This is a genomic window from Lentzea aerocolonigenes (assembly GCF_000955955.1).
Taxonomy (GTDB): domain Bacteria; phylum Actinomycetota; class Actinomycetes; order Mycobacteriales; family Pseudonocardiaceae; genus Lentzea; species Lentzea aerocolonigenes_A.
In genome coordinates this window covers 1-42573 of sequence record NZ_JYJG01000202.1, presented here as the reverse complement: position 1 = coordinate 42573, position 42573 = coordinate 1, and the positions used below count along the sequence as shown (strand labels likewise).

Here is a 42573-nt window from a genome sequence, read left to right as displayed (position 1 = left end):
CCACACGTAGTCGCCGAGACGGTTCACCGGGGAGATCAGACCCATGTCGATGGTCAGGTCTTCCGGCTTGTCGACGTTCAGCTCGACCTCGGGCGCACAACCCGTTGCGGGGTCGGCATCCGAGTCCTTGGCGTCATCGCCGCCGTTGGGCTTGGTGACCTGGTAGTCGGCCACCGGCGCCGGCATGTTCGCGATGTCGAAGCAGACGGTGTACTTGCCGTCCGGCAGCTTGTCGAAGACGTACTTGCCGTCCGGACCCGTCGTGGTCGTCTTGCCGTCGGACAGCTTCACCGGCACGTTCGGCACCGGCTGCTCGCCGTCGTCCTGCAGACCGTTCTTGTTCGCGTCGATCCACACGTAGTCGCCGAGCTTGTTCGGCGGCCTGATGCCCGCGTCGAGCGTGAGGTCCTCGCGCTTCTGAGGGCCGACAGTGGTGGTCTGCGAACACTTCGACGTCAGGTCGGCGTCGGAGTCCTTGGCATCGTCACCACCGGCGTTCGGGCGCGTGAGCAGGTAGCCCGCGTACTCGGCCGGAGCGGTCGAGATGTCGAAGCACACCTGGTACGTGCCGTCGGCCAGGTTGTCGAACAGGTACTTGCCCTGTGCGTCGGTCTGCTTCGGCTGGCCCACCGTCGCGCCCGTGCCGTCCTTCAGCGTCACGGTCACGCCAGGCACACCAGGCTCGTCGCCGTCCTGCACGCCGTTGCGGTTGGTGTCCTTCCAGACGAAGTCACCGACCTTGTTGTTGGGCGGGACGATGCCTGCGTCGAGGGTCAGGTCCTCGCGCTTCGCCGCACCCAGCGTCGTCGTCGCGGTGCAGCCGTCGGCCGGATCCGCGTCCGAGTCCTTGGCGTCGTCGCCACCCTGATCCTTGCCCGTGTAGCCATATCCGGCGTACTGGGCGGGCAACGTCGACAGGTCGAAGCAGACCTTGTAGACGCCGTCCTCGAGGTTGTCGAAGAGGTACTTGCCCTGTGCGTCGGTCTGCTTCGGCGTGCCGACCGGAGTGCCGTCGCCCTTCTTCAGCACGACCGTGACGCCCGGGACACCGGGTTCGTTCGCGTCCTGCACGCCGTTGCGGTTGGTGTCGACCCAGACGAGGTCACCGAGCTTGTTGGCCACCTTGGCGTTGACGCCCGCGTCGATCGTGTGGTCGGCGGTGCCGGACTTGCCCGTGGTCACCTGGGTCTTGCCCGCGGCGTCCACATTGGAGTCGATGACCCGGTCGGCACCGGCTTCCTTGGCGGTCCACTTCAGGTCCGCCTTGGCCGGGTTGCCCGGCAACCCCGTCACGTTCACGCCGCTGAAGTTGAACGCGAGGTTGTAGCAGGTCTCCGGCTTCAGGCCGTCCGCAGCGCCGAAGTAGTACTCGCCCTTGGCATTGGTGGTCTTCACCGGAAGTGCCGCGCCACCCGCACAAGGCGTCGCGGTGACCGTCACACCCGCGAGGGCGGGCTCGTCGGCGTCCTGCGTGCCGTCGCCGTCGGTGTCGAACCAGACGCGGTTGCCCAGCTGCACCGGTGCGAGATCGCACAGCGCCTCGAGGTCGGCCAGGCCGTTCGCCTTGCCCCAGCCCTCGGTGAACTCGTCGATGATCTTGTACGCGTTGGAGTACTGCTGGTTGGCCATCAACCCGGTGCTGCGGTCGAACCAGCCGACACCACCCGTGCGGACACCCGTCGGGTCCATCACGACCGCGGGCATCCGCTGCTCGCCCGGCACCAGGGCGACAGCGCCCTGCGAGGTCTCGAGGTGAGGCGCGTAGCCGCTGTCGAACACGAAGTACTCACCGGGGTAGTACTCGACGACGTCGGCCGCCTGCTCCTTGCCGCCGTTGGGGTTCACGTGGTTGTTCTTGCACCCGCCGGTGCCCTCCCACGCGTAGCCCGCAGCGGTCTTGCAGGCGCGGTTGAGGTCACCGCCGGACACGGTCTCCCACTCGCCACCGGTGCCGTCGGGAGCGGGGATCCAGAAGCCGCCCATGTCGCCGAAGCGGTCGCGGAAGGCGAGCGCCAGGTCGCCGTTGTTCTCCACGCCGATGTCCGTCAGCAACGGCATGGGGTAGGAGTTGTGCCGCAGGTCGTTGGCGGCGGTGTCGTTCCAGTTGTCGGTCCAGGGGTACCAGACGTTGCTCGCCGGTCGGTTGTTGAACGCCCTGCCTCGCTGGAAGTCGAGGGTCTTGGTCAGCACCGGCGCACCGAACGCGCCGCCGGCGAACGTCAGGACGACGGCCTTCACATCGGCGATCTTCTTCGTCGACGCGCCGGAACAGACACCACCGACGTACACGACGCCGTCACGCACGCCCAGCCCACCGGGCCGCCAGTCGCCCGCGGTCGGGCACGGCGACGGGATCGCGTACGACGCCTTCGCCGCGGCCGCGGTCGCCTGCGTGGCGTCGTAGACGTAGAGCTTCTTGTCGAACATGTTGACGACGTAGAGCTCGCTGCCGTCCTCGGAGATGTCGATGTCACCGAGGCTTTCCGTGCCGGGCACCTTGAAGAAGGCTCCGTCGAAGTTCGCCTGGTGGTTGTGCGCGGTGCCACCCGCGTTCGGCACGGTGGTGAACAGCGCCGTCGGGCCACCGGCGGCCGGCGTGACGTAGATGCCGCCCTGCTTGCCGGGGCCGTAGTCGGCGAGCCGCTTCGCGTACGCGGCGGAGAACAGCCGCTTGTCCTGCTTGCGGTAGGCGATGCCGAACACCGTGCCGGTGTTGCCCTGGTTCGCGAGCTGCGTCGGCGCGGTGTCCGTCCCGCGCGAGTCGTAGGGCAGCTTCACCAGCGAGCGGGCGGAGTTGTTCACCATGCTCTTGCCGTCGCGGTCGCGGGTCGCGCGCTCGCACGCCGTCACCAGGGCGGGGCTCGACTGGCAGTAGTCCGCCGGGTTCCACAGACCGGTGGTGACGGTCTTGTTCGCGCCGCCGGAGACGTCGACGAACATCGTGTTGCTCTCGAGCGTGCCGCCCGCGGGAGCGGGCTGCAGCACGCTGCCCGCAGGCGGGTTCACCTGCACGCGGTACTTGCCGCCGCTCACCGCGCCGAGTCCGACCGCAACGCTGCCGGCCGCGTCGGTCGTGCCGGTGGCGGTCTTGCCGGCGGCGTCGGTGACGACCACCGAGGCGCCCTGGACCGGCACCTCGACAGCGGCGTCGAAGTTGCCGTTGCCGTTGACGTCGCGGATGACCTTGACGGTCAGCGAGCCGTCGCCGGGACCGGCATGCGCCACTGTCGGTATGAACACGGCGGACGAAGCAGCCACCAGCGCGGCGAGCGCGGCGGCGAGCGGTCGTTTCACGAAATCGCTCCTAGACAGCAGGGACGGGGCACACACTTCGGGAATCTGGAAAATGCCACCGTTTCCGCAGGTCCGCCCGGCGTCTGCCACTTACGCGCAGTCGCTTGTCACACTTCTTGGTGAAGTTGCCTCGCGAGGTTGGCCGCTTGAATCCGGTTTCATATGACTGTCCGTAGAACGCCTTTTCTCTTACCAGTGAATCCTGTTCCTCTTACGAGGAATCGGGTTTAGACAGGTCCGTTGCAGCGTGCAACTGTCCACATGGGAGGTTCGCTCTTCCGGGTCGTTCGTGTGTGCAGAGGTCACAGCTTGACGACACGGCCTATGAGGCTGAACGGGTGAACACGCGTGTTGGACTCAGCCTTTCCTGGCTTCAGCACCTGTCACCGGTGAAGGTCGCCTGCGGGCGGTGAACGTGTCGGGTGGACGCTGAAGGGAAGGCCGTTGAGCACACCGGAGCCGGACCAGGGCTTCGCGGAGTTCTTCCGCACCTGCCTGCCGGTGGTGACGAGGACGCTGACGGCGCTTTCCGGCGACACACGCGTCGTGGACGACATCGCGCAGGAGGCCTTGGTGATCGCGCGACGCCGTTGGCACGACATCCACGCGTACGACAAACCCGAGGCGTGGGTGCTGAAGGTCGCCGTCAGGCTGATGCGACGGTGGCAGCAGCGGCAGTCAGTGGAAACCCCGCTGGTCGTGGCTGTGGACGTGGTCGAGCAGGTGCACGAGGTGGAGGCGGTGCACGCGGCGTTGCGCGCGCTGTCGCCGCGCCACCGCGAGGCCGTGGCGTTGCACCACCTGCTCGGCTACCCGGTCAGCGAGATCGCGTCGGTGCTGCTCGTCAGCGAGTCGACCGTGCGCACGCACCTCACCCGTGGCCGCGCCGAGCTGCGGCGGATTCTCGGAGGTTCCGATGAGTGAGCGGCTGTTGCGCGAGTTCGAGGTGGACGAGGCGGTCGAGGGGTTCTACCGCCGGGGTGAGGATCTCGAACGGGCCGGTGATCTGCGTTCGGCGGCTCAGTGCTTCCGCGTGGTCGCCGACCAGGGTCTTGGTGATGCTTCGGTGCGTCTTGCCTCGTTGTTGTTCGCGCTGGGAGAGGCCGCGGAAGCCCAGCACTGGTACGAGGTCGCGGTGGCCGACGGGTTCGACTCGTCGTTGGTGCGGACGGATGTGGCTGTGCGGCAGGAGTTCCTGGAGCACGCGGCCCGGATCACGGTTGGTGCGCCGGCCTTCGACTGGGTGCCTTCCTCAGTTCCGGCCGGATCGCTCGAGGTCGAGGACGTGCGGGCCCGGACTGCGGCCTTGCGGGCGTTGGACCAGCGGTACGGCGGAATCGTGTGCCATGCCTCGGTGGTGGAACATCTCGCTCGGGTCGAACCGTTCATCGTGGTCGGTGACGCGGCGATCTGGACGGCCGTCGCGGAGGTCTGCGAACTGGCCGGCTGGACCGCGTTCGACAGCGGCATGCCCGGCGTCGCGCTACCGCACTTCTCGCGCGCGCTGACGTTGGCGCGGCAGGCCGAGAACGAGTCGCTGATCGCCTCGGTGCTGACCCGCGCGGGCCGGATGTTCCTGCACCACAACGCACCTGACGACGCGCTGAAGGCGTTCCAGCTCGGGTTCGTGGCGGCGCACAACTCGTGGGCGGACCGGCGCTCGTTGCCCGATCCTTCCGCCGCGATCGCTTCACTCACCACAAAGGTTGGCACATATGACTCTTCGCACGTCCGTGCCCACGTGCTCGCGCTGACGGCGTTGGCCCGCAACCATCTCGCGCTCGGCGACCCCGGAACCGCGCTTTCCTTTGCCGCGGAAGCTGCCGCCGCGTCCGGGAACCTGCGTTCGGCTCGTGCCGACGACCAGCTGAGGTGGCTCGACGCGGAAGCCCGCGCGGCCGGCGCATCCGTGCTGGTGGAGCAGATCTCGGCCCGTTTCGCGCGCTCTGGCTGACGTTTTCACCCGATCCGGGCCGATACACGCGTGCGCGCAAACAGGTAGGTTCTGCGCCATGGCCGAGCCTTTTTCGTGGGTGCCCGCAGGAATCAACACGGACGTGCCGAGCGCCGCGCGCGTCTACGACTTCCTGTTGGGAGGTGGCCACAACTTCGCCTCGGACCGCATGGTCGGCGAGAAGGTCCTGCAGGTCCTGCGCGACGGCCGCGCCATCGCCTCGTCCAACCGCTCGTTCATGCGCCGCGCCGTCCTGCTGATGATGGAGCAGGGCATCACCCAGTTCCTCGACCTCGGCTCCGGCATCCCGACGGTCGGCAACGTCCACGAGATCGTGCAGGCCGAAAACCCCGACGCGCGCGTGGTCTACGTGGACTACGACGAGGTCGCGGTCTCCCACAGCCAGCTCATCCTGGAGGGCAACGACAACGCGGGCGTCGTCCAGGCCGACATGTGCAGGCCGGACGACGTCCTCGCCGACCCGGCGGTGAAGGCCCTGATCGACTTCTCCCAGCCCGTCGGCCTGCTCATGGTCGCCGTGCTGCACTTCGTCTCGGACGCGAAGGGCCCGGCCGAGGTCGTGGCCCGCTACCGCGACGCCATGCCCGCGGGCAGCCTCATCGCGTTGTCGCACCTGACCGCCGACTTCAAGCCCGACGAGATGGGCGCGGTCGTCGAGGCCATGAAGCACAGCCGCGACCCGATGTACTTCCGCTCGCGCGCCGAGTTCGAGCCCATGTTCGCGGGCATGGAGATCCTCCAGCCGGGCGTCGTGCCGGCGCCGTCGTGGCACCCGGAACTCGGCCCGGCCGGAGAAGGTGGCCCGGAGGACGTCTACGTGGGCATCGGCCGCAAGAGCTAGCGGAAGCGCCAGGCCTGGGCTGCGGAACCGTTGCAGGACCAGATGTTCAGGCGCGTGCCCGGAGTCGTCGAAGCAGCGGGGTCGTCCAGGCACAGACCCGACCGCGGGTTCTGCACGGAACCGTCGGATCGCACGCGCCACTGCTGCGCGCCGGTGCCGTTGCACTCCCACAGCTGGACGATCGTGCCGTTGATGGTGCCGCTGCCGTTGACGTCGAGGCACTTGCCGGAGATCGCGATGGTGCCGTCGGCGATGACGCGCCACTTCTGGGCGTAGGAGTTGTTGCACGTCCAGATCTGCACCGGGTTGCCGTTCGCGGTGCCGCCGGCGTTGTTGTCCAGGCACAGCGAGCCGGCGGCGGCCAGTTCGACCGAACCCGAGCCGGACGGGTGGCGTTCGGCCGGGAGGGTCGGCGTGTTGCGGTGGTAGAAGTCGACGGCCAGGTAGTTCGGGGACTTGCGGGCCGCGGGTTCGCAGAAGCGCCGGGCGCGGTCGACGGCCTTGGAGTTGTCGGTGGCGACCGTGCCCTCCATCGGGACGTCGCGGAAGTGGTTCATCACGAACAGCGGGCGGAACTTCGCTTCCGTGGCGGTCAGTGGTTTCTCACTCCAGCGGGAGTAGCAGGACCAGTCGGACGTGCCGGCGCCGGCGCCCATCGACCAGTAGTTCTCGACGGTCCAGTCCTTCTGGTAGAGCACGCCCGAGTCCTCGCGGCCGTCCTTGCCGTGGTCGGTGAAGATGAGCAAACGCTTGCCTGACGCCCTCATCTGGGACAACGTCGGCCAGCCGTTCTCGCGGACGCCCTCGGCGCGGTAGAGGACGTTGTAGAGGCCGTTGACCGATGCGAAAGAGGAACGCAGCGTGTTGGCGTCGACGTAGTCCTCGAGGAACACGGTGACGATCTCGGTCGGGTGCGAGTTGAGGAAGTCGACCATCCGCTGGAGGTCGACGCCGAGCGCGACCGGGCGGCTGACCAGGTTGCAGCTGTTGTGGCAGAGGATCGCGCCGTCGGGCGTCTGGTGGATGTCGAGCATGAAGCCGCGGACACCGTCGCCCAGCTGCTGCACGATGCCGCGCGACTGGTTCGGGGCGATGTTGCCGAACGTGAAGCCGCCGTCGACGCCGTTCGCGTAGGCGTTGTGGGCGGTCAGGGAGGTCATCTCGTCCAGGCGCGGGTCGTTCTGGGGCTGGACGCGGACCGGGTCGACCGGGGTCAGGAACCACGTGTCGTTGCCGGTGCCGACGCGGACCTGGTCGGTGCCGGACGCGATCAGGTAGCGCTCGGAGCCCGGGTCTTTCAGCCGGTATCTGTCCTGGTCGTCCAGAACAGCGGTCCACTGGGCGTCCGCGCTCGAGCAGCTGACCATCTGGGCAGCGTCGCCGGAGCGGCCGAGACACTGGCCGCTCTCGGAGAGCGTGCTGCCGTTCCAGGTGAACTGCTGGCGGTCCTCGTTGCCCTTGGGGCGGTGCTGGACCACGGACGAGCCGGAGACGGCCGCGTTCTGGCCGGTCACGGCGCTTTGCAGGTAGTACGAGCCGTTGGGTGCCGCCTGCGCGTCGACGGGGACGAGCAGCAGCGACAACAGCGCGAGTGCAGGGATGATGCGCATGGGGTGAAGGCTCACGGATGGAGGCGAACGTGAAAAGACTTCACACCGAAATCCGTCCGAACCGAGACATGTGTGGTCCGGACCACAAAACCTGATGCAGCGTCGCACGGCCTTGAGGGGGTTTCCCGAGCCGTAGGAGTTCACGGACAACGAAGGGGGCGGCGTGGGGTTCGACCAGTTCGTCGCTGAGCGGCTCGACCGGCTGTTGGGGTACGCCACGGCGATCACCTGCGACAAACACCTGGCGCAGGACATCGTGCAGAACGTGCTCATGCGCGCGCAGAACAAGTGGGAACGCATCGGAGCGATGGACGCTCCCTATCTCTACGTGAAGCGCATGGTGACCAACGACTACCTGTCGTGGCGGCACCGCAGGGCGGCACGAGAGATCGCCGTCGAGCGCAGTGAGCTCGCGAAACACGTGCCGTCCGAGGCCGACCCGGCCGACGCGCATGCCGAACGCGAGGCCATGCGCGCACGGATTGCCGTGTTGCCGCGCAAGCAACGTGCGGCGTTGGTGATGCGGTACTACGAGGACTACTCCGACGCGGAGATCGCACATGTGCTCGACTGCGCGGAATCGACCGTGCGCAGCCAACTCTCTCGCGCGCTGCAGACGTTGCGCGCCCACGAAATCGCCCGGTCCGCCACCCTGGGGGTGCAGTCATGAACGACCTGATCCGCTCGGCCATCGCCGCGGAGGCCGAGGAGCGCGTCAACTCCCGGACCGTGCTGGCCGAACTGCACAAGCGCAAGGCCCGCAAGCCGTTCGGGCTGATCGTCGGCGTCGCGACGCTGACCGTGGCCGCTGCTGCCGCGGCTTTCATCATCCCGACGGCCATCAAGAAGACCGACGCGGCGCCGGCCACGAGCCCAGCAGCACCCGTCAGCGCTGCGAACGTGCTGCTGCTCGGCATGGACGAGGTCGGCAACACGGACGCGCTCGTGTACGCGCATTTCAACGCGGACAGCTCCGTGAGCGTCGTGTCCTTGCCGCGAAACGTGAAGGTCGGCGACGACCAGCTCTACAGCCTGTACGCGCAGGATCCGAAGAAGCTGACCGCCGCCGTCGAGACGCTGACCGGCACGAAGGTCGACCACTACGCCGCGATCAAGATGTCCGAGTTCGGCAGGATCGCGCAGATCGTCGGCGGCGTCGAGGTGTGCCTGACCGCACCGGCGAAGGAGGAGTACAGCGGCGTCGACCTGCCCGCGGGCAAGTCGACCATCTCGGGTGACCAGGCGCTCGCGTTCCTGCGTCAGCGTCACGACCTGCCCAACGGTGACGTGGACCGGACCAGGCGCCACCAGGCGTTCCTCACCGGACTCGCCGCGAAGATCACCAAGGACAACGCACTCCCGTTCGCCCGCGAGATCAGCAAGACGATCAAGGTCGACGCCGGGTGGGACGTGGTGGAGTTCGCCCAGCGGTTCCAGGGCCCGGTCAAGATCCAGGCGGCGACCCTGCCGACCGAGGCGACGATCCTCAACAACGGGCCGGCCTATCTGGCCGTCAATCCGGGGGTGGCGAAGGCGTTCGTCGAGAACCAGTTCGCCGGCAACGGGGCGGTCCAGGACGCGTGCGTGAACTGACGTTCACACCAATGGAGCATCAAGTCGCCCGGATGCGGTGTCGATGACCAGCATGTAGCCCGCCGAACGGCCGCTACGATCAATTCGTGCGCGAACCACTTGAACGTGACTCCGAGATCGCGCACATCCGTGAAGCTCTCGACGCAGCCACCCGTGGTGAGGGTCGTGTCGTCGTCATCGAGGGTCGTGCGGGCATCGGCAAGACCAGGCTCGTGCACGAGTGCCGTGAGCTGGCCAAACAGCGTGGATTCGGTCGTCTGCAAGCGGTGGGCGACGCCCTGGAGAGCGCCATGGCGTGGGGCGTCGTCCGGCAGCTGGTCGAGCGGTCGGTGTCGCGGTACTCGGGTGAGATCCGGGAGAAGATCCTGGCCGGGCCGTCCGGCGCCGCGCTCAAGGCACTCGACGACGCGGCGCTGGATCCGAGCGAGGCCGAGCTCGCCCGCACGTTGCACTCGTTGTGGTGGGTCGCGGTGGACCTCTCCTCCACCCGCCCGCTGCTGATCACGGTCGACGACGCGCACTGGGCCGACCTGTCGTCGCTGCAGTTCCTCGTCTACCTGTCGCGCCGGATCGCGGACCTGCCGATCGCGCTGGTGGTCGCGACCCGGCCGGCCGACAACTCCGGACCGCTCGCCCAGCTCAGCGTGTCGGCGGACCGGTTGCTGCCCCGGCCGCTCACCACCAAGGCCCTCGAAGAGCTCGTCGAAGGCCATCCCGAGGTCGTCAAGGCGCTGCACGCGGCGAGCGGCGGCAACCCGTTCCTCACCGAGGTGCTGGTCGACGAGCTCAACGCCCTCGGGCTGCCGCTCGAAGCGGCGGAAACGGCGACGAAGATCGGCGGGCTCGGGCCCAGCACGGTCTTCCGCGCCACGCTCGGCAGGCTCCCCGCGGACGCCGTGGCACTCGCGGGTGCGATCGCCGTCCTCGGGTCGCACGCCGATCCGTGGCAGGCCGCAGCTCTCGCGGGCGTCGACGACCTGCCGAACGCGGTCGAGGCGCTCACGGCCGCGAACGTGATCGTCACCGGCGATCACCTGGAGTTCGTGCATCCCGTTGTGCGTGAGGCGGTGCTGACCGGTCTCGGGCCGATCGCGCGCGCCTCGCTGCACGCCAAAGCCGCGAAAGCGTTGTGGGAGACGCACGCGCCGGCCGATCGGGTGGCCGCGCACCTCATCCACGCTCCTAAAGGGACACTCCCGAACGCCGCCGAGGTGCTGCGCAAGGCCGCGTCGCAGCTGTTGGCCGCCGGAGACCCGCACACCGCCGCCGCGCATCTCCAACGAGCCGTGGACGAACGTCCGAACGATGCCGCGCTACGGGCCGAACTGGGCCGGGCGCTGCTGCGGACCGGCGACGCGATCAAGGCGCACCACCACCTGAAGGCCGCCGCCGCGGGACTGCCGGACGCCGAACTCGTGGCAGCCGCGGCATCGGCCACGGCCGCGTTGGAAGGTCCCCAAGCCGCCATCGAGGAGCTGACCGAGGCCATCGCGGCCCGGCCCGACGGCGAGTCACGACTGCACCTGGAAGCACGGCTCGCGGTGTTCCGGTCGTTCCTCCCCGACCAACGGCAGACCGCGTCCACGCACCTCAGCGCGTACGCGAACCTCGCGGGCAGCACACCCGACGAACGCACGCTGCTCGGCCTCCTCGCGCAGATGGGCCGCTACGAGGTGTGGCCGCACGACGAGGTGAGGGCGACCGCGACTCGTGCGTTGGCCAACGGCGCGTACCTCGACGACGCCACGGGCAGCACCGACGCGATGGTGGCGTGGCTCGTCGCGTTGCTGGCGTTGATGGCTGCGGACGGCGTGGACGTCGCACGGCGTGAGATCGAACGCGCGCGCTTGAAGGTGCGCACGCACGGGTCGCCGGTCGAGTTCGCGATGGTCACCAACGCCTCGCAGTTCCTGAACTGGCGTTGCGGCAACATGCAGATCGTCGAGGCCGAGGCGGAGGGCGCGCTGGCGGCCATCGCCCAGGAAGACCCGGTGTCGCAGGTGATCGGCCTCAGGGCCACCTCCACGCACTTCGCGGCCTACGCGGCACTCGAGCGCGGCGACGTCGACGCGGCCCAGGCCGTGATGGACAGGTTCGACCTCGAAGACCCCGCCCCGATGATGCCGACGATCTGGCTGCACGAGGTGCGCGGCCTGATCGCGCTGGCCAGGGGCAACGCCCAGGGAGCGCTCGAAGAGGCGTACCGGCAGCGCGACGCGATGGCCGCGATCCAGGTGGATCCGCCGACGATCCCGTGGCGCGGGGTGGCCGTGCGGGCGTTGCTGCAGCTCGGCGAACCGGCTGCGGAGCTGGCCTCGGAGCAGCTCGGCATCGCGAAGAAGTGGGGCGCGGCGACCGAGGTCGGCGCGGCTCTGAGACTCCTCGCTCACGCCTGCGCCGACTCACGGCTGGAGCTGCTGACGGAGTCCGTCAGCGTGCTGGAAACCTCGCCGTCACGCCTGGAGCTCGCCCGGTCCCTGGTCGACCTGGGCGAGGCGCTGCGGGTCGCGCGCCGGCGTTCGGACGCGCGTGAGCACCTGCACCGGGCCATCGATCTCGCGGGCGAGTGCGGCTCGGCAGTGCTGCGCGCGAGGGCCGTCGAGGCGTTGGAAGCCCTCGGCGACCGGCCGCGCAGGCAGCTGGTCGTGGGGGCCGAGTCGCTCACGGCGTCCGAGCGCAGGGTGGCCGACCTGGCCGCGGCGGGCCGGGCGAACCGGGAGATCGCGCAGGAGCTGTTCGTGACGCCGAAGACGGTCGAGAATCATCTCGGCCGCATCTACACGAAACTCGGCATCGCAGGTCGCAGGGACCTCTCCCGGGTCCTCGCCTGATACGGAGCGGCGTGGGGGTGGCCCTGATACACCCATCTTTCGCGGCGGAACGTTGAGGGATCGTCCCTCATGCCTTTGGGGGTTCACCTCGGCGAATCTTGTGTCACCACAGGGGAACACAAGAAGGGGACACCGAAATGATCCGCAACGCTCTGATCGCCGCCGCTGCCACCGCCACCCTCGCCACCGCGTTCGCTCCGATGGCCTCCGCCGACATCATCGGCACCCCGGCGCCGTGCGTGACCGCCTCCGACCTCACCGGTCCGGACTTCACCGTCCGCAAGTGCGGCGTGAGCGATGTGGACCAGTTCCGCACCGACCTCGACAACAACGGCAACGCCTACTGCGGCCCGGCGTCGTTGTACAACGTCCTGCACTACTGGGGGCACGTGAAGGGCGCGCCGGTCGGCTGGGGGCCCACGAAGGTCGGGTGGATCGACCCCATGAAGGCCTCCGACTACGACCTCGTCACCGGCTCGATCTACCGGATCGGCGCTGACGCGAAGTACAACGGCTCCACCAACCTGACGAACCTGCGCACCGCGTGGGACTCCGCCACCAAGCTCGCCCGTGACGCCGGCTGGCAGACCTCCCGTGGCGTCGTCAGCACGCTCGACAGCACGGACTTCGCGGGCGACGTCGCCCGCAAGCTGAACGAGGGCCCGCTGCAGCTCGTGTACGGCCGCTACAAGAACGGTCCGCTGAGCGACACCCTGCAGCGCACCGGCGGCCACATCGTCACGGTCGTGTCCGCCACCGGTTCCTTCGGCGGCAACACCATCAAGCTGAAGCTGGCCGACCCCGGCCGCGCGGGTGACCACGGCGACGGCGACTACCTGAACACCCAGTCCGCCTACGAGGCGCTCGACGTCACCCTGACCAAGCGCCACTTCCTGCAGTACTCGCCGGCCTCGGACGACAAGAACACCGCCGAGGACGAGTCGCAGGAGCCGGGCACCTACACGTGGGTCGACCGCTGGGAGCTCACCGGCCCGCGCTACCTCAGCGACACCACGCGGCAGATGGTCGAGGGCTTCAACTGGTTCGACATGGCGAAGTAGTTCAAGCGAAGCTGTTCCGGTACTCGGGCCGCACTCTTCAGGGAGTGCGGCCCTTCGTCATAGCCTGATTCGCATGCGCAGCCGCGACCGGGAACAGACCCGCCGCCGCTTGCTGGACGCCGCGTTCGTCGAGTTCGCGGCCTACGGAATCGGTGGCGCGCGGATGGAACGCATCGCCCGCATCGCCGGGTGCTCCGCCGGCCTCGCCTACACCTACTACGGCGGCAAGGAAGAGCTGTTCGACGCGGTGCAGTCCGAGGTCGTGGACGCGGCGTTCGTGCAGTTCGACGCTGCTGACCTGGCCGGGTACGCGGCCAGGTTGTACGACCGGCAGCACGAACACCCGGAGTTCGCCCGGCTCGCGACCTGGCACCGGCTGGAGCGGCCGGGACGAATCAGCCGGTCCGCCGAGATCGACGCCATCCGGCAGGCGCAGGACCGAGGACTGGTGTCGCGGCGGTTCTCGGCCGAGCAGGTGCTGGTGCTGGTGCTGGCGATCGCGTCGATGTGGTCGAACGCTCCGGCGGACAGCTCGGACCACGTGGTGCGGCGGCAGACCGTGGAGGACGCCGTTCGACGGCTGGTCGAGCCCTGACGGGGTTAGCCTGGCGGTATGCGTGTTCTCGTGGTTGCCGCACCTCTGCTCGGTCACGTGTTTCCGTTGATGCCGCTGGCATTGGCGTTGCGCGACGCCGGCCACGAGGTCGTGGTCGCGACCGGCGGTGAGGCTCTGCGGGTTCGCGACTCCGGTCTGCACGTCGAGGACGTCGTCCCGGCGAACGTCCGCTTCGGACCGATCGCGTTGCGCATCATGGTGACGCATCCCTTGGTGGCCAAGAGGGAAATGCGGGGCAGCGGCAGGCTGGACTTCGTGTCACGGCTCTTCGGCACGGTCGGCGACGCCATGACCAAGCCGCTGCAAGCGTTTGCCCGCGGCTGGAAGCCGGACGTCGTGGTGCACGAACCGCTCGCGGCCGCCGGATCAGCGCTGGACGTGCCCTCGATCGTCCACGACGTGTCGCTGTTCGACGGCCTGGAGCTCACCAAGGCGGTCGGCGCCCGGATGAAGGCCGAAGTGCGTTCTCCCGCAACGGTTCTGCGCACCGCGCCGCCGAGCCTGGCCACGTTCCCCGGCGGGGACCGGATGAGGTTCGTCGCCTACAGCGGCGACGGTGACGTCCCGCGGTGGCTCGCCGAACCCTCCGGCAAGCCGCGCATCCTGGTCAGCCGCAGCACGGCGCCCGGACCTGGCTCTGGCCGGATGATGGCGGCGGTGACCAAGGCGGCCGAGCACGTCGACGCCGAGTTCGTGCTCGTCCGGCCGGAACGCCTGGAAGGCTTGCCGGACAACGTGAAAACGGTCGGGTGGGTGCCGATCCCGCGGGTGCTGCCGTTCTGCGACGGCATCGTGCACCACGGCGGCGCGGGCACGCTGCTCAGCGCGCTCGCGGCCGGTGTGCCGCAGCTGGTCGAGCCGGGGCCTGGCGACCGCACGGTGCACGCGAGCGCGATCACCACCCGTCGGGCGGGGCTCAGCGCACAGCCCAGGGCGGTCACGCCGGAGCTGCTCACCCAGCTCATCGAGGACGCCAAGTTGCAGCGGGCCGCATCGGAGGTCCGGGACGAGATCGCCGCGATGCCCGCACCGTCGGAGATCGCGGCGGTGTGGGAAGACCTCACCCCGAGGAAATGAAAAGCACCTATCGTGGATCAGTGCGCATTCTCTTCTCGAGCTTAGGCTCGCACGGACACATGTACCCATTACTCCCGCTCGCGACCGCCGCCCGCGAGCAGGGACACGAGGTTCTCTACGCCGTCGACCAGGAGTTTCTGGGATTGGCGCGAAAGCTGGGTTTCACCGCCGTCGAAGCGGGTATGAGCATCTGGCAGGCGTTCAAGCAGGCGAACTCGAAGCACGGTACGGCGGAGTTCGAGCGGACGATGCTGAGGCAGACCGCGGTCGACGCGTTCGGCTCACTGCTGCCGCGCAAGTACGCCCAGGACCTGGCTCCCGTGCTGGAGCGGGAGAAGCCTGACCTGGTCGTTTTCGAGATCATCAACCCCGGCGCCGGCATCGCGGCGATGCAGGCGGGAATTCCGGTCGTCTGCCACGGGTTCGGCAGAATGGACGAAACGCTCGTCCCGGAGGCCATGCGCGAGCGACTGCGGGAATACTTGAACGAACTCGGCATCGCTTTGCCGGATGGGCATCATTACGGACTCGGATCGCCCTATCTCGACGTCTTTCCGCCATCCTTGCAGGACCTGGGCTTTCTCTCGGACGTGCAGCGGATTCCACTGCGGCCGATCCCGTTCGCGGAGCCCGGAGAATTACCCGATTGGGTGAGTGAACACCGCAGGCCACTCGTGTACCTGACGTTCGGCACGGCATTCGCCGGAATCGAGCTCATCAGGACCGCGATCGCCGGCCTGTCGCATTTGGACGCGGAAGTGCTGGTCGCCACCGGGCCACTGGTCGAGGCGTCGATGGTCGAGGACGTACCGGCCAACGTGCACGTCCTGCCGTGGGTGCCTCAGGCGGATCTGCTCGCGCACGCAGATCTCGCCGTGCACCACGGCGGCGCGGGCACCACGGTGGCCGCGATGGCGCACGGCGTGCCCCAGCTCGTGCTGCCGCAGGGCGCCGACCAGTTCCGCAACGCGGAGATCGTCGAGAACGCGAGGCTCGGCGCACAACTCACCGGCGAGCAGTTCACCCCGGACGCCACGTACGAACTGGCCCGCAAACTGTTGCAGGACAACGACGTGCGCGTCGCAGTCGCGAAGATCGCCGCGGAGATCGCGGAAATGCCGCACCCGGACGAGGTCGTGCCGAAACTGGTAGAGCTCGCCGGCTGAACCCAGCGTGGAAAACCGGTGCCTACTCGCTGGGCACCGGTTTCAGCGCGGACAACGCCTCGTCGACGGAGTCGTGCAGCGACAGGACGTCGGCGACTCCCGTGACCTGCAACGGTCTCCGCACCGCGCGCTGTGGTGCCACGACGTGGAATCCGATGCCCTGCTCTTCGGCATCCTCGTGGGCCGTGATCAAGGTGGAGATGCCGGTCGAACCGAAGAAGCTGACCAGAGTGAGATCCGCGACCAGCGCGGGGCCACCCGAGGAGAAGCCGAGCCGCAGCGCGTCCAGCACGACGTCGGCGGTGTCGACGTCGATCTCGCCTTCGACTGCCACGACCACCACTCCGGCGACCTCGGTGGCTCTCACCGTGAGCAGCGGCGATTCCTTCAACTGATCTTCTTTCACCAGCACACCCCCGGTGGCCGAAAGCGCGCGAAACCCGGACTCCGAGCACGCTGCTGAACCCGGCTACCTTCTCGACGTTACGGCCGATGCTCCCACATCACAACCTATTGCTCGCCCAGCCGCCGGACGACGTCGACCAGCTCGGTGTTGCGCACGCCCTTGGCCAGGTACTCCGTCACCCCGGCGCGGCGCATCTCGTCCACGGCCCCCACGTCGGTGTAGGCGGAGAACGCGACGATGCGCGTGCCGGGAGCCCGTTGCAGGATCTCCGTCGCCGCGCGCGCACCACCGCCGTGACCCATCCGCACGTCCAGCACGACGACCGACGGCGAGTGCAGTTCGGCCAGTTCAACGGCCTCGCGGGCGTCCGACGCGACGGCGACGACCTCCAGGTCCGGCTCCTCGTCGAGCACGTCCCGCAGCACGTCCCTGATCAGGGGATCGTCGTCGGCGATCAGCACTCTCACCATCAAGGCCTCACGTCCGGGAGCCAGAACTCCACCACCGTGCCACCGCTCTCCGCAGCGCTCACCGTGCACCAACCACCCCCGGCCTCCGCGCGTTCCCGCATCTCGATCAGGCCGAAGTGCCCGGCGTTCGGGTCGAGATCGGGGATTCCGGCGCCGTCGTCGACCACCCGCACCAGAAATCCTCGGTCCACAGTGGACAAAGAGATCACCACGGACGAGGCCCGCGCGTGCTTGCGGACGTTGGTCAACGCCTCCTGGCAGATGCGGAAGATCGTGATGGCCGCGTCGTCGCCGGGTTCCCGCTCGAGCGAGTACTCGATGTCGGCCGGCATGGCGGTGTCGCCGAGGTAAGCCGCCAGCGAGTCCCGCAGCCCCTGCCGCTCGATCCCTGGCGGCCGGACGCGGAACACCAGGTTGCGCAGCCTGCTGATGGCGGACCGGACCGCGCCGTCGAGCTGGTCCACGGTGTCGCGGTGCTCGTCCGGGAGCTTGCGGGCGAGCAGCTGCAACCGCATGTCGACCGCGACCATGGCCTGGATCGTGTCGTCGTGGACGTCCCACGCGATGCGCTGCCGTTCCTTTTCCTGAGCCTCGACGAGGTGGGCGAGCAGCCGGCGCCGGTCCGTGAGCTGTTGTTCCGCCCGCCGCCGTTCGGTCATGTCCCGGGTGACCTTGCCGAACCCGCGCAGCTCGCCGGTGTCGTCGTAGAGGGCCGTGATGATCACGTTCGCCCAGAACCTCGTGCCGTCCTTGCGGACCCGCCAGCCCTCGTCCTCGAGCGCGCCCTCTGCCTTCGCGACCCGCAGCTCCCATTCCGGCTTGCCCGCGCGGACGTCCTCCGGCGGGTAGAACGTGGAGAAGTGCCGTCCGATGATCTCCTCGGCGGCCCATCCCTTGATCCGCTCGGCACCGGCGTTCCAGCTCACGATGTGCCCGCCGGGGTCGAGCATGAAGATGCCGTAGTCGCGCACGCCGAGCACGAGCAGGCGGAAGAGATCGCTGTCCTGCCAGTCCGGTTGCACGGCCTCATCATGGTGGTCAGGCCGTCAACTCACACCAGACGACCTTCTGACCTGCACGTTCTGTCACACCCCACGCCTCGGCGAGCCGGGCGACGAGCTGCAGCCCCCAGCCACCGGACCTCAGCTCGGGATGCGCTGCCTCGTCGTCCGTGACCTCGACCAGCACGCGGTTCTCACCACCGACGATCCGCACGAAAGGCTGGCCGCCGCCGTGGCAGACGGCGTTGGTGGTGAGCTCGTTGACGACCAGCACGACGTCGTCGTGGTTGCCGCGGAAGCCGAAGTTCATCGCGGTGCGGCGAGCGAACGCACGAGCCAGCGCGACACCGCCGCGATGGTCCTCCTCCGGCAAGGAGAACACCGCTTCGGAAAGCGAGCTCGTGGTCACCAAAGCACAGTGCACCCGTGATCGCGCCGAGTGCAGACGCAGGACCACCAGCTCGTCTAGTGCAGCTGCATCAGTCGAGCAGGCCCTCGCGGCGGGCGATGGTCACCGCTTCCAGCTGCGACCGGGCGCCGAGCTTGTCGAGCACGCGCTGGACGTGGTTGCGCGCGGTGTTGCGGGCCACGCCGAGCCTGGTGGAGATCTGGTCGGTGCCCGCGCCGTCCGCGAGCAGCAGCAACGTCTCCTGCTCACGCGCGGTGAGCGTCGCCCCGGCGACCCTGACCCTGCCGGTCAGCCGGTCGAACACGCCCGCCAGCAGCTTCGGGTCGAACACCACCTCGCCGTCCGCGACCTTGCGGACCGCGTCGACCAGCTCGTCCAGCCGCGCGGACTTGAGGATCAGCCCGGATCCGCCTGCCTCGGCGACGCGGGCGGCGACCGACGCGGTGGCCTCGCCGGTCAGCACCAGCACCTTCGCGCCGCCCTTCACCAGCTCGGGGATCAGCGCCGTGCCGTCGCCGTCGGGCAGTCTGCGGTCGAGGAGGACGACGTCGGGCGTGCCGCGGCGACTGTCCGCGAGCGCGGTCGCGACCGTGGTCGCGCGGGCGATCACCTCGATCCCGGCGCGCTCCAGGGCCAGGCCGATCGCTTCGGCGACCATGTCGTGGTCCTCCACGAGAACCACTCGGGTCATGCGGGTCAGCCTACGGCGTACCGGAAGTTCCGCGCGGTGCCGATCACGAACGGCCTGACTTCTTCGAACACCTCGGCGTGCAGCTTCTCCACGCCGAGCCGCGGCGAGATCAGCTTGACCACATACCTGGCGTCACCTTTGAGAGCACCGCCGAGCGGGTTGACGCCGAGGAAGACCGGCACGTCCGAGTTCGCGGCTTTCGCACGGACGCGCTGAAGTACGTCGAGCGGGAGGTCGCTCAGCAGGACGTTGTCTCCTTGGTAGGTGTGCGGTGGGAGTGGCTTGCCGGCGGTCGCCGCGAAGGGCTTCTCGCCGAACTCCTCGAGGAGCCTCGGGGCCACGCGGAGGTGGTCGACCTCGAACGGTCGCGTGCTCGCGAAGGTCAGGCGGACGACGTCACGGCCCCTGAGCGGTTCGGGCAAGACCGGGATGTCGGGGAACGAGATGGTGGTGAGAGCTGGTGTGACGTGGTCCGGCAGGTCCCACTGGTGGAAGGCCTCGAACACCTGCTCCGCGTGCTCGGCGTCGAAGTACATCTCGCCCGCGTGGACCTGGCCGATCTCCAGCAGTTCGAACTCGAGCGCGGTGATGACGTCGCCGACCTTCTCGGTCTGGCGGACGCGGTCGCTCGCGAAGCCGAACTCCCTGGCCAGCACGCTGTAGCCGCCGCCGAGGGTGTAGCCGACGACGCCCACGTCGCTCGCGTCGCCGCTGAGCGGGGCGAGGCCGTGCGGAGCGGCCGCCTCGACGACCTGCTGCCAGACCGCGCCCGCCTCGACCCTGGCGATCTTGGTCTGCGGGTCGATCTCGACCTTGTTCATGCGCTTGGTGGAGATGAGGACGCCGTTGGTGGTCGTGGTCAGGCCGTGTCCGGTCGTCTGGACTGCGTACTCGAGGCCGTTTTCGCTGGCGTACTGGACGGCTTCTTCGACGTCGTGAGCGGTCTCCACGGCGAAGATGACCTGGGGTTCGTGGCGCAGTCCGGTCTGGAAGCCGCTGCGTTCGTCGTCGTAGCCGGTGTCGCCAGGAAGGAACTTCTGCATGCTTCAAGCATGGTTGCGCTGCGGTTATAAGTCCAAGATCTAGTTGTGCTGCTGTCTATAATCGTTGGTTATGGAGCTTCGGCAGCTGGAGTACTTCGTCGCGGTCGCGGAGGAGGCCTCGTTCACGCGAGCCGCGGAACGGGTGCACGTCGCGCAGCCCGGGGTGAGCGCGCAGATCCGGCGGCTTGAGCGGGAGCTCGGGCACGACCTGCTGGACCGGTCCGGGCGCAGCGTGACGGTGACCGACGTCGGGGCAGCCGTGTTGCCGTTGGCGCGGGCGGCATTGCTGTCGGTGGAGTCGGCTCGGCGGACCGTCGAGGAGATGGCCGGGCTGGTGCGCGGGGTCGTGCGCGTCGGGATGGTCGTGTCGTGCGGGATCATGGACCTGCCGGAGCTGCTGTCGTCGTTCCACGCCTCGTACCCGGACGTGGAGATCACGTTGACGGAGGCCAACTCCGACGCGCTGATATCGTCCCTTTTGGACGGTCAGCTGGACTTCGCCCTGATCGGGTACGCCGGTGCCGTTCCGGACGGGCTGTCGGTGCGGGTGCTGGCTGATGAACCGCTGGTCGCCGCCGTTGCAGCCGGCGATCCCTGGTACGGCAGGGAATCCGTCACGGTGGACGAGCTGCTGACGCGCGGGTTGATCTGCCTGCCGCCGGGAACCGGGTTGCGCGGGGCGTTGGACGCGGCCTGTGGTGGACGACAGCCACGGATCGCGCTGGAGGCGTCCGCGCCGCCGATGGTGATCACGCTGGCCCAGCGCGGGCTCGGGCCGGCGATCCTGGCGTCGTCGATGGCCGGCGGGCTGCACGCCGTGCGGATCACCGACCCCTCGCCACGGGGCCAGCTGTCGTTCGCATGGCGCACGTCGGGCCCGCACAGCCCGGCCGCACGGGCTCTGATCCGGCTGGCGGAAGAGGGCACGGAAAACGACGTGACAACGGATCTTTAGGCCTGTCATGATCGGCGCATGTTCCTGACGGCTGAGCACAACACGTTCGCAGGTGTTCCTGCGGGCGCGCTCGCCGTTGCCTCGGCACAGCTGGCCGGCGCTCGAATCTGACCCTTCTCCAGTCCCCTCCCCAGGACCGCTGGAGGAGGGTGGTAGCGGTCGATCGGTCTTGGAAATCCCAGCTGCGCCTTCGAGGACAAAGGAAATGAAGCAGGAGTTCGTGCGCGCCAAGCCGCACCTCAACATCGGCACCATGGGTCACGTCGACCACGGCAAGACCACGCTGACGGCCGCCATCACCAAGGTTCTGTCCGAAAAGGACCCGTCGGGCACCACCTTCACCGCGTTCGACCGCATCGACCGCGCCCCGGAGGAGCTCGCCCGCGGCATCACGATCAACATCGCGCACGTCGAGTACGAGACGCCCACGCGTCACTACGCGCACGTCGACATGCCCGGCCACGCCGACTACGTGAAGAACATGATCACGGGTGCGGCGCAGCTGGACGGCGCGATCCTGGTCGTGTCCGCCGAGGACGGCACCATGCCCCAGACGCGCGAGCACGTCGTGCTGGCGCACCGGGTCGGTGTGCCGTACGTGGTGGTGGCGCTGAACAAGGCCGACGCGGTGAGCGACCCGGAGCTGCTCGACCTGGTGGAGCTGGAGATCCGCGACCTGCTCTCCCGCTACGGCTTCGACGGCGACGCCACGCCGGTGGTCCGCGTGTCCGGTCTTCGTGCGCTGCAAGGAGACCCGGAGTGGACTGCTTCCGTCGTGCGGCTGCTGGAGGCCGTGGACGAGCACGTGCCGGTGCCCGACCGCGACCTGTCCGGACCGTTCCTGATGCCCATCGAGAACGTCATGACGATCACCGGTCGCGGCACGGTCGTGACCGGTGCGGTGGAGCGCGGTGTGCTGGGCCTGGGCGACCAGGTCGAGGTGATCGGGCTCGGTTCCGCGGTGACCTCGGTCGCCACGGGCATCGAGACGTTCGGCAAGCCGATGCAGCAGGCCCAGGCGGGAGACAACGCCGCGGTGCTGCTGCGCGGGGTGAAGCGCGGCGAGGTCCGGCGCGGCCAGGTGCTGGCCCTGCCGGGCAGCGTGGCGCCGCACACGAAGTTCCGCGCGTCGGTGTACCTGCTCTCGCACGCCGAGGGTGGCAGGCACACGGGCATCGCCTCGAACTACCGGCCGCAGTTCCACTTCCGCACCGGCGACGTCGTCGGGGTGGTCGAGCTCGACAGGACGCTGGCGCTGCCAGGGGACACCGTCGAGGTCACGGTGGAGCTGGGCAAGGCGGTGGCGATGGACACCGGGCTCGGATTCGCGATTCGCGAGGGCGGCAAGACCGTGGGTGCCGGCACGGTCGGCGAGATCCTCGCCTAGGGCGGCGGTCGACGGCCCGAGAAGGTGGTCGCGCTGCCTTGTGCGGCGCGGCGGAGCAGACTCCGGTGATGAACCACGTCCTGGAGCTGTTCCGCCGCGCCGTCACACACGATGACGCGGACGCGATGCGCAAGGGCGTCGAGCTGATGTTCGGCGACCTCGACCCGCTGTCCGAGTACGAGCTGCGGTCGCCGGACTACGTGATGGAGATGCCGCAGTCCGGCGAGACCATCCGCGGCCGGGACGCCATGCGCTCGATGCAGGAGGCGTTCCCGAAGCCACCCACCATCGCGCTGAGACGCGTGACGGGCTCCGGGCTGTTCTGGATCGTGGAGGGTGTCAACGACTACGGCGACGAGGTGTGGCACGTCGTCGTCGCGTGGGAGCTCGACCACGACGGCCGGATCGTGCGCGACACCCGGTACTACGGTCAGAAGTTCGATCCGCCCGAGTGGCGCCGGCAGTGGGTGGAACTAGGGCTGTAACCGCCAGCACTAGCCTGACTCGTCGCTCACCGAGTGCGCGGCGCCGACCGGCTTCGACTCGGACGAACCGCGCTGGCGCAGGTAGACGCTGAGGATCGCCATCGAGGCGATGGCGAGGAACTCGGACTGCCAGTTCTGCAGCGACCGGTTCCAGAAGTCGGAGCTGAAGAAGTACTCGCCCAGGCCCGTCTTCTCGGCCAGCGGGTCGGAGTTGTTGGCGTACCAGCCCGCGATCCACTGCGTGGTCCAGGAGAACAGGAACAGCACCAGCATCGCCGTGCCGAGCGACCTCGAGAACACCGCGGTGCGCCAGCCGCCCGCACGTGCCCACTTCGGTGACGACTCGGTCGCGTACTGGCCGATCTGCTGGTCCTTCTCAGTGCCACGGCCGACTTTGTCCGCCGGTTTCGACTCGGGTGAACCTCGCTGGATCAGCCAGACGGTGGCCGTGACGTACAGGAAGAACTGCAGGTACTCGGACTGCCAGTTCTCCGCGACGTCGACCAGGAAGTCTGCGGAGAACAGGTACTGCCCGAGGGAGAGCAGCGGCTGTCCGAGCGCAGCCTGACGCTCGTTGAAGTCGGCGTGGCCGGCGAAGAACTGACCGACCAGCGCGGCGAGGAACAGCCCGCCGAAAACGAGCGTCAGGCTGTGCTCGCGCAGGAATCTCCTCATAGGACCGGGTGCCCTGCGCATCAGTGGTTAAACATCGAGCAGCGGCACGACTTCCTTGGCCCAGAACTGGAAGAACTCCTGCTGGTTCGTGCCGATCTGCTGCACGTACAGCTCGTCGAACCCGGCCTCGGCGAACTCCCGCACCTTCGCCGCGTACTTCTCCGGGTCCGGGCCGCACGGGATCGACTCCCCGATCATCTCCGGGGTGACGAGCTCGGACGCCTGCTCGAAGTGCTTCGGCGTCGGCAGCACCTGGGCCAGCTCGCCGGGCAGGCCGTCGTTGGGCCACAACCGGTGTGCGGTCCTGACACCGTCCTCTTCGGACTCGGCGTAGCAGACCTTCAACCCGCTCTGGGCCGGTCCACGTCCACCCTCGGACCGGTACTGCTTCACCAGGTCACCCGCCGGACCGACGCAGATGTAGCCGTCGCCGGACTTCGCCGCGAGCTTGACCGCCTTGGGACCGAACGCCGAGACGTAGATCGGCACCGGGCGTTCCGGCACGGTGTACACGCGGGCGTTCTCGACCGTGTAGTGCTTGCCGTGGTGCGTGACCTCGTCGCCCTGGTGCAGCGTGCGGATGAGGCCGATCGCCTCCTCCAGCATCTCCAGCCGCACGTCGGCGGACGGCCAGCGGTCGCCGAGAACGTGTTCGTTCAACGCCTCCCCGCTGCCCACGCCGAGCACGAAGCGGCCCTCGCACTGCACGGCCGCCGTGGCTGCCGCCTGGGCGATCACGGCCGGGTGGATGCGGACGATCGGGCACGTGACAGCGGTCGTGATCGGCACCGACACGGCCTCGGAGAGCGCACCGATCGTGCCCCACACGAACGGCGACTGGCCCTGCTCGTCGTTCCACGGGTGGTAGTGGTCCGAGATCCACAGCGACTCGAAGCCGTGGTCCTGAGCCATGCGCGCGTGGCGGACCAGGTCGCGCGGCCCGTGTTCTTCGGACGAGAGGAAATAGCCCAGTTTCACGGCAGCAACTCCTGGATCTTGGTTTTGATACCGCGGCTCATCAGGCCCCACGCGTCGGGATCGCCGCGCAGCACCGCCTCGGTCATGTCCTTGATCTGGTCGAACGTGGCGTGCGGCGGGATCGGCGGCACGTTCGGGTCGCAGCGCACGTCGAGCACGACAGTGCCGTCCGACGCCAGCGCCGTCTCCCAGGCCGGGCCCAGCTGGTCCGGCTTGTCCACCTCGATGCCCTGCAGGCCGATCGAGCGCGCGTAGTCCGCGTACGAGATGTCCGGAAGCGTTTGCGACTCCTCGAACTTCGGCGCTCCGCCCATCGCGCGCAGCTCCCACGTGACCTGGTTGAGGTCGTTGTTGTGGAACACGCACACGACGCACCGGACGCCGTAACGCTTGAGCGTCAACAACTCCGCCATGCCGTTCATCTGCATCGCGCCGTCGCCGACCAGCGCGATCAACGGGCGTTTGGGCTGGGCGTACGCAGCGCCGAGCGCGTACGGGACAGCGCAACCCATCGTGGCCAGCGTGCCGGACAACGACGACCGCACGTTGCCGTGGATCCGCAGCAAGCGCGCGTACCAGTTCGTGGCGGAACCCGAGTCCGCCGTGACGATCGCGTTGGCGGGCAGGCGTTTCGACAGCTCGGACACGATCAGCATCGGGTTGACCGGGTCGGCGGGCACCGAGGCCTGCTTCTCCACGACCTCCCACCAGCGTTCGACGTTCGCCTCGATCGTGTGCCGCCACGAGCGGTCGTTCTTGCGCTCCAGCAACGGGATCAGCGCGCGCAACGTCTCCCGCGCGTCGCCGACCAGGTTGACCTCGGTCGGGTAGCGCATGCCGATCGCACGGCCGTCGACGTCGATCTGCACTCCGCGGGCCTTGCCGAACTTCGGCAGGTACTGGGAGTACGGGAAGTTCGAGCCGACGATCAGCAACCGGTCGCAGTCGCGCATCATCTCGTACGACGGACGGGTGCCCAGCAGCCCGATCGACCCGGTCACGTACGGCAGGTCGTCCGGCAGCACGTCCTTGCCCAGCAACGCTTTCGCCACCCCGGCACCGAGCATCTCGGCGACCTCGCGGACCTCAGAGGCCGCGCCACGAGCACCCTGGCCGATCAGGATCGCGACCTTCTCGCCGGTGTTCAGCACGTCGGCCGCGCGGCGCACCTCGTCGTTCGCCGGTACGACACAGGAAGAAGGCCGCGAGGGCGGACTCGACGGGATGTACTTGAACTCGTGCTTGGGCGCCTCGTAGTCCTGCTCCTGCACGTCGTTCGGGATGATCAGCACGGCCGGCGCGCGGTCGGCCGCGGCGGTGCGCATCGCCCGGTCCAGCGCGTTCGGCAACTGCTCTGGCACGTTGACGTCGATCAGGAACGAAGCCACGTCGCGGAACAACGAGTGCAGGTCGACTTCCTGCTGGTAGCTGCCGCCCTGCGCGGTGCGGGCGGTCTGGCCGACGATCGCGACGACCGGGACGTGGTCGAGCTTCGCGTCGTACAAGCCGTTCAGCAGGTGGATCGCGCCGGGCCCGGACGTCGCCAGGCACACCCCGACGTCGCCGCTGAACTTCGCGAAGCCCACCGCGGCGAACGCGGCCATCTCCTCGTGCCGAGTCTGGATGAACGCGGGGTCGTTGTCCGCCTTGCCGAACGCGGCCACGATCCCGTTGATGCCGTCGCCGGGATACGCGAACACCTGCTTGACGCCCCAGTCGCGCAGACGCTCGACGATGAAGTCGCCGACGGTCATACAGCAGCACCTTCCATCACGTAGACGGTGTAGGCGGACCGGATGATCGGCTGCGCGACGTTGCGCACCCGCACCCCGCCCGGTGTCATGCCCTGCTCGGTGCCGAAGTGCGCGTGGCCGTGCACGGCGAGATGCGTGCCCGTCGCGTCGATGGCCTCGCCGAGCAGGTACGAGCCGAGGAACGGATAGATCTCCGGTGGCTCGCCGCGCAACGTGTCCGGCACCGGCGCGTAGTGGGTCAGCGCGACCTTGATGTCGGTGTCCAGTTCGGACAGAGCCTGCTCGAGTGTCTCCGCGATGTCGCACGTGTGCTGGATGAACGCCTTCATCTCGCGCTCGCCGAACGCACTCCCGCACTTGCCCGCGAACCCGCCGCCGAACCCCTTCACGCCCGCGACACCGAGCGTGCAGCCGTTGATCTCGGCTTGGAAGGTCGAGCCCTCCAGGACGTGAATGCCCTTGTCCTGCAACGTCTTGGTGACTTCAAGCGGCTTGTCGTCCTGATGGTCGTGGTTGCCCAGCACAGCGACGACGGGCACCGCCAGGTCCGCGAACTCGTCCGCGACCACCTGGGCTTCCGCGACCGTGCCGTGCCGGGTCAGGTCACCCGCCAGCAGCAGGACGTCCGCGTGCTCACCAACCTTGTCGAGTGCCGGCCGGAGCCTGCCGCGCATGTCCTCGCCGAGGTGCACGTCCCCGACCGCCGCGATCCGGATCATCGCAGGTCCTCCTCACCCTCCGGTTCACCCGCCGGCGTCACGCGCACGTCGTTGAAGATCGTGAGCTGGGGCGCGGCCTCGTGCAGCACCTCTTCGAGGGCAATGCGCCGATCCGCGCACGCCACGTCGCCGGAGAGCATCACGTGATCACCACGAACGGTGACCCGCACGCCGAGCTCCGCCGTTCTGGGGTCCTCCGCGACCGCCCTACGCAGGTTTGCCGCGAGGTACTGCTCGGATTCCATTGCCCCTCCCGATGATCTCCAGCCGTTCGATGAGCACCAGGAACGCCTCCGCGTACGGCGAATGCTTGGTCTCCTCGCGCACGTGTTCCCAGTCGATCTGTTCGCGCAACGCACGCGCGAACGGCAGCAGCTCGCTGAAGTCGCACCGATGCCCGTCCAGCACCAGCAACTTGCTGCTCAGCACGAACGTCGCGGGCATCACCGGCAGCATCACGGACCCGACCGGCATCTCCTCGGCCATCGCCAGCACCTCGTCGGTGACGGGACGTTCGTTGGGCCGGAACAGCAGGTCCACCAGCGAGTCGCCGTCGTAGACCTTCAGCAGCCAGTCCTCCGGCGGTTCCGCGGCTCTGAGTCCGCGCTGCACGAGGACGCGGACCGCCTCGGTCGCGTCCTGTTCACGCACCAGCAGATCCACGTCGTGTTCACTCGCCGGACCACCGCGCGCATAACCGGCGCATCCACCGGTCAGGGCGAACGGGATCTGGGCGCTGCGCAAGGCGTTCGCGACTTTGGTCAGCGTCCGCAGCAGCTCGTCCTGCACGTCGCTCATGCACTGCCGGTTACCCGGCCTGCCGATCGACGAACCTCAGACCTGATCGGTGACGAGCCGCGCGTGTGTCTCGGTGTCGTACCGCACGCCGTCGTAGAGCAGCTTGGCCCGCTCGACGCCTTCCCGGCGGAACCCCGCGCCCACCGCCACCCGGCAGGACGCGGGGTTGTCCAGCCGATGTGCGAGTTCCAGCCGGAACAGCCCCAGCTCGGTGAACGCGAACTCGCTGATCGCCCGGCACGCCCTGGTGGCGAGGCCCTTGCCGCGAGCCTCCTCGCGCATCCAGTAGGAGATCCACCCGGAGAGGTGACGACGTTCCACCTGCGACACGGCCATGTTCCCGACGGGGACGCCGTCGTCCAGCACGGCGAACGCGTACGCCGTGTCCTGGTCGCGCCGCTCCTCCAGCATCGCGATCCAGTCCTGAGCGGCCGCGAGCGAGTCGACCGGCGTGGTGAACTGACGGTCCATCTCCGGCTCGGCGGCAGCGGCCAGCACGATCGGAGCGTCGGACGGCAGCCAGGGCCGCAAGAGGTTGCTCACCTGTGCAGCTTCTGAAGTTGCCGGGCTCACTGCAACTCAATTGGGACGTCAGACGTCAAAGGGACAAGCCAACCCAGGGAGCGCGGATGTTCATTTTCGGCTGGCGCACGACGATCGAGCAGCTCCGGATGCTCACGCTGGTCTGCGGGCACTGCGGACACCAGGCCGCGCACAACCTGTTCCGGCGCTACACGAAGCCCACGTTCTTCTTCATCCCGCTGTTCACCATCAGCAGCAGGTACGGGCTGCAGTGCACGTTCTGCGGTGTCTCCTACGACATCAGCAAGGTGCACGCCCATCAGCTCGTGTGACGGCAGGCGGCACATCCGGGCGCGTCCTCGTCGGTGGTGACGCGCCCGCACTCGGGGCAGATCAGCTCGAGAAGGCAGGCCGGCTCAGCTTGAGGGACACGACCGAGGTCCAGACCCAGCCGATCGTCGCCACGACGTAGAGCAGCACCGTGCCGCCCGGGTTGCCCAGGAACGCCATCGGCACCATCAGGAGCACGCCCGTCAGGCCGCTCATCACCGCCAGCCATCCCCCGAGCCTACGCGCGAACACGAAGCACGCACCGATCCAGCCGATCATGGCGAGCCCGAACGCCACCGCGTGCAGCATCCCGTGCCACGACAGCGAAACCGGCGCGGCGTCCGGTGTGCCGGCGGGGAATCCGAGCGCGGGATCGGCGGTGAACACCCCACCGAGGATCATCCCCACCCCCATCAGGCCGATCAGTCGCGCACCCCATTTCGTGTGCCTGGCCATGCCCGTGGCGGCGATGACGAACAGCGCGCCGCTGACGACGAAGTTCACGATCTGGATCCAGCCGAGCGAGCCCAGGCTGAGCATGCTGAACGGGTGCCGGGTGAGGTCGAAACCCTCGCGTGTGAAGGCCTGGGCGTACCCCACGACCAGGTAGAGCGGACCGGCGACGACACCACAGGCGATGCGGGACATGGCTTCCTCCAGGAGTTCGGGTGGCGAGAACAGAACCACCGACAAGTTTTTTTGTCAAGACTAGCTTCACTGTCTTGACTAGAAGAGTTGTCGGGAGCAGGATGAGACCATCCACGAACCCGGAGAGGGAGAGCTGATGGGCCACGCGTTCGAAAGCACCGACGAGATCGAGGTGCCCGCGTCCGTCGAGGACGTCTGGACGGCCATCGCCACGGGGCCTGGCATCGACTCGTGGTACATGGGCCGCAGCGAGGTCGCGAACGGCCAGGTCAAGATGGCTTTCGGTGGGTATCAGCCGACCAGCGAGATCACGGCGTCGCAGCCCGGCAGCCACTTCGCCTACGACAGCGGCAAGGCTCCCGACGGCCGGTTCATCGCCTACGAGTTCCTGGTCGAGGGGCGCGAGCGCGGCAGCACGGTGCTGCGGATGGTCACGAGCGGCTTCCTGCCCGGCGACGACTGGGCCGACGAGTTCGAGGCCATGACGCTGGGCGGCGCGCTGTTCCGCCGCACGCTGGTCGAGTACCTGACGCACTTCCCCGGCCGCACCGCCCGTCCGATCACGGTGTTCGGCCCGATGATCAGCGACTGGGACGAGGCCTGGAAGAAGCTCGACGCGGCCATCGCCGAGAAGCTCCCGGACGCCGTCGAGTTCCACCGCAACGCCCACACTCTCGCCCTGCGCACGGACAAGGGCATGTACCGCTTCATGCGCGGGTTCTTCGGGCCGTTCATCGCCGCGCACAACATCTTCGAGGGCGACGAGTCCGAGCAGGACTGGCAGAGCTTCCTCGACACCACCCTGGGAGAGCAGAAATGACGCGCTTCACGACCTCCGCCGACGGCACCGGGATCGCGTACTCGATCACCGGATCCGGGCCCGCGCTGGTTCTCGTGGACGGCGCGATGTGCCACCGGATGTTCGGCCCGTCCACCGAGCTGGCTTCGGTGCTGGACAAGAACTTCACCGTCTACACCTACGACCGGCGCGGCCGCGGCGAGACCGGTGACGGCGCGACGCCGTGGACGCCGGAGCACGAGATCGAGGACCTCGACGCGGTGATCAAGGAAGCCGGCGGCAGTGCGTTCGTGTTCGGCGTGTCCTCGGGTGCGGCGCTCGCCCTTGACGCGGCGACGAAGCTGCCGTCCATCACCCGGCTCGCGGTCTACGAGCTGCCGATGGTCGTGGACGACACCTACACGCCGCGTCCCGCCGACATCGTCGAGCAGATGAACGACATGCTCGCTCGCGGCGACCGTTCCGGGATGCTCTCGAAGTTCATGAAGATGGTCGGCGTACCCGGCTTCGGCCTCGCGATCATGAAGCTCACCCCGGTGTGGAAGAAGCTGAAGCTGGTCGCCCACACGCTGCCGTGGGACCTGCGCATCCTCGGCGACGACGGTCGCGGCTCATCGCTCCCGGCCGATCGCTGGAACATCAAGGTGCCGACGCTCGTCATGAACGGCGGCAAGAGCCCCGAGTACCTCCGCAACACGATGAAGAACGCGGCGGAGGTCCTCGGGGACGTGGAGTACCAGGAGCTGCCTGGTCAGACGCACATGCTCAAGTCCTCGGCAGCGGCACCCGTGCTGGTGGAGTTCTTCTCGCGGGCCCAGCGCACCGCCGGGCCCATCGCGTAACCGGCCACCACGAACAGCCCGCCGACCAGCAGCCACCCGATCGCTCCCCAGCCGAGCACGACCGTGGTGAGCAGGGCGGGGCCGACCATGCGCGCGACTGCCGTTCCGGTCGCGAAGAAGCCCTGGTACTGGCCCTGCCGGTCGGCGGGCGCGAGGGTGAAGCTGATCTCCCACGCACCCGAGGCGAGCATCATCTCGCCCAGCACCTGCAGTGCCGCGGCGGCGATCAGCACGGCCGCGACCGGCCAGGCGCCCAGGCTGAACGCCGACGCCGCGAACACCGCGCAGGAGGAGAGCATGATCAGACCAGCGTGCTTGACGAGCTTCGAGGCCTGGCTCAAACCGTTGGCGCGCTTGGCGATCCGCACCTGGAAGAGCACGACCGCACCGGTGTTGAGCACCAGCAGCGCGGCGGCGAGCCAGGTCGGCGCCTCTGTCCGCTGCACGATCCACAGTGGAATGATCAGGCTCAGCAGCGGCATGTAGAGCAGCATCACGGCGTTGATCAGCGTGATCAGCGCGTACGGCCGGTCCTTCAGCACGTCGAACTTGCCCCTGGCGCGGGTCATCACGGTCTCCGGCAGCGTGCTCAGGATCAGTGCCGCGATGACGAACGCGAGCACGTCGATCACGAACACGGCCGTGTAAGCGGCTTCGGTGCCCAGGTGCAGCGCGAACCCGCCCATCGCCGCGCCGATCGCGATGCCCGCGTTGGCCGTCGACTGGATCCGCGCACGGGCCCGCGTGCGTTCTTCGGGAGTCGTGAGGCCTGCGAGGAGAGCCTGCCTGGACGCCTGCAGGCCGCTCTGGAAGCTCGCGTACAGGCACATGACCAGCATGAACGCCGCGAAGCTGCGGGTGAAGAGCAGGATGCCGATGCTGGTGGCCGTGGCTGCGGCGAGCACGACCGCGGTGGTGCGTGGACCCAGGCGGTCGGCGACGTGCCCCAACGCGACTCCCGCGATGGCTCCGACGCCCCACGCGAGGGTCAGCGCGAGGCCGACCCGCGCCGCGCTCAGGCCGACGATCTGGGTGAAGTACAGGGCGGAGACGACGAGGAAGCCGCCGTCGCCGATCGAGTTCGTCAGCTGTGCGTACGCGAGTCGCCTGGTCATGTCCTAGAACTTAGGGCGCCGATTGGCCCTAGTCGTGGGACAAGACGACACTGCTTCTTTGGGCCAATTTCGTGCCGACCCACGACACCGCGTAGGCCAGCGCGGTGATGACCACCGCGACGAACACGCAGGTCAGGGCGACGTCGCCGTAGCCATGCGCGCGCGGGTCGAGGAACGGGTACGGGTACCAGTCCACGATCGGGCCCCTGACCAGCGTGTAGATGACATAGGCAAGCGGGAACGACAGCCACACCCACGCCCTGGTCGTCCGCTCTGGCGCGAGCAGCCACTCCACGACGACCAGGATCGGCGCGACGACGTGGAGCACCCAGTTCGCGTAGGCGGGCGTCTGCACGTCAACGCCTCGCAGCAGCAGCGCGTAGACGATGCCGGTCGTGGCCATGTAGAGCACGGCCGCTCCCCTGATCTGCGAGGAGACCGGCCGCCACACCCCCAACAGCGCCACACACGCCGCGAACACGTTCGACAGCACCGTGAAATAGCTGAAGTGGTTGGTGAAGCGGAACCGGTCCCCCAGTGCGATCACCAGGTACACCTCTGCCGAAAGAACCAGCAGGAACACGGCCATCCGGAGCGGCTTGATCACGCACGAATTAGAGCGCGGTTTCGAGCACTGCGCTGGCCGTGGTGACGTGCCGGCGACGTGAGGGCATCAGCACCGTTGGGTGCGAAATGCTCCAGGCCGCGCTCTTGCAGATGAACTCCTTCAGGCGGACGGCCGCCTTCCCCGTGAGGGCGGAGTCCTTGGGCTGGTCGTCGGGAGTCACCCACTGCATGACGGCGTCGTTGCGGCCGAGGCTGATGCACTGGCCGTTGTAACCGATCTTGTTCTTCGGGACCTCACGGCCCGTGAGGCGCGCGGCGATCGCATCGGCCGCGAGGTGCGCGGTCGGAACGCCTGAGGCACAAGACATCCGCAACGTCGAACCGCTTCCGCCCTGGGCGAGCGCCGCGTCACCGACGGCGTACACGTCCGGGTGCGAGACCGAACGCATCGTCTCGTCGACGACGATCTGACCCGACGCGGAGACCTCCAGGGTCGTTGCGGCGGCGATGGGGTGAACGGCGAAACCGGCGGTCCACACGGTCACCTCGGCGTCGAGCGTGCGACCGTCGACGCCTTCGTGCACGGTGATTCCGAGCCGGTCGAACGCCTGACGGAGGTGCTGGCGGGCCTTCTCGCTCAGCCAGTCGCCGAGCCCTCCGCGGACGGCGAAGGAGACGTTGAGGTCAGGCCGGGCCTCAGCGATCTCGGTAACCGCTTCGATGCCGGTCAGGCCACCACCGACGACGAGGACGGTGCCGCCGGCGCCGAGGTCTTCCAACCGGGCGTGAAGTCGCTTCGCGGCCTGCTTGCCCGCGATGTTGTAGGCGTTCTCGGGAACGTTGGTGGCGGTGCTGCCGAGTGCGTAGACCAAGGTGTCGTAGGCGATCTCGCCGCCGTCGGTGTCGACGATCTTGCGTTCGGCGTCGACCGCGGCGACCCGTGCGATCCGCACCCGCACGCCCGTGTTCGCGAAGACGTCGGTCAGCTTGCGGGGCTTCAGATCCTGCCCGACCGCCAGCTGGTGCATCCGCACGCGCTCGACGAACTCGGGGTCGGCGTTGACGAGGGTGATCTCGGTGTCCGCGGGGTGCAAGCGCTTGGCGAGGCGGCCGGCGGCGTTGGCTCCGGCGTATCCGGCTCCGAGGACGACGATGCGGTGCGTCATGGTTTCGCTCCTGTCTGGCTGGTGTCGCTACCTGAACCGGGCAGCGGCGCGAAACCTGACAGGAGTTGGATGTGAGCTGGGTCACCAACCTTCGACGAGGGGTTGTCCGCCGGCCCATCGCCGGGTGGCGCGGTCGAGCTTGGCGGGGTTGGCCTGGGTGTGGACGGCCGTGATGCCCTCGGTGGTGACCTCGAGGGAGATGACGGCGAACACCCGGTGACCGACCGCCAGCACCAGCGCGGGCACGCCGTTGACGACCTCGGCGAAGAGATCGAGACGGCCGCCGGCCATCTCCCGCTTGGCCTCGTCGGGCGTGAACAGGGTGCGCAGGAACCTCGCCACCTTGAGCGCGCCGGTGATCGGCTTCGGCAGGCTGATGAACACGCCGCCCGCGTCGCCCGCGCTGATCGCGTCGTCGGCGAGCAGCTTCACCAGCGAGTCGGTGTTGCCGCTGAGCGCCGCCGCGAGGAACTCCTCGACGATCTTGCGCGCGCCGGCGGCGTCGACCTCCACACGGGTCCGGCCGGTGGCGAGGTGCTGCTTGGCACGGCGGTAGATCTGCTGGCAGTTCGCCTCGGTGAGGTCGAGGATCTCCGCGATCTCACCGTGCGCGTAACCGAACGCCTCGCGCAGCACGTAGACGACCCGCTCGTTGGCCGAGAGCCGTTCCATCAGGGTGAGCATCGCGATGGACACCGACTCGCGCTGCTCAACCGTCTCGGACGGGCCGAGCATCCGGTCGCCCGCGAACACCGGTTCCGGCAGCCACTGGCCAACGTAGGTCTCGCGCCGCGCCCTCGCCGAGGTGAGGCGGTTGAGGCAGAGGTTGGTGAGCACCTTCGTCAGCCACGCCTCTGGCGTCTCGACCGTCGCGTGTTCGGCATCCTGCCAGCGCAGATAGGTGTCCTGAACCGCGTCCTCGGCATCGGTCGCCGACCCCAGCAGCCGGTAGGCGATCGCCTCCAGCCGCGGCCTGGCCTTCTCGAACACTTCGAGCTCACGCGTCCCCACCAGCATGATTCAAAGTCAATCACGGATGCATGCGCGCTCCCTTGAAGATCTTGTCGACCGCGTTCTTCTGGCCGTGGACGGCGATCCCGACCAGGTCGAGGTCCTGCGTGTGCACCTTGCGGACGGCCGCGCGGTTGTCCTCGTCGTTGCCCGTCGCGAACAGGTCCGCGGTGAAGACGGCCATTTGCTGGTTACGGCTCAGGGCACGCTCGTGGGCCTTGGTGAGCAGGTCTTTGTCGCCCTGAAGAACCACTACGGGCTGGCCGAACATCGGCAGATAGGTGACGTCGTCGGCGTCGACGTACGGCTCGCCTTTCAGCTCCTGTGGCAGCCCGCTGACGAGGAAGGCGGCGACGTTCAGCGCCTGCCAGCCGGCCAGGTCGTCCCGCAGCAGCACAGCGATCTTGGTGTCGAACATGGCACCACTGTCACGGGCGTCCTGGCCTGGCGTCTTGTACGTTTTTGACATGAGCAGCACCGCTTGGAAGCCGGCGGTGGACGGGATCAAAGAGGTCTTCCACGCCCACTTCACCACGCACGCGTACCCGGCGCACACACACGACGCGTGGACGTTGATGCTGCTCGACGACGGTGCCGTGCGGTACGAACTGGACCGTCACGAGCACGGCGCGCTCGTCTCGGGCGTCACGCTGTTGCCGCCGCACGTGACACACGACGGGCGGTCAGCGGTTCCGACCGGCTTCCGAAAGCGCGTGCTGTACTTGGACGACTCGGTGCTGCCGGACGAGCTGATCGGCAAGGCCGTCGACACCCCGATGCTGGTCGACCCGGTGCTGCGGCAGCGGGTGCACCAGCTGCACCTGGCGCTGGACGACCCGCTCGAAGCCTCCAGCCGGCTCGCGCTGATCGCCGAACGGCTCACGCACCACTTCGAAGGCACGACCGCCGCCGTGTACGCCGATCCGACGCTCGCGGACCGGTTGCGGGACCTGTTGGACGCCTCGGTGCCTGCGGGGATCACGCTCGCCCAGGCGGCCGCGGAGCTGCAGACCAGCCCGACGCACCTGGTGAGGGCGTTCAGCAAGCGGTTCGGGCTGCCGCCGCACCGGTACCTGACCGGACGCCGGGTGGATCTCGCCCGCGGCTACCTGCTGGACGGGCACGGCGCGGCTGAGGTCGCGGTGATGGCCGGATTCCACGACCAGTCCCATCTCACCCGCCATTTTCGCCGTGTCCTGGGTACGAGCCCCGGCCGCTTCGTACGCTGACACCGTGCACATCGGCATTCTCGGGCCCGTTGAGGCGCACTCCCCGGACGGCAAGATCGCGGTGGGTGGGCCGCGTCCGCGCACCCTCCTCGCGATGCTGGCGTTGCGGGTGGGCGAAATCGTCCTGCTCGACCGGTTGATCGACGAGCTCTACGGCTCGGAACCGCCGTCCGACGCCGCCAACGCGTTGCAGGGCCAGGTGTCCCGCCTGCGCCGGGCGCTCGGGGACGCCTCGCTCATCGAGTTCCACCCAGCTGGCTACCGGCTGGCCCTGGCGCCGGATCACGTTGACGCCCAACGGTTCGCTTCGCTGGCCGCGGAAGGCCAGCGAGCGTTGGAGCACGGTGATTCACAGGGTGCGGAATCCCTTTTGTCCGAAGCACTTCAGCTGTGGCGTGGTCCTGCGCTCGCCGACATCGACGCGGCCGATCACGCCACGAGGCTCGAGCAGCAGCGGTCGGCCGCCACGAGCGCGTTGATCGCCGCGCGGATCCGGCTCGGCAAGGCCGACGTGCAGGAGATCGCGGACCTGGTCCAGCAGCACCCGTTGGACGAACGGCTGCGCGGATACCTGATGCAGGCGTTGAACCAGCACGGCCGCCAAGCCGAGGCGTTGCAGGCGTTCGAGGACGCGCGGGCGCTGCTGGCCGACGAGCTGGGCACCGACCCCTCGCCGGAGTTGCGGGCGATCCACCTGCAGATCCTGCGCGGCCAGAACCATCGCGAGCTCCCGGCGCAGCTCACCAGTTTCGTTGGCAGGCAAGACGAACTGCGGCGGCTCGAGTCGATGACGTCGCGGCTGATCACGCTGACAGGGCCTGGTGGCGCGGGCAAGACGCGGCTCGCCCTGCAGAGCGCCGGCCCGGACGCGATCTTCGTGGATCTGGCGCCGGTGAAGGACGTCTCGGCGGCGACGCTGCAGGCGTTGGGGCTCAAGGAAACCGTGCTGGCGCCGGAAGATCGGCTCACGCTGGCGCTGCGCGAGCGTGACACGTTGCTGATCCTGGACAACTGCGAGCACGTGATCGTCCAGGCCGCCCAGCTGGCGCAGCACCTGCTGAGCACGTGCCCGTCGCTGCGGATCCTGGCCACGAGCCGGGAGGCGCTCGGCATCACCGGCGAGATGCTGTGCCCGGTGCCGCCGCTGAAGCCCGAGCAGAGCGTCGCGTTGTTCGTCGACCGCGCGCGGCTCGTCAACCCGGCGTTCGTGCAGGACCAGCACACCGTCGACATCTGCCGCGAGCTCGACGGCCTGCCGCTCGCGATCGAACTGGCCGCGGCGCGCACCCGGACGTTGACGACCGAGGAGATCTCCGCCCGGCTGGGTGACCGCTTCCGCTTGCTCATCAAGGGAAACCGCGCCGCCGCACCGCGCCATCAGACCCTGCGCGCGGTCGTGGAGTGGAGCTGGGACCTGCTCGACTCCGACGAGCGCGACCTGGCGGCATCCATCGCGACCTTCAGCGGCGGGGCGACGCTCGAAGCGGTCGAACAGGTCTGCCGGCACGACCTCGAGGTGCTGGAAGCGTTGGTGGACAAGTCTTTGGTGGACGCCACCGACGGCCGCTACCGCATGCTGGCGACCATCCGCGAGTTCTGCTCGCAGCACAAGCGCGTCGACGCCGAGCACGCCCGGTACTTCCTGGATCTGGCCCGGCGCGCGGATCCGGAGCTGCGCGGGCGCGACCAGGTGCGGTGGTTCGCCCGTCTTACCGCGGAGCACGCGAACTGCCTGCAAGCCGTCGAGTGGGCGACCGACCACGACCCGCAGTTGGCGCTGCAGCTGGTCGCCGAGCTGTCCTGGTACTGGTACGTGAAGGGCAGCCGCACGGAAGTCCAAGGCCTGGCCCAGAAACTCCACACCCAACTACCTGAGCAGTCCACAGAGGAGTACGCGATTCTGCTGGCTCTGGCCGCCCCGGAACGCGTGCAGAACGTGTTGCAGGGCTTGAGCGGCCCGATCAAGCAGCCGTTCGTGCTGATCGCGTGGGCGATGCTCAGCGGCCCGCCCGACCCCGGCGCCCCGCGCACCGAACTGCAGGACGAGGTCGAACGCAGCGACGACCCGTGGATCCAGGGCCTGATCGGCTTCAGCAACTCCTACACCGGCTTTGTCGAGAACGGCGACAGGGCGACCGCGATCGCGTGTGCCCGCAAGGCGCTCGAGCAGTTCCAGGACCTGGGCGAACGCTGGGGCGCGGCCCAGGTCATGGACGTGCTGGCCAACCTCACCGACGACCCGCGCGAGGCACTGGCGCTGACCGACGACGCACTGCGCGCCATGGGTGAGCTGGGCGCCAAGGAAGAGCTCGCCGAACTTCGGGGACGGCGTGCGGACCGGTTGCTCGACATCGACGTGGACGAGGCCGAGCGCGACTACCTGCGGGCGTTGGAGATGGCGACGCAGGCCGGTCTGGCCGCGACCAGGGCACTCGCGAACGCAGGCCTGGCCAAGATCGCCCAGCGCAGGGGTGATCTGGCCAAGGCCGAACAGCTGTTGGGCGAGGCGCAGCTGGAGCTGGGGTTCGGGTGGATGCACAACGCGGCCAAGCGCCAGGTCGAGGCCGCGCTGGAGGAACTGCGGTCGTCAACGAGCTAGCGCGTACTCCGGGAGCTTGATCGCGGTCGCCGCCCGCATGTCGAACCGCGCCACCATCGGGATCTTCGGCAGCAGCCCGAACATCCTGTCGCGCGCCCACATCCCGAGCCGGGTGGCGGGCGCGAGCGGCGGCCCCGGATTTCCCTGGCACCCGCGCGCGTACGGTCCGATCAGGGCCTCGTACCGCGCGAACGCACCCTCGCCCGCCGCCATCTCCCCTGCCAGCACGTAGGCCGAGACGACCGAGAGCCCGGTTCCCATGCCTCCCAACGTGGATCCGAACCCGGCGTCACCGATCAACGTGACCCGTCCCGAGCTCACCGCCGGCATCCGCACCTGGCTGATCGAGTCGAAGTAGATCCCCGGCGCGATCAGCTCGTAGGGCATCAGCTCCGGCGGCACCGACGACTTGAACATCAGCCAGCCGGGCGCGCTCGTCACCCCCGGCGCGCACGTCAGCTCGCGGTCGTCACCGTCGGCGTCCCAGATCGCGAAGTAGTAACCCTGGAACTTGGGCCGGTACTCCGGGAAGACGAGCCGTCGCACGCCAGACCGCATCCCGTCGGCACCGATCACGAAGTCGAACCGCCGCGACGGCCCGTGCGCGAACGTCACGTCCACCCCGGCGCCGTCGTCGTGCAGCGAGGTGATCCAGTCACCGAACACGTACTCGGCGTCAGAGCAGCTCGCCTCGTACAGCAACCGGGACAGGTCGCCGCGGAGGATCTCCACCTCGCCGCCCGTGAACCACGCGGGCAGCCGGCACCGTTCCCGCCCCTCAGGATCGCGGAACACCATGTCGCGCGGGGAAGTTTGCGCGGCCAGCACAGCATCGAGCACACCCATCCGTCTCAGGACAGAAAGGTGCGCCTCGCCGCGGAAGTCCACGGCCTGACCACCAGGGCGCAGCGACGGCGCGCGCTCCACCACCGTGGGCGAGAAGCCGAAGCGTGCCAGCCAGTAGGCGAGCGCGGGTCCGGCGATGCCCGCTCCCGAGATCAAAACGTCCATGACCGGGAAGGGAACGCCGGACCGCTGACCAAATGCCTACGGTTCGCTGATGGCCTTCAGCATCTGCTGGATCTGGCCCTGCCGCGTGTTGGCCACGCGCTCGGCATAAGCCGTGGTCTCGGGGTTCTGACCGTCCTTCTTCTCGGTGAGCGCCATCTCCACGGCGGCACCCTGGTGCCCGGTCATCAGGTTGAGGAACGCGAGGTCGAACTCGGCCCCGCTCTTCTCCTTGGTGTCGTTGATGACCTTGTCGTCGAGCAGGGGCTGACCGCCGTGCTGGACGTGCAGGTTCGCGCCGCCCTGCTCCGGCTTGCCCCAGAGCTTCAGCCAGGACTTGAGCATCGAGAGCTCTTCCCGCTGAGTCGTGTTGATCGCGCCGGCGAGGTCCTTGGTCTCCTGTTTCGTGGCCTTCGCCATCGCCAGCTGGGAAAGGCTGATGCCGAGCTGCAGGTGGTCGACCATCATCTGCACGAACGTGACGTCCGCGTCGTTGAACCTCGAGCTGGCGGCCGGCGGGGGTGGTGCGGCGGAGTTCGCGCCGTGCCCGTGGGCTCCTTGGCCCTCCGGCACGATCGCCTCTCCGCCGCACCCCGCCAGCGCCAGGACCGCGGCCGCAATCGCGATCACCAGGCGCTTCATCGGATCAGATCTTCTGCCACAGCGACGCCGCGTTGGGCGGTTCCCAGCCGGTCAGCGAGGTGTGGCCCTGCAGGCACCGGTAGCTCGACCCGCCGTAGGTCACCGTCGCACCGGTCGCGTAGGCCGTGTTCGGCGCCCACGTGCCACCGACAGGAGGTGGCGTCGGGTTGGTGGTGGTCGGCGGTGGGGTCGGGTTGCCGCCGGTGCCGCCGATGTTGATGTCCATGCAGGAGTAGAACGCCTTCACCGTGTCGCCGATGTTCCACACCGCGCGAAGCTTCTGGCGGCCGGAGAACCCGCTCAGGTTGATGGTGTGCTGCACCGGGTCGACCGGGGCCGCGTTGTTGCCGTTGACGTAGCCGACGCGGGTGCCACCGATGAAGTACTCGTAGTCACGCGTGCGGTGCCGGGCGGTGAACGTCCAGGTCATCGTCAGGCTGGTGCCGACGTTGGTCGCCTGCCAGCCCCTGCTGTCGTCGTTGAGCACCTGGAAGTCCAGGCGGTCTCCGCCCCAGCAGTCCGTCCTGCCTTTGTCGCCTTCGTTGCTCTGCGGCTCCCACTCGGGACCGCCGCAGTTCTTGACCACTCCTGAAGCACATTGCGCCTGCCTGCTGGGCGGCGACGACACGTAACCGTGCGCGCTGGCCGAACCGACGGGCGTGATGAACACGATTGCAGGGACAGCGGCCATGACCAGCGCCGCTTTTCGGGTGAGTTTCATCGTCCGAACTCCTTGGCTAGTTCCCAGGCGGGGTAGACCCCCGTTGCAGGGGCGGGAACCGGGAGCGTCCAGATCGCTCGCCGATCAAGTTTCGGTGTGGTCTAGACCATAAACCTGGGTTCAGAAAGTGGTCAAGACATCACCGCCCGTGGGCCAAAAATCGGTCGGTGCCAACAAGTCCACTCACTCAACTGGTCTTGGCCTCCGCCAATCGGGTTACGGGACCAGACCAATCGCACCACTGGTACTACGTGCAAAACCGCCTGCCGGCGGGTAGCCCAGGTCATGCGCGACTTCACCCAGCCCGCCAGGGCGACCGGCCCCGGCGTCGTGGCCGACGGTCCAACCGGAACGGCAACGATCCTCGTGATCGATCCAGCAGGAGAGGCCCCGCACGACGAGGTCCCCGCGACCTGGCGTCCGCTGGCCGACACCGTGCGCGTCGTCTGGCTGCGCGTCCCAGCCGCCCCGTCCTGGAAGTCCACAGTGGACAAAGTCCTGACCATGCACCGCGACGACACCTCGACCATGCTCGACGTGGTCACCAGCGGCCCGCTGGCAGCAGACGTGATCGACCTCGTCCGCGAGCACTCCGACCTGGTGCGCTCCGTCCTTCTCGTCGATCCAGAGGTGGACGTCGACTTCCCGCTCGCACGAGTCGTGGTCCGCAGCCACCAAGCCCCCGACAACCGCATCCCGGCACCGCTCCCGCTGGGCCACCCGGACGTCGTCGCCAGCGTGGTAGAAGCCCTGGGCGACCTGACCACTTAGGTTCCGGAAGTTTCTCTGAACCGGACACATCGGCCACCCGTATGCCTCGTCAGGGAACCGTGACGGGAGGCTTCATGCGTGCGCGTCTGCTCATCATCGTGCTCAGTCTGCTAGCACTGACGGGCTGTTCGACCTTCGGCGGAGACAGCTCCGCCGGACCAGCGGCCAACGAGGACGATGCGACCTTCTCGCTGAGGATGATCCCCCACCACCGCCAGACCATCGAGATCTCCAAGATCGCCCTGGAACGCTCCAAGGACGAGTTCGTGATCGACGTGGCCGACAAGATCTCCAAGGCCGAAGCGGGCGAGATCGAGCAGATGGCCACCTACCTGCGCTCCTGGAACATCCAGGTCCCGGGCGACGACGCCGCCACCACCCACAAGATGGCGGGCATGATGACCGAGAAGGACGTCAGCGGCCTGAAAGCCGCTCAGGGCAAGCAGTTCGACGACCTCTACCTGGCCGCCCTCTCCCGCCACCTCCGCAGCGGCGTCGACATGGCCAAGGACGCCCAGTCCAAGGGGGTGCACGTGGGCTCCAAGGCCCTGGCAGGCAAGATCGTGGTCTCGCAGTCCGAAGTGATCGACCAGATCGCCGCCAAGAAGAAAGCCTGACCCCGCAACACTTCCAGCCTCACACCCACACGCCCTCCGCACCGCAGCGGTGGGCGTGTCGGCGTACCGGCCCCAAACCCACGCACCCGCCAAACCACTGATGGAACGATGCGGTGGCAGGTGAGTGACGGCAATACCTTCGGTCGCGTTT

At 68.3% G+C, this 42573-nt stretch carries 44 protein-coding genes; 20 read left to right on the top strand and 24 right to left on the bottom strand.

What is annotated here, in order from left to right:
* On the bottom strand, positions 1-3294 hold a 3294-nt coding region (locus UK23_RS25520; protein WP_052685035.1), incomplete at its 3' end, for an SdrD B-like domain-containing protein.
* A gap of 444 nt (positions 3295-3738) precedes the next feature.
* Between UK23_RS25520 and UK23_RS25515 the strand changes: the two genes are divergently transcribed.
* From UK23_RS25515 to UK23_RS25505, 3 genes are read left to right on the top strand one after another with little or no spacing between them, the layout of a single operon-like run.
* Positions 3739-4218 carry an RNA polymerase sigma factor gene (locus tag UK23_RS25515; protein WP_052685034.1) on the top strand — a complete coding sequence of 160 codons (480 nt, stop codon included), beginning with the start codon at positions 3739-3741 and terminating at the stop codon, positions 4216-4218.
* The gene (locus UK23_RS48920; protein WP_052685033.1) at positions 4211-5248 is read left to right on the top strand and encodes a hypothetical protein; all 1038 of its coding nucleotides are present in this window, start codon (positions 4211-4213) and stop codon (positions 5246-5248) included. Before UK23_RS25515 ends, UK23_RS48920 begins: the two co-directional genes overlap by 8 nt.
* Before the next feature lie 58 nt (positions 5249-5306).
* Entirely contained in the window at positions 5307-6110 is an 804-nt protein-coding gene (locus UK23_RS25505; protein ID WP_045314158.1) for an SAM-dependent methyltransferase, read from the top strand.
* Here the strand turns inward: UK23_RS25505 and UK23_RS25500 are convergent.
* Entirely contained in the window at positions 6107-7720 is a 1614-nt protein-coding gene (locus UK23_RS25500) for a PI-PLC domain-containing protein (RefSeq protein ID WP_063778114.1), read from the bottom strand. The two genes, UK23_RS25505 and UK23_RS25500, sit on opposite strands and share 4 nt — an antisense overlap.
* A 163-nt stretch (positions 7721-7883) precedes the next feature.
* On the opposite strand from UK23_RS25500, the gene UK23_RS25495 reads away from it, so the two are divergent.
* The 7 genes from UK23_RS25495 (at position 7884) to UK23_RS25465 (ending at position 16064) form a co-directional block, all read left to right on the top strand.
* Positions 7884-8390, top strand: coding sequence for a SigE family RNA polymerase sigma factor (locus UK23_RS25495; protein ID WP_045314157.1), 507 nt, complete (start codon positions 7884-7886; stop codon positions 8388-8390).
* Positions 8387-9313 (top strand): LCP family protein, encoded by a 927-nt coding sequence (locus UK23_RS48915; RefSeq protein WP_052685032.1) that lies wholly within the window; start codon positions 8387-8389, stop codon positions 9311-9313. Before UK23_RS25495 ends, UK23_RS48915 begins: the two co-directional genes overlap by 4 nt.
* 86 nt (positions 9314-9399) lie before the next feature.
* On the top strand, positions 9400-12144 hold the full coding sequence (locus UK23_RS25485; protein ID WP_045314156.1) for a helix-turn-helix transcriptional regulator: 2745 nt from the start codon (positions 9400-9402) through the stop codon (positions 12142-12144).
* Positions 12145-12281: 137 nt separating this feature from the next.
* Positions 12282-13205 carry a hypothetical protein gene (locus UK23_RS25480; RefSeq protein WP_045314155.1) on the top strand — a complete coding sequence of 308 codons (924 nt, stop codon included), beginning with the start codon at positions 12282-12284 and terminating at the stop codon, positions 13203-13205.
* 73 nt (positions 13206-13278) lie between these two features.
* Positions 13279-13800: a TetR/AcrR family transcriptional regulator gene (locus UK23_RS25475; protein WP_045314154.1), complete on the top strand. Its 522-nt coding sequence runs from the start codon at positions 13279-13281 to the stop codon at positions 13798-13800.
* Positions 13801-13818: 18 nt separating this feature from the next.
* Entirely contained in the window at positions 13819-14898 is a 1080-nt protein-coding gene (locus UK23_RS25470) for a nucleotide disphospho-sugar-binding domain-containing protein (protein ID WP_045314153.1), read from the top strand.
* 59 nt (positions 14899-14957) lie between these two features.
* A complete protein-coding gene (locus UK23_RS25465) occupies positions 14958-16064 on the top strand; it encodes a glycosyltransferase (protein ID WP_231114664.1) in 1107 nt (368 codons plus the stop codon).
* Between the two features lie 22 nt (positions 16065-16086).
* Here the strand turns inward: UK23_RS25465 and UK23_RS25460 are convergent, their stop codons facing one another.
* The 6 genes from UK23_RS25460 to UK23_RS25435 all read right to left on the bottom strand — a co-directional run bounded on the left by UK23_RS25460 (position 16087) and on the right by UK23_RS25435 (position 20084).
* Complete coding sequence (locus UK23_RS25460; protein ID WP_196777885.1) at positions 16087-16470, bottom strand: STAS domain-containing protein; 384 nt, start codon at positions 16468-16470, stop codon at positions 16087-16089.
* A gap of 104 nt (positions 16471-16574) precedes the next feature.
* Entirely contained in the window at positions 16575-16940 is a 366-nt protein-coding gene (locus UK23_RS25455) for a response regulator (protein WP_045314151.1), read from the bottom strand.
* Positions 16940-17962 (bottom strand): PAS domain-containing sensor histidine kinase, encoded by a 1023-nt coding sequence (locus UK23_RS25450; protein WP_045314150.1) that lies wholly within the window; start codon positions 17960-17962, stop codon positions 16940-16942. The genes UK23_RS25455 and UK23_RS25450 overlap by 1 nt, the downstream gene beginning before the upstream one ends.
* Before the next feature lie 16 nt (positions 17963-17978).
* A complete protein-coding gene (locus UK23_RS52920) occupies positions 17979-18350 on the bottom strand; it encodes an ATP-binding protein (protein ID WP_196777886.1) in 372 nt (123 codons plus the stop codon).
* A 70-nt stretch (positions 18351-18420) separates the two neighbouring features.
* Positions 18421-19041 carry a response regulator transcription factor gene (locus tag UK23_RS25440; protein WP_045314149.1) on the bottom strand — a complete coding sequence of 207 codons (621 nt, stop codon included), beginning with the start codon at positions 19039-19041 and terminating at the stop codon, positions 18421-18423.
* A 5-nt stretch (positions 19042-19046) separates the two neighbouring features.
* Complete coding sequence (locus UK23_RS25435) at positions 19047-20084, bottom strand: FAD-binding oxidoreductase (RefSeq protein WP_045314148.1); 1038 nt, start codon at positions 20082-20084, stop codon at positions 19047-19049.
* A gap of 70 nt (positions 20085-20154) precedes the next feature.
* Here UK23_RS25435 and UK23_RS25430 point away from each other — a divergent pair, with 70 nt between their 5' ends.
* From UK23_RS25430 to UK23_RS25420, 3 genes are all read left to right on the top strand, one after another.
* Positions 20155-21039 (top strand): LysR family transcriptional regulator, encoded by an 885-nt coding sequence (locus UK23_RS25430; RefSeq protein WP_045314147.1) that lies wholly within the window; start codon positions 20155-20157, stop codon positions 21037-21039.
* 205 nt (positions 21040-21244) lie between these two features.
* The gene (gene tuf, locus UK23_RS25425; protein WP_045314146.1) at positions 21245-22426 is read left to right on the top strand and encodes an elongation factor Tu; all 1182 of its coding nucleotides are present in this window, start codon (positions 21245-21247) and stop codon (positions 22424-22426) included.
* A 68-nt stretch (positions 22427-22494) separates the two neighbouring features.
* Positions 22495-22911 (top strand): hypothetical protein, encoded by a 417-nt coding sequence (locus UK23_RS25420; protein ID WP_052685029.1) that lies wholly within the window; start codon positions 22495-22497, stop codon positions 22909-22911.
* A 9-nt stretch (positions 22912-22920) separates the two neighbouring features.
* On the opposite strand, the gene UK23_RS25415 is transcribed toward UK23_RS25420, so the two are convergent.
* The 7 genes from UK23_RS25415 to UK23_RS25385 are packed head-to-tail and all read right to left on the bottom strand — an operon-like array spanning position 22921 to position 28378.
* Positions 22921-23586: a DUF6766 family protein gene (locus UK23_RS25415; RefSeq protein ID WP_045314145.1), complete on the bottom strand. Its 666-nt coding sequence runs from the start codon at positions 23584-23586 to the stop codon at positions 22921-22923.
* A gap of 27 nt (positions 23587-23613) precedes the next feature.
* Positions 23614-24564, bottom strand: a complete 951-nt coding sequence (locus tag UK23_RS25410; protein WP_045314144.1) for a TIGR03557 family F420-dependent LLM class oxidoreductase — start codon at positions 24562-24564, stop codon at positions 23614-23616.
* Complete coding sequence (locus UK23_RS25405; RefSeq protein ID WP_045314143.1) at positions 24561-26318, bottom strand: thiamine pyrophosphate-requiring protein; 1758 nt, start codon at positions 26316-26318, stop codon at positions 24561-24563. The genes UK23_RS25410 and UK23_RS25405 overlap by 4 nt, the downstream gene beginning before the upstream one ends.
* Positions 26315-27037: a metallophosphoesterase family protein gene (locus UK23_RS25400; RefSeq protein ID WP_045314142.1), complete on the bottom strand. Its 723-nt coding sequence runs from the start codon at positions 27035-27037 to the stop codon at positions 26315-26317. The genes UK23_RS25405 and UK23_RS25400 overlap by 4 nt, the downstream gene beginning before the upstream one ends.
* The gene (locus UK23_RS25395) at positions 27034-27282 is read right to left on the bottom strand and encodes a BON domain-containing protein (protein ID WP_045314141.1); all 249 of its coding nucleotides are present in this window, start codon (positions 27280-27282) and stop codon (positions 27034-27036) included. The genes UK23_RS25400 and UK23_RS25395 overlap by 4 nt, the downstream gene beginning before the upstream one ends.
* A complete protein-coding gene (locus UK23_RS25390) occupies positions 27245-27835 on the bottom strand; it encodes a nucleotidyltransferase domain-containing protein (RefSeq protein ID WP_045314140.1) in 591 nt (196 codons plus the stop codon). Before UK23_RS25390 ends, UK23_RS25395 begins: the two co-directional genes overlap by 38 nt.
* 36 nt (positions 27836-27871) lie before the next feature.
* The gene (locus UK23_RS25385; protein ID WP_156213374.1) at positions 27872-28378 is read right to left on the bottom strand and encodes a GNAT family N-acetyltransferase; all 507 of its coding nucleotides are present in this window, start codon (positions 28376-28378) and stop codon (positions 27872-27874) included.
* An 86-nt stretch (positions 28379-28464) separates the two neighbouring features.
* Between UK23_RS25385 and UK23_RS25380 the strand changes: the two genes are divergently transcribed.
* Positions 28465-28689, top strand: a complete 225-nt coding sequence (locus tag UK23_RS25380; RefSeq protein ID WP_045314138.1) for a zinc-ribbon domain-containing protein — start codon at positions 28465-28467, stop codon at positions 28687-28689.
* Positions 28690-28750: 61 nt separating this feature from the next.
* Here the strand turns inward: UK23_RS25380 and UK23_RS25375 are convergent, their stop codons facing one another.
* Entirely contained in the window at positions 28751-29335 is a 585-nt protein-coding gene (locus UK23_RS25375) for a DUF998 domain-containing protein (protein ID WP_045314161.1), read from the bottom strand.
* 136 nt (positions 29336-29471) lie between these two features.
* On the opposite strand from UK23_RS25375, the gene UK23_RS25370 reads away from it, so the two are divergent.
* Complete coding sequence (locus UK23_RS25370) at positions 29472-30155, top strand: hypothetical protein (protein WP_045314137.1); 684 nt, start codon at positions 29472-29474, stop codon at positions 30153-30155.
* Complete coding sequence (locus UK23_RS50570) at positions 30152-30976, top strand: alpha/beta fold hydrolase (RefSeq protein WP_082114970.1); 825 nt, start codon at positions 30152-30154, stop codon at positions 30974-30976. The genes UK23_RS25370 and UK23_RS50570 overlap by 4 nt, the downstream gene beginning before the upstream one ends.
* On the opposite strand, the gene UK23_RS25360 is transcribed toward UK23_RS50570, so the two are convergent.
* The 5 genes from UK23_RS25360 to UK23_RS25340 form a co-directional block, all read right to left on the bottom strand.
* The gene (locus UK23_RS25360) at positions 30886-32091 is read right to left on the bottom strand and encodes an MFS transporter (protein ID WP_045314135.1); all 1206 of its coding nucleotides are present in this window, start codon (positions 32089-32091) and stop codon (positions 30886-30888) included. The two genes, UK23_RS50570 and UK23_RS25360, sit on opposite strands and share 91 nt — an antisense overlap.
* 28 nt (positions 32092-32119) lie before the next feature.
* A complete protein-coding gene (locus tag UK23_RS25355; protein ID WP_045314134.1) occupies positions 32120-32698 on the bottom strand; it encodes a Pr6Pr family membrane protein in 579 nt (192 codons plus the stop codon).
* Between the two features lie 7 nt (positions 32699-32705).
* Entirely contained in the window at positions 32706-33824 is a 1119-nt protein-coding gene (locus UK23_RS25350; protein WP_045314133.1) for an NAD(P)/FAD-dependent oxidoreductase, read from the bottom strand.
* An 81-nt stretch (positions 33825-33905) separates the two neighbouring features.
* Positions 33906-34841 carry an RNA polymerase sigma-70 factor gene (locus UK23_RS25345; RefSeq protein ID WP_045314132.1) on the bottom strand — a complete coding sequence of 312 codons (936 nt, stop codon included), beginning with the start codon at positions 34839-34841 and terminating at the stop codon, positions 33906-33908.
* 13 nt (positions 34842-34854) lie between these two features.
* On the bottom strand, positions 34855-35304 hold the full coding sequence (locus UK23_RS25340) for a DUF2000 domain-containing protein (RefSeq protein WP_082114969.1): 450 nt from the start codon (positions 35302-35304) through the stop codon (positions 34855-34857).
* On the opposite strand from UK23_RS25340, the gene UK23_RS25335 reads away from it, so the two are divergent.
* Both UK23_RS25335 and UK23_RS25330 read left to right on the top strand, forming a co-directional pair.
* Positions 35303-36064 carry a helix-turn-helix transcriptional regulator gene (locus tag UK23_RS25335; RefSeq protein ID WP_045314130.1) on the top strand — a complete coding sequence of 254 codons (762 nt, stop codon included), beginning with the start codon at positions 35303-35305 and terminating at the stop codon, positions 36062-36064. The two genes, UK23_RS25340 and UK23_RS25335, sit on opposite strands and share 2 nt — an antisense overlap.
* A gap of 4 nt (positions 36065-36068) precedes the next feature.
* Complete coding sequence (locus UK23_RS25330) at positions 36069-38663, top strand: BTAD domain-containing putative transcriptional regulator (RefSeq protein WP_052685027.1); 2595 nt, start codon at positions 36069-36071, stop codon at positions 38661-38663.
* Here the strand turns inward: UK23_RS25330 and UK23_RS25325 are convergent.
* From UK23_RS25325 to UK23_RS25315, 3 genes are read right to left on the bottom strand one after another with little or no spacing between them, the layout of a single operon-like run.
* On the bottom strand, positions 38652-39674 hold the full coding sequence (locus UK23_RS25325) for an FAD-dependent monooxygenase (protein WP_045314129.1): 1023 nt from the start codon (positions 39672-39674) through the stop codon (positions 38652-38654). The two genes, UK23_RS25330 and UK23_RS25325, sit on opposite strands and share 12 nt — an antisense overlap.
* A 36-nt stretch (positions 39675-39710) precedes the next feature.
* Entirely contained in the window at positions 39711-40313 is a 603-nt protein-coding gene (locus UK23_RS25320) for a DUF305 domain-containing protein (protein ID WP_045314128.1), read from the bottom strand.
* 4 nt (positions 40314-40317) lie between these two features.
* Positions 40318-41034 carry a lytic polysaccharide monooxygenase gene (locus tag UK23_RS25315; protein ID WP_052685026.1) on the bottom strand — a complete coding sequence of 239 codons (717 nt, stop codon included), beginning with the start codon at positions 41032-41034 and terminating at the stop codon, positions 40318-40320.
* A gap of 285 nt (positions 41035-41319) precedes the next feature.
* Here UK23_RS25315 and UK23_RS25310 point away from each other — a divergent pair, with 285 nt between their 5' ends.
* Together UK23_RS25310 and UK23_RS25305 are read left to right on the top strand one after the other, a co-directional pair.
* A complete protein-coding gene (locus UK23_RS25310; protein ID WP_045314126.1) occupies positions 41320-41805 on the top strand; it encodes a hypothetical protein in 486 nt (161 codons plus the stop codon).
* 74 nt (positions 41806-41879) lie between these two features.
* Entirely contained in the window at positions 41880-42422 is a 543-nt protein-coding gene (locus UK23_RS25305) for a DUF305 domain-containing protein (protein WP_045314125.1), read from the top strand.
* Positions 42423-42573: the final 151 nt, after the last annotated feature.

Coding starts and splice junctions, on each gene's coding strand:
- UK23_RS25310 (WP_045314126.1), top strand. CDS start 41,320: ATGCGCGACTTCACCCAGCCCGCCAGGGCGACCGGCCCCGGCGTCGTG.
- UK23_RS25475 (WP_045314154.1), top strand. CDS start 13,279: ATGCGCAGCCGCGACCGGGAACAGACCCGCCGCCGCTTGCTGGACGCC.
- UK23_RS50570 (WP_082114970.1), top strand. CDS start 30,152: ATGACGCGCTTCACGACCTCCGCCGACGGCACCGGGATCGCGTACTCG.
- UK23_RS25430 (WP_045314147.1), top strand. CDS start 20,155: ATGGAGCTTCGGCAGCTGGAGTACTTCGTCGCGGTCGCGGAGGAGGCC.
- UK23_RS25435 (WP_045314148.1), bottom strand. CDS start 20,084: ATGCAGAAGTTCCTTCCTGGCGACACCGGCTACGACGACGAACGCAGC.
- UK23_RS25465 (WP_231114664.1), top strand. CDS start 14,958: ATGTACCCATTACTCCCGCTCGCGACCGCCGCCCGCGAGCAGGGACAC.
- UK23_RS25470 (WP_045314153.1), top strand. CDS start 13,819: ATGCGTGTTCTCGTGGTTGCCGCACCTCTGCTCGGTCACGTGTTTCCG.
- UK23_RS25340 (WP_082114969.1), bottom strand. CDS start 35,304: ATGTCAAAAACGTACAAGACGCCAGGCCAGGACGCCCGTGACAGTGGT.
- UK23_RS25345 (WP_045314132.1), bottom strand. CDS start 34,841: ATGCTGGTGGGGACGCGTGAGCTCGAAGTGTTCGAGAAGGCCAGGCCG.
- UK23_RS48915 (WP_052685032.1), top strand. CDS start 8,387: ATGAACGACCTGATCCGCTCGGCCATCGCCGCGGAGGCCGAGGAGCGC.
- UK23_RS25325 (WP_045314129.1), bottom strand. CDS start 39,674: ATGGACGTTTTGATCTCGGGAGCGGGCATCGCCGGACCCGCGCTCGCC.
- UK23_RS25390 (WP_045314140.1), bottom strand. CDS start 27,835: ATGAGCGACGTGCAGGACGAGCTGCTGCGGACGCTGACCAAAGTCGCG.
- UK23_RS25305 (WP_045314125.1), top strand. CDS start 41,880: ATGCGTGCGCGTCTGCTCATCATCGTGCTCAGTCTGCTAGCACTGACG.
- UK23_RS25440 (WP_045314149.1), bottom strand. CDS start 19,041: ATGACCCGAGTGGTTCTCGTGGAGGACCACGACATGGTCGCCGAAGCG.
- UK23_RS25505 (WP_045314158.1), top strand. CDS start 5,307: ATGGCCGAGCCTTTTTCGTGGGTGCCCGCAGGAATCAACACGGACGTG.
- UK23_RS25380 (WP_045314138.1), top strand. CDS start 28,465: ATGTTCATTTTCGGCTGGCGCACGACGATCGAGCAGCTCCGGATGCTC.
- UK23_RS48920 (WP_052685033.1), top strand. CDS start 4,211: ATGAGTGAGCGGCTGTTGCGCGAGTTCGAGGTGGACGAGGCGGTCGAG.
- UK23_RS25405 (WP_045314143.1), bottom strand. CDS start 26,318: ATGACCGTCGGCGACTTCATCGTCGAGCGTCTGCGCGACTGGGGCGTC.
- UK23_RS25500 (WP_063778114.1), bottom strand. CDS start 7,720: ATGCGCATCATCCCTGCACTCGCGCTGTTGTCGCTGCTGCTCGTCCCC.
- UK23_RS25395 (WP_045314141.1), bottom strand. CDS start 27,282: ATGGAATCCGAGCAGTACCTCGCGGCAAACCTGCGTAGGGCGGTCGCG.
- UK23_RS25320 (WP_045314128.1), bottom strand. CDS start 40,313: ATGAAGCGCCTGGTGATCGCGATTGCGGCCGCGGTCCTGGCGCTGGCG.
- UK23_RS25480 (WP_045314155.1), top strand. CDS start 12,282: ATGATCCGCAACGCTCTGATCGCCGCCGCTGCCACCGCCACCCTCGCC.
- UK23_RS25455 (WP_045314151.1), bottom strand. CDS start 16,940: ATGGTGAGAGTGCTGATCGCCGACGACGATCCCCTGATCAGGGACGTG.
- UK23_RS25415 (WP_045314145.1), bottom strand. CDS start 23,586: ATGAGGAGATTCCTGCGCGAGCACAGCCTGACGCTCGTTTTCGGCGGG.
- UK23_RS25375 (WP_045314161.1), bottom strand. CDS start 29,335: ATGTCCCGCATCGCCTGTGGTGTCGTCGCCGGTCCGCTCTACCTGGTC.
- UK23_RS25370 (WP_045314137.1), top strand. CDS start 29,472: ATGGGCCACGCGTTCGAAAGCACCGACGAGATCGAGGTGCCCGCGTCC.
- UK23_RS25335 (WP_045314130.1), top strand. CDS start 35,303: ATGAGCAGCACCGCTTGGAAGCCGGCGGTGGACGGGATCAAAGAGGTC.
- UK23_RS25350 (WP_045314133.1), bottom strand. CDS start 33,824: ATGACGCACCGCATCGTCGTCCTCGGAGCCGGATACGCCGGAGCCAAC.
- UK23_RS25360 (WP_045314135.1), bottom strand. CDS start 32,091: ATGACCAGGCGACTCGCGTACGCACAGCTGACGAACTCGATCGGCGAC.
- UK23_RS25400 (WP_045314142.1), bottom strand. CDS start 27,037: ATGATCCGGATCGCGGCGGTCGGGGACGTGCACCTCGGCGAGGACATG.
- UK23_RS25315 (WP_052685026.1), bottom strand. CDS start 41,034: ATGAAACTCACCCGAAAAGCGGCGCTGGTCATGGCCGCTGTCCCTGCA.
- tuf (WP_045314146.1), top strand. CDS start 21,245: ATGAAGCAGGAGTTCGTGCGCGCCAAGCCGCACCTCAACATCGGCACC.
- UK23_RS25420 (WP_052685029.1), top strand. CDS start 22,495: ATGAACCACGTCCTGGAGCTGTTCCGCCGCGCCGTCACACACGATGAC.